The organism is Paraburkholderia sp. JPY465, from assembly GCF_050436725.1.
Classification (GTDB): domain Bacteria; phylum Pseudomonadota; class Gammaproteobacteria; order Burkholderiales; family Burkholderiaceae; genus Paraburkholderia; species Paraburkholderia youngii.
The window spans coordinates 173,015-230,266 of record NZ_JBNDMT010000006.1; the positions used below are offsets into that span (position 1 = coordinate 173,015).

Annotated in this window: 50 protein-coding genes and 2 pseudogenes (2 of these 52 only partly in view); 32 read left to right on the top strand and 20 right to left on the bottom strand. The window is 64.0% G+C overall.

Annotated elements, in window-relative coordinates; all coding sequences use genetic code 11:
- The 3 genes from QFZ94_RS34080 to QFZ94_RS34090 form a co-directional block, all read right to left on the bottom strand.
- Positions 1-432, bottom strand: partial view of a response regulator gene (locus QFZ94_RS34080; protein WP_429462423.1) — the start only. Its footprint begins 1,149 nt before the window's first position; only the first 432 of its 1,581 coding nucleotides appear in the window; it begins with the start codon at positions 430-432; its stop codon lies beyond the left edge, outside the window.
- A gap of 199 nt (positions 433-631) precedes the next feature.
- Positions 632-949 (bottom strand): hypothetical protein, encoded by a 318-nt coding sequence (locus tag QFZ94_RS34085; RefSeq protein ID WP_429462425.1) that lies wholly within the window; start codon positions 947-949, stop codon positions 632-634.
- A gap of 173 nt (positions 950-1,122) precedes the next feature.
- Positions 1,123-2,538 carry a sigma-54 interaction domain-containing protein gene (locus tag QFZ94_RS34090; protein ID WP_410851737.1) on the bottom strand — a complete coding sequence of 472 codons (1,416 nt, stop codon included), beginning with the start codon at positions 2,536-2,538 and terminating at the stop codon, positions 1,123-1,125.
- Positions 2,539-2,796: 258 nt separating this feature from the next.
- Between QFZ94_RS34090 and QFZ94_RS34095 the strand changes: the two genes are divergently transcribed.
- The 8 genes from QFZ94_RS34095 (at position 2,797) to QFZ94_RS34130 (ending at position 9,800) form a co-directional block, all read left to right on the top strand.
- Complete coding sequence (locus QFZ94_RS34095; RefSeq protein ID WP_429462426.1) at positions 2,797-3,678, top strand: MBL fold metallo-hydrolase; 882 nt, start codon at positions 2,797-2,799, stop codon at positions 3,676-3,678.
- A gap of 34 nt (positions 3,679-3,712) precedes the next feature.
- Positions 3,713-5,020 (top strand): NAD(P)/FAD-dependent oxidoreductase, encoded by a 1,308-nt coding sequence (locus QFZ94_RS34100; protein ID WP_429462428.1) that lies wholly within the window; start codon positions 3,713-3,715, stop codon positions 5,018-5,020.
- A gap of 31 nt (positions 5,021-5,051) precedes the next feature.
- Positions 5,052-5,855 carry a sulfite exporter TauE/SafE family protein gene (locus tag QFZ94_RS34105; protein ID WP_429462430.1) on the top strand — a complete coding sequence of 268 codons (804 nt, stop codon included), beginning with the start codon at positions 5,052-5,054 and terminating at the stop codon, positions 5,853-5,855.
- Between the two features lie 40 nt (positions 5,856-5,895).
- Positions 5,896-6,327, top strand: coding sequence for a YeeE/YedE family protein (locus QFZ94_RS34110; protein WP_176122852.1), 432 nt, complete (start codon positions 5,896-5,898; stop codon positions 6,325-6,327).
- Between the two features lies 1 nt (position 6,328).
- Positions 6,329-6,766: a DUF6691 family protein gene (locus QFZ94_RS34115; RefSeq protein ID WP_429462432.1), complete on the top strand. Its 438-nt coding sequence runs from the start codon at positions 6,329-6,331 to the stop codon at positions 6,764-6,766.
- Positions 6,767-6,830: 64 nt separating this feature from the next.
- The gene (locus QFZ94_RS34120; RefSeq protein ID WP_176385292.1) at positions 6,831-7,361 is read left to right on the top strand and encodes a cytochrome b; all 531 of its coding nucleotides are present in this window, start codon (positions 6,831-6,833) and stop codon (positions 7,359-7,361) included.
- A gap of 305 nt (positions 7,362-7,666) precedes the next feature.
- The gene (locus QFZ94_RS34125; RefSeq protein WP_429462434.1) at positions 7,667-9,052 is read left to right on the top strand and encodes a cytochrome C; all 1,386 of its coding nucleotides are present in this window, start codon (positions 7,667-7,669) and stop codon (positions 9,050-9,052) included.
- A 34-nt stretch (positions 9,053-9,086) separates the two neighbouring features.
- On the top strand, positions 9,087-9,800 hold the full coding sequence (locus tag QFZ94_RS34130) for a c-type cytochrome (protein ID WP_368586430.1): 714 nt from the start codon (positions 9,087-9,089) through the stop codon (positions 9,798-9,800).
- A 22-nt stretch (positions 9,801-9,822) separates the two neighbouring features.
- On the opposite strand, the gene QFZ94_RS34135 is transcribed toward QFZ94_RS34130, so the two are convergent.
- Entirely contained in the window at positions 9,823-10,392 is a 570-nt protein-coding gene (locus QFZ94_RS34135) for a cytochrome b (protein ID WP_368586431.1), read from the bottom strand.
- Between the two features lie 327 nt (positions 10,393-10,719).
- On the opposite strand from QFZ94_RS34135, the gene QFZ94_RS34140 reads away from it, so the two are divergent.
- A complete protein-coding gene (locus tag QFZ94_RS34140; protein ID WP_429462437.1) occupies positions 10,720-13,473 on the top strand; it encodes a putative bifunctional diguanylate cyclase/phosphodiesterase in 2,754 nt (917 codons plus the stop codon).
- Positions 13,474-13,551: 78 nt separating this feature from the next.
- Here QFZ94_RS34140 and QFZ94_RS34145 read toward each other — a convergent pair.
- Positions 13,552-13,803 (bottom strand): annotated as a pseudogene (locus QFZ94_RS34145) (endopolygalacturonase); the annotation flags it as partial.
- A 379-nt stretch (positions 13,804-14,182) separates the two neighbouring features.
- Between QFZ94_RS34145 and QFZ94_RS34150 the strand changes: the two are divergent.
- Positions 14,183-15,904, top strand: a complete 1,722-nt coding sequence (locus tag QFZ94_RS34150; protein WP_429463612.1) for a ShlB/FhaC/HecB family hemolysin secretion/activation protein — start codon at positions 14,183-14,185, stop codon at positions 15,902-15,904.
- 49 nt (positions 15,905-15,953) lie between these two features.
- Here QFZ94_RS34150 and QFZ94_RS34155 read toward each other — a convergent pair whose 3' ends face one another.
- The 3 genes from QFZ94_RS34155 to QFZ94_RS34165 all read right to left on the bottom strand — a co-directional run bounded on the left by QFZ94_RS34155 (position 15,954) and on the right by QFZ94_RS34165 (position 17,857).
- Positions 15,954-16,523 carry a hypothetical protein gene (locus tag QFZ94_RS34155; RefSeq protein WP_429462439.1) on the bottom strand — a complete coding sequence of 190 codons (570 nt, stop codon included), beginning with the start codon at positions 16,521-16,523 and terminating at the stop codon, positions 15,954-15,956.
- Between the two features lie 151 nt (positions 16,524-16,674).
- Complete coding sequence (locus tag QFZ94_RS34160) at positions 16,675-17,124, bottom strand: CBS domain-containing protein (RefSeq protein ID WP_429462441.1); 450 nt, start codon at positions 17,122-17,124, stop codon at positions 16,675-16,677.
- 55 nt (positions 17,125-17,179) lie between these two features.
- Positions 17,180-17,857: a phosphoribosyltransferase gene (locus tag QFZ94_RS34165; protein ID WP_429462443.1), complete on the bottom strand. Its 678-nt coding sequence runs from the start codon at positions 17,855-17,857 to the stop codon at positions 17,180-17,182.
- A gap of 182 nt (positions 17,858-18,039) precedes the next feature.
- Here QFZ94_RS34165 and QFZ94_RS34170 point away from each other — a divergent pair, with 182 nt between their 5' ends.
- Positions 18,040-18,561: a universal stress protein gene (locus QFZ94_RS34170; RefSeq protein WP_429462445.1), complete on the top strand. Its 522-nt coding sequence runs from the start codon at positions 18,040-18,042 to the stop codon at positions 18,559-18,561.
- Positions 18,562-18,593: 32 nt separating this feature from the next.
- Positions 18,594-18,980, top strand: coding sequence for a hypothetical protein (locus tag QFZ94_RS34175; protein WP_368586437.1), 387 nt, complete (start codon positions 18,594-18,596; stop codon positions 18,978-18,980).
- On the opposite strand, the gene QFZ94_RS34180 is transcribed toward QFZ94_RS34175, so the two are convergent.
- Positions 18,944-19,633, bottom strand: coding sequence for a CBS domain-containing protein (locus QFZ94_RS34180; protein ID WP_368586438.1), 690 nt, complete (start codon positions 19,631-19,633; stop codon positions 18,944-18,946). The two genes, QFZ94_RS34175 and QFZ94_RS34180, sit on opposite strands and share 37 nt — an antisense overlap.
- Before the next feature lie 312 nt (positions 19,634-19,945).
- A complete protein-coding gene (locus QFZ94_RS34185) occupies positions 19,946-20,926 on the bottom strand; it encodes an acetyltransferase (protein WP_429462447.1) in 981 nt (326 codons plus the stop codon).
- 298 nt (positions 20,927-21,224) lie between these two features.
- Here QFZ94_RS34185 and QFZ94_RS34190 point away from each other — a divergent pair, with 298 nt between their 5' ends.
- From QFZ94_RS34190 to QFZ94_RS34200, 3 genes are all read left to right on the top strand, one after another.
- Positions 21,225-22,916, top strand: coding sequence for an AAA family ATPase (locus tag QFZ94_RS34190; protein ID WP_429462449.1), 1,692 nt, complete (start codon positions 21,225-21,227; stop codon positions 22,914-22,916).
- Between the two features lie 216 nt (positions 22,917-23,132).
- Positions 23,133-23,780, top strand: a complete 648-nt coding sequence (locus tag QFZ94_RS34195; protein WP_410851751.1) for a response regulator — start codon at positions 23,133-23,135, stop codon at positions 23,778-23,780.
- Between the two features lie 82 nt (positions 23,781-23,862).
- Positions 23,863-24,894, top strand: a complete 1,032-nt coding sequence (locus tag QFZ94_RS34200; protein WP_429462452.1) for an Acg family FMN-binding oxidoreductase — start codon at positions 23,863-23,865, stop codon at positions 24,892-24,894.
- Positions 24,895-24,935: 41 nt separating this feature from the next.
- Here the strand turns inward: QFZ94_RS34200 and QFZ94_RS34205 are convergent, their stop codons facing one another.
- On the bottom strand, positions 24,936-25,925 hold the full coding sequence (locus QFZ94_RS34205; protein ID WP_429462454.1) for a zinc-dependent alcohol dehydrogenase family protein: 990 nt from the start codon (positions 25,923-25,925) through the stop codon (positions 24,936-24,938).
- Positions 25,926-26,093: 168 nt separating this feature from the next.
- On the opposite strand from QFZ94_RS34205, the gene paaA reads away from it, so the two are divergent.
- From paaA to paaK, 9 genes are all read left to right on the top strand, one after another.
- Positions 26,094-27,092, top strand: coding sequence for a 1,2-phenylacetyl-CoA epoxidase subunit PaaA (paaA, locus tag QFZ94_RS34210; protein WP_410853325.1), 999 nt, complete (start codon positions 26,094-26,096; stop codon positions 27,090-27,092).
- A gap of 91 nt (positions 27,093-27,183) precedes the next feature.
- Positions 27,184-27,468 (top strand): 1,2-phenylacetyl-CoA epoxidase subunit PaaB, encoded by a 285-nt coding sequence (paaB, locus tag QFZ94_RS34215; protein ID WP_410853326.1) that lies wholly within the window; start codon positions 27,184-27,186, stop codon positions 27,466-27,468.
- 16 nt (positions 27,469-27,484) lie between these two features.
- Positions 27,485-28,297, top strand: coding sequence for a 1,2-phenylacetyl-CoA epoxidase subunit PaaC (gene paaC / locus QFZ94_RS34220; RefSeq protein ID WP_429463614.1), 813 nt, complete (start codon positions 27,485-27,487; stop codon positions 28,295-28,297).
- Between the two features lie 7 nt (positions 28,298-28,304).
- On the top strand, positions 28,305-28,880 hold the full coding sequence (paaD, locus tag QFZ94_RS34225) for a 1,2-phenylacetyl-CoA epoxidase subunit PaaD (RefSeq protein ID WP_410849977.1): 576 nt from the start codon (positions 28,305-28,307) through the stop codon (positions 28,878-28,880).
- 1 nt (position 28,881) lies between these two features.
- The gene (gene paaE / locus QFZ94_RS34230) at positions 28,882-29,970 is read left to right on the top strand and encodes a 1,2-phenylacetyl-CoA epoxidase subunit PaaE (protein ID WP_013094343.1); all 1,089 of its coding nucleotides are present in this window, start codon (positions 28,882-28,884) and stop codon (positions 29,968-29,970) included.
- A gap of 44 nt (positions 29,971-30,014) precedes the next feature.
- Positions 30,015-31,709 (top strand): phenylacetic acid degradation protein PaaN, encoded by a 1,695-nt coding sequence (gene paaN, locus QFZ94_RS34235; protein WP_429462457.1) that lies wholly within the window; start codon positions 30,015-30,017, stop codon positions 31,707-31,709.
- Between the two features lie 66 nt (positions 31,710-31,775).
- A complete protein-coding gene (pcaF, locus tag QFZ94_RS34240; protein WP_368587744.1) occupies positions 31,776-32,978 on the top strand; it encodes a 3-oxoadipyl-CoA thiolase in 1,203 nt (400 codons plus the stop codon).
- A 14-nt stretch (positions 32,979-32,992) separates the two neighbouring features.
- Positions 32,993-34,552 (top strand): 3-hydroxyacyl-CoA dehydrogenase, encoded by a 1,560-nt coding sequence (locus tag QFZ94_RS34245; protein ID WP_429462459.1) that lies wholly within the window; start codon positions 32,993-32,995, stop codon positions 34,550-34,552.
- A 37-nt stretch (positions 34,553-34,589) separates the two neighbouring features.
- Positions 34,590-35,915 (top strand): phenylacetate--CoA ligase PaaK, encoded by a 1,326-nt coding sequence (gene paaK, locus QFZ94_RS34250; RefSeq protein WP_410849980.1) that lies wholly within the window; start codon positions 34,590-34,592, stop codon positions 35,913-35,915.
- Positions 35,916-36,001: 86 nt separating this feature from the next.
- On the opposite strand, the gene QFZ94_RS34255 is transcribed toward paaK, so the two are convergent.
- Positions 36,002-36,679 carry a TetR/AcrR family transcriptional regulator gene (locus QFZ94_RS34255; RefSeq protein WP_429462462.1) on the bottom strand — a complete coding sequence of 226 codons (678 nt, stop codon included), beginning with the start codon at positions 36,677-36,679 and terminating at the stop codon, positions 36,002-36,004.
- Positions 36,680-37,005: 326 nt separating this feature from the next.
- On the opposite strand from QFZ94_RS34255, the gene QFZ94_RS34260 reads away from it, so the two are divergent.
- The 7 genes from QFZ94_RS34260 to QFZ94_RS34290 all read left to right on the top strand — a co-directional run bounded on the left by QFZ94_RS34260 (position 37,006) and on the right by QFZ94_RS34290 (position 44,523).
- Complete coding sequence (locus tag QFZ94_RS34260; RefSeq protein ID WP_410849982.1) at positions 37,006-37,929, top strand: VOC family protein; 924 nt, start codon at positions 37,006-37,008, stop codon at positions 37,927-37,929.
- 53 nt (positions 37,930-37,982) lie between these two features.
- A complete protein-coding gene (bphD, locus tag QFZ94_RS34265) occupies positions 37,983-38,837 on the top strand; it encodes a 2-hydroxy-6-oxo-6-phenylhexa-2,4-dienoate hydrolase (protein WP_368587739.1) in 855 nt (284 codons plus the stop codon).
- A gap of 106 nt (positions 38,838-38,943) precedes the next feature.
- On the top strand, positions 38,944-40,482 hold the full coding sequence (locus tag QFZ94_RS34270; RefSeq protein ID WP_368587738.1) for a bifunctional 3-(3-hydroxy-phenyl)propionate/3-hydroxycinnamic acid hydroxylase: 1,539 nt from the start codon (positions 38,944-38,946) through the stop codon (positions 40,480-40,482).
- 96 nt (positions 40,483-40,578) lie between these two features.
- A complete protein-coding gene (gene mhpD, locus QFZ94_RS34275) occupies positions 40,579-41,367 on the top strand; it encodes a 2-keto-4-pentenoate hydratase (protein WP_429463616.1) in 789 nt (262 codons plus the stop codon).
- Between the two features lie 13 nt (positions 41,368-41,380).
- On the top strand, positions 41,381-42,331 hold the full coding sequence (locus QFZ94_RS34280) for an acetaldehyde dehydrogenase (acetylating) (RefSeq protein ID WP_429462465.1): 951 nt from the start codon (positions 41,381-41,383) through the stop codon (positions 42,329-42,331).
- A gap of 13 nt (positions 42,332-42,344) precedes the next feature.
- Positions 42,345-43,361, top strand: a complete 1,017-nt coding sequence (gene dmpG / locus QFZ94_RS34285; protein ID WP_429462467.1) for a 4-hydroxy-2-oxovalerate aldolase — start codon at positions 42,345-42,347, stop codon at positions 43,359-43,361.
- Between the two features lie 70 nt (positions 43,362-43,431).
- Positions 43,432-44,523 (top strand): porin, encoded by a 1,092-nt coding sequence (locus tag QFZ94_RS34290; RefSeq protein WP_368583820.1) that lies wholly within the window; start codon positions 43,432-43,434, stop codon positions 44,521-44,523.
- A 139-nt stretch (positions 44,524-44,662) separates the two neighbouring features.
- On the opposite strand, the gene QFZ94_RS34295 is transcribed toward QFZ94_RS34290, so the two are convergent.
- The 5 genes from QFZ94_RS34295 to QFZ94_RS34315 form a co-directional block, all read right to left on the bottom strand.
- A complete protein-coding gene (locus tag QFZ94_RS34295; RefSeq protein ID WP_429462469.1) occupies positions 44,663-45,982 on the bottom strand; it encodes an MFS transporter in 1,320 nt (439 codons plus the stop codon).
- 45 nt (positions 45,983-46,027) lie between these two features.
- The gene (gene tcuB, locus QFZ94_RS34300) at positions 46,028-47,245 is read right to left on the bottom strand and encodes a tricarballylate utilization 4Fe-4S protein TcuB (RefSeq protein WP_429462471.1); all 1,218 of its coding nucleotides are present in this window, start codon (positions 47,243-47,245) and stop codon (positions 46,028-46,030) included.
- The gene (tcuA, locus tag QFZ94_RS34305) at positions 47,232-48,641 is read right to left on the bottom strand and encodes an FAD-dependent tricarballylate dehydrogenase TcuA (RefSeq protein WP_429462473.1); all 1,410 of its coding nucleotides are present in this window, start codon (positions 48,639-48,641) and stop codon (positions 47,232-47,234) included. The genes tcuB and tcuA overlap by 14 nt, the downstream gene beginning before the upstream one ends.
- Positions 48,642-48,693: 52 nt before the next feature.
- Complete coding sequence (locus tag QFZ94_RS34310) at positions 48,694-49,659, bottom strand: LysR family transcriptional regulator (RefSeq protein ID WP_429462475.1); 966 nt, start codon at positions 49,657-49,659, stop codon at positions 48,694-48,696.
- A gap of 298 nt (positions 49,660-49,957) precedes the next feature.
- A complete protein-coding gene (locus QFZ94_RS34315) occupies positions 49,958-52,009 on the bottom strand; it encodes an ATP-binding protein (protein ID WP_429462477.1) in 2,052 nt (683 codons plus the stop codon).
- A gap of 300 nt (positions 52,010-52,309) precedes the next feature.
- Between QFZ94_RS34315 and QFZ94_RS34320 the strand changes: the two genes are divergently transcribed.
- Positions 52,310-53,428: a patatin-like phospholipase family protein gene (locus tag QFZ94_RS34320; protein ID WP_429462479.1), complete on the top strand. Its 1,119-nt coding sequence runs from the start codon at positions 52,310-52,312 to the stop codon at positions 53,426-53,428.
- A gap of 187 nt (positions 53,429-53,615) precedes the next feature.
- On the opposite strand, the gene QFZ94_RS34325 is transcribed toward QFZ94_RS34320, so the two are convergent.
- From QFZ94_RS34325 to hppD, 3 genes and pseudogenes are all read right to left on the bottom strand, one after another.
- Positions 53,616-54,821, bottom strand: a complete 1,206-nt coding sequence (locus QFZ94_RS34325) for an amino acid aminotransferase (RefSeq protein WP_429462481.1) — start codon at positions 54,819-54,821, stop codon at positions 53,616-53,618.
- Between the two features lie 44 nt (positions 54,822-54,865).
- Positions 54,866-56,247 (bottom strand): annotated as a pseudogene (locus QFZ94_RS34330) (amino acid permease).
- Positions 56,248-56,422: 175 nt separating this feature from the next.
- Positions 56,423-57,252: the 3' portion of a 4-hydroxyphenylpyruvate dioxygenase gene (gene hppD, locus QFZ94_RS34335; RefSeq protein ID WP_429462483.1), read on the bottom strand. It continues 244 nt past the right edge of the window; the window shows 830 of its 1,074 coding nt (coding positions 245-1,074); its start codon lies beyond the right edge, outside the window; the stop codon is at positions 56,423-56,425.

Consider the following 57,252-nt stretch of genomic DNA (forward strand, 5'->3'; position numbering starts at 1 on the left):
TTGCCGGTTTTGCGCGAGAACCTGCTTGTGCATCACCCGCAATTCGAGATGCACGCCGACGCGCGCGACCATCTCGTCGACGCGCAACGGCTTGGTCACATAGTCGACGCCACCGGCCAGAAAACCTTCGACGCGGTCCTCGTTGCCGGTCAGCGATGTCATGAACAGGACGGGAATATCGCGGGTGCGCTCATCGAGCTTGAGGCGTCGACAGGTCTCGAAGCCGTCGATGCCCGGCATCTTCACGTCGAGCAGGATCACATCGGGCTGAGAGAAGACCGCGCGCTCCAACGCTTCGATACCGTCGAGCGCCACCAGCACGCGAATGCCTCGCGCTTCGAGACTGTCGACGACTACGCCGAGATTGCCCGGCGTATCGTCGACTATCAGAATGGTGCCGGTCTGCGCAACCGGGGTGGCGAAATGGCTCATGATGCGGTGTTCCCTTTGAGAGACCGCTCAACGAGTTGCAGGGTGTCCTATTCTGCACTCGATGCCAGAGCCTGGTCCATCGCGCGCTCACCGGCTTTGGAACGACCGATGAAACAGCCGCGCCGCGGCCTCACTGCCGCTGCACGACGCTCGCACGATTTTCTCCGCTCTTCCGGGCTTTTAGCTGCGTTGCGGTTCGCTATTCCGCCAGCCCGCCCACCACAGCGAGCCGCCGGACTGCGCGAGGCTCGGTCAGTTCGTCGATCAGGTCGGCTACTTCGCACAGCGCGCGAAAGTCATACTCGTTGATCTGCTCCGCGTGATTGCGACGCAATTCGCGCATCGTTTCGCCCAGCCGTTTGAGCGCGGCAGGCGTGCTGTCGACCAGCGGCCAGCAGTGCATCAAATATGCGAGCGATTTCACGCTGCGCGCCTCGCACCACGTGTCGAACAGTCGTAGACATATCGAGTCGATCTGTTCGACGACGTTCTCCCGCTCCGACAGATAGCCCATCATGACCCATCAATTCGACATTGCATTCCGATACCTCATCATCTATGAGCGGAAGTTGTGTCGCATTCAGCGCAGGCTGGAAAACCACGGTTAGAGATCCTGATTCGCGTGTCAGGAAACCCTGAGTGACGATGAGGCGACAGCCGGCCGGCATTGCGAGCATCGCTCCGGTTTGGTTAGGCGCCCTCACCGCCCGCGATCGCTTTAAGCCGGCGATAAAGCGTGCGCTCGCTCAAACCCAATTGCGCGGCAAGCTCACTGCGTTTCCCGCGGAATTGCGCCGCCGCGCTCGCGAGCTCCGCATCGGTGAGCTTGCGCGGCAGGCCCGGACCCACGGCCAGCGATTCCTTCGCCGCGCCGGAAGTCTTATCGCGGACCGCCTCCGGCAAGTGTTCCGGGCGGATCACACCACCGTCGGCGAGCAGGTTGGCGCGCTCGAGCACGTTGCGCAATTCGCGGATGTTGCCGGGCCACGCATAGGCACGCAACAGCGCCAACGCCTCCGCCGAAATCGACGCCTTATGCGACGACCCGCTTCGCGTCGACGCAATGCGCGTCAGGATCGAATCCGCGAGCAGCGCGATGTCGTCGACACGCTCGCGCACCGCGGGCAAATGAATCGGAAACGCACTGATCCGGAAATACAGATCAGCGCGGAACTGGCCGTCCGCGACCATCCGCTCGAGCGGCTTGTGCGTGGCCGCGACGAGCCGGAAGTCGGCACGCAGCATATCGGTACTGCCCACGCGCCTGAAGGTGCCCGTTTCGATCAGCCGCAACAGCTTCACCTGAATGGATAGCGGCACGTCGCCGATTTCATCGAGAAACAGCGTGCCGCCCTGCGCGGTTTCGACGAGGCCCTGCTTCCGGCTCGTCGCGCCGGTGAACGCGCCCTTCTCGAAGCCGAACAACTCGCTTTCGAACAGCGTCTCGGTAATGCCCGAGCAATCCACCACGACGAACGGCCCTTGGGCGCGGCTGCTCGCCTCATGCAGCGCATGCGCGAACAGCTCCTTGCCGGTGCCGGATTCGCCGAGCAGCAGCACGGGCAGCATCGAAGGCGCGACGCGCTGCAAAGCGGAAATCGCCTCGTTGAACGCCGGCGCGCGCCCGACCAGACCTTCGGAGCTTGGCCGCGCGGACGCGCTCCTGACCGTGGCGAGACGCTCGACATAGGCGACGATGCGCGCGTGGCGGTCGAAGATCGGCCGCAACTCGACGTCGACGTGCTCCGGGCCTCTCGGTGTGTGATGGATATGCAGCACGCGATCCGCGCTGCGATTTTCCGTCGCGCGTTTCATCGGGCAGTGCTCGCCCGCCTGATCGCACGGCACGTCGTAGTGATGCGAAACCTGATAACAGCGGCGGCCGATGTGCGCCTGGCCTTCGACGCCGAACTGGCGCTGATAGGCGCTGTTCGCGGCCAGAATCTGATAGTGCGGATCGAGCACGATCGCCGGTTGCGGATCGTGCTCCAGATACGACACGAGCGTGCTCACGTCGGGTACCACCGTGGGCACGCCGTCAGACGCGCCAGGGGATTGCGACGGAAGCTCGGTCGAAGGGGGCGGCGCAATGTCGGGCGGGATCATCGTGATTACTCCTTGGCTGCCGCAATATACGCCGGAACTGCCATTTCTGCCACGACTGCCAAATGGCAGTGACTCTTTGCCACGGGTGAGGCCGAGCGTCGTGCAGACGCCTCTTCAATCCGCATGTCGCGCGCAATAAGCCTCTAAAAATCAGTGCGTTACAACCGAGGGCCGCGACGCTGAGGCTTGGTGGCACGACTCCTGCATTGGTGGGCGCCTCGGACTGGCTTAGTCCCCTATCGTGAGGAACCCACCGAAATGGCAACCGGCAAGCTCGCCGTCGAGGGCTTCTTCGATCCTGCGACATCGACCGTCAGCTATCTGCTGATGGATGCAGGCACGAGGAATTGCGCATTGATCGACACCGTGCTCGACTACGACCCGAAGTCGGGACGCACCTGCACCGCAACCGCGGATCGCCTCGCCGCGCGCGTGGAGTCGCTCGGCGCGCGCGTGCAATGGATACTCGAAACCCACGTGCGCGCCGATCACCTGTCGGCCGCGCCCTATCTGAAAGCGCGGCTCGGCGGTCAGATCGCAATCGGCGCGCAGGTGACGCGCGTGCAAGCCGTGTTCGGCAAGCTGTTCAACGCGGGTCCCGGGTTTCGCACCGATGGCTCGCAGTTCGATCGCCTGTTCGACAACGACGAGACGTTCAACGTCGGCGATCTGTCCGTGCGCGTGATGCACACGCCAGGCCACACGCCCGCCTGCGTGACCTATGTCGCGAGCGACGGCAGCGAAGAAGCCGCGTTCGTCGGCGACACGCTGTTCACGCCCGACTACGGCACCGCGCGCTGCGATTTTCCGGGCGGCAATGCGTCAGCGCTGTATCGCTCGATTCAGCGCATCCTCGGTCTCGCGCCGCAAACCCGCCTGTATCTGTGCCACGACTACCAGCCGGGCGGCCGGCCGCTGCTGTTCGAGACCACGGTGGCCGAGCAGCGCGAGCAGAACATCCACGTCCGCGACGGCATCGACGAAGCGTCGTTCATCGCGATGCGCACGGCCCGCGACGCCACGCTCGCGATGCCCACGCTGATCCTGCCGTCGGTGCAGGTCAACATGCGAGCGGGCCACCTGCCGCCGCCCGAAAGCGATGGCGTGTCCTACATCAAGGTACCGGTCGATGCGCTGTGAGCGCGGCGGCCTGGAACAAACAAGAGGACCCTACATGCGCAACACGAAACTCACGGACCCTTCGAACCCAGCGGCCGACACGCTCGCCGCCGCATCGCAACGGATGCGGCCGACGTACCGGCACGACGTGGTGATCGTCGGCGCCGGCGCGGCCGGTATCGCAACGGCGTCGAGCCTGCTTGCGCGCAGCCCCGATCTCGACATCGCGGTCATCGATCCCGCCGACACGCACTATTACCAGCCGGGCTGGACGATGGTAGGCGCCGGCGTATTCCACCCGGAAACGACGGCCCGTCCGATTTCCAGCGTGCTGCCCGCGAACGTGAAGTGGATCAAGGCTGCCGTCACGCACTTCGAGCCGGCGCAAAACCTCGTGATTCTCGACGGCTCGCGCGCCGTCGAATACCGCCAGCTGGTGGTGTGCCCCGGCCTCAAACTCGACTGGAACGCGATCGACGGCCTCGTCGACACGCTCGGGCGCAACGGCGTCACGTCCAATTACCGCTACGACCTCGCGCCGTACACGTGGAAGGTGACGCAGCAGCTCGAAACGGGTCGAGCCATTTTCACGCAGCCGCCGATGCCGATCAAATGCGCCGGCGCGCCGCAGAAAGCGATGTATCTCGCGTGCGATCACTGGCGCCGCAGCGGGCGGCTGCAACATATCGGCGTCGAATTCCGCAATGCCGGCGCGGCGCTGTTCGGCGTCGCCGACTACGTGCCCGCGTTGATGCAATACGTCGAGCGTTACGGCATCGCGCTGAACTTCGGCTCCACGCTGAGTGCGGTCGATGGCGACGCAAAGATGGCGAGATTCACGCATACGCTAGCCGACGGCAGCAAGGAAACCTTCGAGACCGGCTTCGACATGCTGCACGCCGTGCCGCCGCAAAAGGCGCCCGACTTCATCCGCGACAGCGCGCTCGCCGATGCGTCCGGCTGGCTCGACGTCGATCAGGCCACGTTGCGGCACAAGCGCCACGAAAACATCTTCGGACTCGGCGATGCGACCAACACGTCCAACGCGAAGACCGCCGCCGCCGCGCGCAAGCAGGCGCCGGTCGTCGCGCACAACGTGCTCGCCTCGCTGGGCGCGGCGAGCGGCGTCGCGATCTACGACGGCTACGGCTCCTGCCCGCTCACCGTCGAGCGCGGAAAGATCGTGCTCGCCGAGTTTCTGTATGGCGGCAAGGTCGCGCCGACGTTTCCGGCGTGGCTCATCGACGGCAAAAAGCCATCGCGGCTCGCGTGGCTGCTGAAAGAGCGAATCCTGCCGCCGCTCTACTGGCGCGGCATGCTGAAGGGACGCGAATGGCTCGCTAATCCGCAACTGGCGGACTGAGCGCCGGCACGCACTGCTCACGGGGTCTTCGATGCTGTTGTCTCTCGTTCTCGGCGCGCTGGTGGGCGCCACTCTCGGGCTGACCGGCGCCGGCGGCGGCATTCTTGCCGTGCCCGCGCTCGTGTTCGGCATGGGCTGGCCGCTGCAGCAGGCCACGCCGGTCGCGCTCGTCGCGGTGGCCGGCAGCGCAGCGGTGGGCGCGCTCGAAGCGTTCCGCAAGCGGCTCGTCCGCTATCGCGCCGCGCTGCTGATGGCCGCCGCGGGGGTGCCCGCCACCGCCGCCGGCGCGCGCCTCGCGCATGCGTTGCCGCAACGCGTGTTGCTCGCGCTGTTCGCCGCGGTGATGCTGGTCGTCGCGTTCCGGCTGCTGCGTCAGACGCGCGCGCGCCGCGCGTCGCGCGAGCCGCAATCGTCGATGTGCGTCGCGCATGTCGACCCGGCCACCGGCCGTTTTCGCTGGACCTGGCCGACCGCAGCCGCACTCGCGGCCACCGGTTCGCTGACCGGATTGATGACCGGTATGCTCGGTGTCGGCGGCGGCTTCATCATCGTGCCGATGATGCGCAAGCTGACTGACGTGTCGATGCACGGCATCGTCGCGACCTCGCTGATGGTGATCGCGCTCGTCGGCAGTGGCGGCGTTCTCGCGACGGCCACGCACGGCGCGACACTTCCACTCGAAGTCGCGTTGTGGTTCACTGGCGCCACCGCCGCCGGAATGCTCAGCGGACGGCTCGCGTCGCATCACATTGCCGCCCATCATGTGCAGTTGGGCTTTGCGAGCATCCTCGTGTGCGTGGCGCTCGGCCTGCTGGTCAGAGCGGTGCTGATGTAAGCGCTGCCGCAACCCACCCAACAATCAAACAGAGCGAACGATGATAGATTTCGACCATTTCACCCCGATCGCCTCCCTGTGCGGAGGCCTGCTGATCGGCGTCGCGGCTGCGGCGATGGTGCTTTTGCTGGGCCGCATCGCCGGAATCAGCGGGATAGTCGGCGGCCTGCTGCGCTGGACGAAGCGCGACGGCGCATGGCGCGTCGCCTTCGTTGCCGGGCTGATCGTTGCGGCGCTGATCGCGCGCGCGGTCGATGCGCCCGTCGCGATCACCGTCGACGCGTCATGGCCCGCCGTGATCGCGGCCGGCTTGCTGGTCGGCATCGGCACCCGCTACGGCAGCGGCTGCACGAGCGGACACGGCGTGTGCGGCATTTCACGCGGCGCCACGCGCTCGCTTGTCGCGACGGCGACGTTCATGGCGGCCGGCTTCGTCACCGTCTATATCATTCGACATCTTCTCGGAGCCTAAGATGGCAACAGCTGTTTCATTCCTATGCGGGCTGCTGTTCGGCATCGGCCTGCTGTTGTCGGGCATGGCCAACCCTGCGAAAGTGCAGGGCTTCCTCGATATCGCCGGACGCTGGGACCCGTCGCTCGCGTTCGTGATGATGGGCGCGGTGGCCGTCGCGGCAATCGGTTTCGCGATCGCCAAGCGCCGCGACAAGTCGCTGCTCGGATCGCCGATGCGGATTCCCACGTCGACCCACGTCACGGCAAGACTGGTGCTGGGCAGTGCCGCGTTCGGCGTCGGTTGGGGAATTGCCGGGTTCTGTCCCGGCCCCGCGCTCGTCGCGCTCGGGCTCGGGTCGGCCAAAGCGTGGGTGTTCGTGGCCGCGATGATCGCGGGAATGGCCATCTTCGAGTTATTCGAACGGCGCAGACAGACGGCCTTGGCGACGGGTTCTTAACCTGAGCTTAAGGCGCGGCAGTGTACGATCTGTTTCACCAGAAACCAACTCACAGGCGCCCCCTATGCAAGTCTCGACTGAACACCGCTATGACATCGTCGCACGTTTGCTCCATTGGCTCGTCGTCGGGCTGGTTGCCGCGCAGTTCGTGATCGGCTGGACGATGCCGGACGTGCACCGCGATACGGTGCCGGACGGCGAAATCGCCTGGCACCTTGGCGTCGGCACCGCATTGCTCGCCGCGATGGTGTTGCGGGTGCTGTGGCGCGTGACTCACCCGTCGCCGCCGGACAATCTGCCGCCGCTGTTTCGCGTCGCTTCAAAAGTCACCCACCTTGCGCTGTACGTGCTGCTCGTGCTGGTGCCGCTGCTCGGCTGGATCAACGCTTCGTCGCGCACGTGGACGGTCCGCCTCGGCGGCCTTGTTTCGTTGCCTTCACTGTCGGCACCGGGCTCCTCGTTCGGGCATGCGATGGGCGATGTGCACGGCGTTCTCGCGTGGGTGCTTTTCGGTGTCATTTGCCTGCATATCGCTGCGGCAATGTTTCATCAGTTCGTCTCCGGCGACCGCGTTCTACAGCGCATGAAGATCTAGCGATCGCGCATAGCCAAAGCCGCGGCAACTCAACAAGGTCCCTCTCGATCTCCCGCCTTGCGCGTTCAAGCGCATGCGCGGGAATAAATCGGCGTGCGCGCTCGTTCTGGAGTCTGGAGAAAGCGCTCCGCGCAGGCAAGCATCAACCGCAACGCGGCATCAGCTTGCCCCACTACGCCGATGTAAATGCGACGCCGGTCATGCCGAGCGCGAAGTGCGATGCTGTCGCCCAGTTTCCGCAGTGGGCAGGGGTTCGTGCGCGCTGCGCATGACCGAATGCGGAACTGGCCGTCGGGGAGACGGACATGTCAAAGGCATTTGCAGGCGATGATGCCGCCCATCGGCTGACGGGTCGCATCTGGATGCTGGCGCTCGCCGTGCTTTGCCTTGTGGTTGCTCCAGTCGTTCGAGCGCTGCCTATCTTCGCCCGTCAAACAGGGCAAAGCTGCGTCGCGTGTCACGCGGGCGGACAGTTTCCTGAACTGACGCCGTACGGCCGAATGTTCAAGCTCAATGGCTATACCTTCGGCGAACGTACGGTTCCAATCGCCGTGATGGCGATGCTCGACATGACCAGGACGAGGCTCAACCACGATGCCAGCGGCAATATCGTGTCGCCTAAAGACGGTCTGCCGATATTCGATTCAGCCAGCATCTTCCTCGCCGGCAAGATCACCGACAGGATCGGTGCGTTCACGCAATTCACCTACTCGAACTACGACCATCAGGGAAGCGACGGACACTGGATCGGCCACTGGGCATCGGACAACATGGATTTCCGTTATGTGGACAGGATCATCGGGAACGCCAGCGACCTGATTCTCGGCACCACCCTGCACAACAATCCGACCGTGCAGGATGTGTGGAACAGTTCTCCGGCATGGAGTTACCCGTACATTTCCTCTTCGATCAGCACGGTCGGCTCACCCCAGTTTCTGCCGATCCTCGAAGGCACGCTCGCGCAGCAGGTCGTGGGTGCGGGCGGCTACCTGTACTGGAACCGGACAGTCTATGCGGAGGTGTCGCTGTATAGCACCGCTGATGGCATCTGGTCGTTCATGAGCAAGGGCAACAAGGCCGGCGACCCCAACCACCCGCAGATCTATCTGAAGGGTCAAAATCCGTACTGGCGTCTGGCCCTGACTCATGAGTGGGGTCCGCACAACGTCATGGTGGGGACCTTCGGCATCAATGCGAACGTCTATCCGAACGACGCGAACTCGATGCCGATCTTCACCCAGGGCGTCACCCGCTATCGCGACATCGGCGTGGATGCGCAGTATCAGTACATCCTCGAGCCGAACACCGTTACCGCACAGGCGCGCTACATCCATGAAAACATCAGCGACCCGAATAACTTCGTGTTTGGCAACAGCCAGTCAGCGAATCTCAATTCCTTACGCCTGAAAGCCTCGTACGTCTATCAGGCCAAATATGGCGTGAGCCTTTCGTTCTTCAACGTGACCGGCACCACGGATAGCGTGGCGTACGCCGGCAGCGCGAACTCGTCGCCGGCCACGCAAGGGTGGATGCCCGAGATCTTCTGGATTCCTGTGCAGAACATCCGCGTCGGTCTTCAATACACGCATTTCACCAAATACCTCGGCGCACGGTCGAATTACGACGGCCATGGACGCAATGCAAGCGACAACGACACGCTGTTTCTATACCTCTGGGCCGCGTACTGGTGACGGTATCGGCTCACGTTTTTTAGAAGGCCCATCGATGAAACATCCCGCGCATTCCATTGAGGATTCAACGTGCCGCTGGCCACGTGCGCGATTGATCCTCGTCGCGCTATCGCTCGGCGCAACCGGCTGCCACAACCTGGAGCAGTCCAGACAGATCGACAATCCCGCCGTCGCCGGAAGGACGATCGCATTGCAGGTGTGTTCGAATTGCCATAGCGTAAATGGCGTTTCGGTATCTCCCACGTTTCCGAAACTCGCGGGCCAACCACGGGAATACCTCGTCAATCAGCTAACGGACTTCAAGGCTCATGTGCGAAGCGACCCGAATGCCAGAAGATTCATGTGGGGCTTCACGCATCTGAGTGAAACGCAAATCGAGCAACTCGCCGCGTACTTCTCCAGCCAGCCGCCTCCGGTACCACGAGCGACGGCCGATCATCGGCTCATCGATTCGGGCAGGACGATCTTTTTGTTGGGCATTCCGGACAAAGGCGTACCGGCATGCAGTACCTGTCACGGCCAGCATGGGGAAGGGACAGGGGGATTTCCTCGCCTCGCCGGACAGTACGCGGATTACGTTGAAAAACAGATCCTGGTGTTCCGGAGCGCCGGGCTACGCCCGCGTGGCGAAGTGATGAAGACTATCTCCGACAACTTGTCGGATCGGGACATTCGAGCCGTTGCTGCCTTCATGGAGGCGTTTCCCGCAGAGGCTGAGGCGGCGGCCGATCCCGCTGTGGACCGCTAAACGGGCAGTCTTGCCATCGGGCTTATCGGCCAGTACGCGCCCGTCCGGTCGGAAACCAGCGCGGAAGCATGCCGACCAGGACGTCGTCTTTAAGGAGGACATGATGAACAATAGCCGCGAATGCGTGGAACCCTGCAAGCCACATAATGGCGTCGCCGAGCCATGTGTGAAGCGATGAGATGGCTGAGCCTGCTGCATGCGATGTACTGAGTAAAGACGGAATCTCGTGACCACCGATGAGCGTCAGAGGATGCCCTTCGAGCCACGCGCCCGAGATGGCGGTAAGCGGTAAGGCGAGGAGAAGCAGATACAGCAACCACTGAACGGTTGTTGCCAGAACAGCCATCCAGCGAGACATCGGAGGTGTCTCAGGTTGGGTGTCGAACGCCCGCCACAGCAGGCGGATGAGGGTGAGCGCGAACACGCATAGACCCAAGGTCTCGTGCAATTGCCGGTCGAAATCGTGCGCCGCAGAATAAACGCGCTGCTCATGTCCGCCGGGCCCATACATGAACGTTACGAGCACGACTATCGCCGTGCACCAGTGAAGGAATTGGGCAATCGAACCGTAGCTGGTGGCAGAGCTTTTCACAATAGCGTCTCCCCTATCCGACCTTCGACGAACGCCAGGCACTAGCACAGGCCGTACGCTGGCATGCTGGATTCGAGAATGAATTCTACGCTCAAACTCTGCGCGTTTTTCTCTGGTGACTGTTGAACGTTCTCCGTCGAACGGCCGGTCGTCGAAACTACGGCCGAAGCAGCTTGATTCTCAAGTTCTTCGTCTCGCTGCCGATACCTTCACTGAGGAGACAATAGCCCGGTTACCGCGCGCAATAACCGGTAAAAGATGCTGACGCACAGCCATGCCGCCGTCGAGTATCAATGTTCTGCACTCACGCGCGCTGATTCTGAATCGATGCAATATATTTCAAGCTTCGGCATCGCTGGCGTCATAGGCCGGTGGAGGCGGCGACATGGCGTCGACCGGCAACTGATCATCACCGTCGCACTGGTGTTGACCGGCCTCGTCATTTTCGCTGTCGGCATTGGTTACACGCTGATATGGCACGAGCGGTCCGTTGCAGAGCGCATTCACGCGCTGCGTGCCCGCGATGACATCGAAACGCTGCAAGCAGTGCATATTCAGGCGAACGCCGACTTCCTGGTGGGGCTCGACAGTGCACGGGTGGCATCCTTCGCGTGGCCGGTGCAGCGTGTCGTGCTGGCCGCCACCTGCTTCGACCGGCTGGAACAAAGTTACGCGAGCGACCCGCGAAGCCAACTGGCGGTACGGCGTCTGCGCGGTGAGACGGCCGGCTGGGCGTGGCTTCTGGCCGACATCGCGGTACGTGCGCACGTCGCGGATGGCCACGCCTCGGTGGACAGCCCCGAGCTGCTCGCAGCGAACCGCATGCTGGCGAACATCGTCACCGAGCTGGTGACCCTCCGCGACGCGCAGACCGCTTCCCTGAGGGCTGCATCCGACAGCGCGACGCGCCACCTGGTGATAGAACGGACCGTGCTTGCGACCACGGCGCTGGCGGCCTGTTTTCTCTTTTGCTATGCATTGATTGCTCACTATCGCGCCCGTCTCGCGCGGCAAAGCGCGCGCGTCATCGCATCAGAAAGCGAGCGCCGGTTCCGTCAGTACTTCGATCATCATCCACTGCCGATGTTGATTTTCGACGTCGAGACGCTATCGATTCTCGCTGCGAACCGCGCCGCCGCATCCCAGTACGGACGCACGCGCCGTCAGCTATGCTCGCTCGACATGGCCGCCCTGTATGCGCAAGCCGACCTGCCGTCATTTCTGCGCGATCTGCACGCGCAGCTGGCTGCGGCCACCACCAGCGGCTCGGCCGGTGTATGCCGGCATCGGCACAGCGACGGCACGCCCGTCTACGTCGAACTGTCGTACCACTTCCTCACCTATGGCCGTCATCGAGCGTGCTTCATCACGGCCGTCGACGTCACGGAGCGAAAGAATGCCGAACTCGCGCTATTGCTGCGAAGCCGTGCACTCGACGCGATCGGCAACGGCGTGCTCATCACGCGACCCGATCCGAGCGGCGACGTGGTCGAATACGCGAACCCGGCATTCGAGAAAATAACTGGCTATGCGCGCCCGCAGAATGCAGGCGATCACTCAGCGCGGCCGGAAACACCCGGATTGTGGCAACAGATCGGTACGGCGATTGCCGGGAAACGCGAGGCCACCACGCTGACGAAAAGCCGTCGCGCGAACGGAACGGAGTTCTGGTATCAGCTATACGTTGCACAGGTAAGCGACGAGTCGGAAAAGGTTACGCATCACATCAGCGTGGTGAGCGACCTGACGGAGCTCATCGAATCGCGCGATCTGCTGGTCAGGCAGGCGCGCCGCGATGCGCTGACGGACTTGCCGAACCGCGTGACGCTGCGTGAACTGATCGACACGGCGATCTTCGAGGGTCACGAGTTCGCGCTGCTGTTCATCGACCTCGATCATTTCAAGGACATCAACGACAGCCTGGGCCACGGCGCCGGCGATCGCCTGTTGCAGGAAGTTGCGCGGCGGCTGTCGGCCTCGGTCGGATCGGATGGCGTGGTCACCCGCTATGGCGGCGACGAGTTCGTGACGATGCTGAAGGGTTCCACCGGCGATGCCGAACTCTGCGCGCTGTTGGCGCGCGTGACGCAAACGCTGGACGAACCGGTGCAAATCGACGACATGCAACTGCGGGTCCGGATGAGCGTTGGGGTCAGTTGCTATCCGCAGGACGGCACAGACTGCGAAACCCTGCTGAAACACGCCGACCTCGCGATGTATCGCGTCAAGGCAGGCGGGCGTAACGGCGTCGAGCGATTTGCGCCTTCCCTCGCACATGAAGCGGCTCAGCGCATCGCGCTATCCCACAAGCTGCGCAATGCCGTCGAGCAGAACGGCTTCGAGCTGGTGTACCAGCCGCAAGTGGACATACGCAGTTACCGGCTGAGCGGAGTCGAGGCGCTGATCCGATGGCACGACGCGGACTTCGGCACGGTCAGCCCGACGACGTTCATTCCCTTGGCCGAAGACATCGGTTTGATCGCGCCAATCGGAGAATGGGTGCTGCAAACTGCCTGTGTACAGGCAAAGCGCTGGGAAGAAGTGCTGCCGGGGCTGCGCATGTCGGTCAACGTGTCGCCGAGCCAGCTTACGTTGAGCGATTTCGGCGCAGTCGTGCGCCGTGCTCTTGCCGCGTCGCAATTGGCCGCGAACCGGCTGGAACTGGAGATTACCGAAGGAGGTCTGGTTGCCCCTGGCGCCCTGCCCACGCTGCGCGCGCTGCACGACATTGGCGTGTCCATAGCGATCGACGACTTTGGCGCCGGTTACTCGAGCCTGGCTTATCTGCGCAGCTTCCACGCCGACCGTCTGAAGATCGACATGTCGTTCATCCGCGGCATTGGCAGCAGTCGTGCGGATGAGACGATCATCGGTGCGATCATCGCACTTGCCCGCAACCTGCGTTTCGAAGTCGTCGCGGAAGGCGTCGAACGAGCGGAGCAACTGGCTTTTCTTGCCGAGGCCGGCTGCGAGATCGTTCAGGGATACTACTTCGCCGCGCCACTGCCAGCGGCGAATGTTCCAGCCTACGCGGCGAGTCTGCTCGGCGAGTCGCACGAGTTGCAGAACACCGCGTCGTGAGAGCCCCGCACGCGACGGCTTCACTTCGGCTTTGCGACGCCAAAGAGCGGCGCCTCGCCGCTCTTTGGCGCGTCGCCTTTAGCGCGGATCCGACAGCGTCTGATTGAGCGTCTGCCCAGCGATGATCACGTTCTGCAACGTGATGTCGTGCACGTTGTAGAGGTAGATCGGTCCCGGCGTGCTGGCGCTAGCAGGCCCCGCGGCAGCGGGCGTGCCGAAATCACAGTTGGAAATCGTCACTCCGGTGATTGCCGGGACGGTCGGCGCAGGCGCCGGACCGTTGTAGTCGAACGCGACTGGACCTTGTGCAACGATGGCCTGGAAACACGAATAGTTGCATGACAAGTCTGGAGGAGTAAAGACAAGATCAGCGGCAGTTACACATGGTGGATACCCTTACTGAATGTCTCCTGCATACCCAAGACGCGGCAGGAAGTAGCTGGCGGCATTCAGAGGATTCCCGATTCTTTTGGAATTTCGCGCCAGACGGTTCGACTAGAATGATTTCGACGCGCGGCTCCGCATTCGATGCACCACACCCGTCAACAGGTATCGCGATGAACAACGGCAGGCTCGTATTACATGCGCGATGGCATCGCTGGCAGCGCGACGCGCGCGCCTCGTCGCCGCAGTCCGCTGTCACTGGGTTCAGCGCTTTGCAGCCAGACGATCGATGAAACCGCGATCCGCCGACTGCACTGCTGTCCTGATGATCGCGTCGTGCGTTGCGGCCATCATGCAGACCTCGCCCGCAGCGGCACAGGCATGGCGCGATGTCGCGCCTCACCCCCCCCCGCAGGCGCCGCGAAGCGCGCCGCCGCCCTCCTTCCCGGAAAGCCAGGCGGACTCCGCACGGATCGCAGTCGAGCGGCTTGCCGGGCTCGTCTTCGAACCGGCCGGTGAGCACGCGACGGCATCACCGACGCAGCAACAACGCATCGTCGCGCAAGGACTGCCCGTACTCGACGACGCGTTCCTGCAGAGCTTCGCCACGGACCTGGACAAGCCGCTGACTTTCGGCCGCCTCGCCGAAATTCGCCGCGCGGTGGTCGCGCGGTATCGGGCGGCGGGAAAGCCACTCGTCGACGTCTACGTGCCGGAACAGGACGTCAGCTCGGGGGTCGTGTGTATCGCCGTTGCGGAATTCAAGCTCGGGCGGGTTCATGCCAGCGGCAACAGCTACTTTTCGAGCAGGCTTCTCGAACGTGAAATGCCGCTCGAACCCGGCGCACCGATCCCGCAAGCGACGATCTCGAAGGGACTCGCTGTGCTGAACGCGAATCCTTATCGACGGGTCGATGCAGTGTTTGCACCCGGTGAAGCAGCGGACACGACCGACGTCGTGCTGCAAACCGAAGACCGTCTGCCGTTTCGGGTCAGCGCGGGTTACGACAATGAAGGCGTGCCGGACCTCGGCCGTGACCGGTTCTTTGCGGGCATCGGCTACGGCAACCTGTTCGGGCTCGATCAGCAGATCGCCTATCAATTCACGGCCAGCAACGATTTTTTCAGCGGCAATCCGGATATCGAAGGCCGCCCGAACCGCGCCCGCTTCACCGCGCACGCGCTGAACTACGCAGCGCCGCTGCCCTGGCTCGACACGATCGAGTTGTTCGGCGTGTACGCGCAGAGCACGCCCCGCCTGCCCGACACGTATGGGCAAACGGGCATTTCCGCGCAGCTTAGCTTCCGTTATGACTTGCGATTGCCGACCATCACGGACACGACCCAGCTCGTCCAGATCGGATACGACTTCAAGCGGAGCAACAACGATCTGGAATTCGGCGGCTCCCAGGTTTTCAACTCGAACACGCACATCCATCAGTTCGTGTTGGCTTACAACATCAGCAAACCGACCGAGGCGGGCACGGCGCATGCCGCGGCGACACTCGTCGCCAGTCCGGGTGGATGGGATGGCAGCAACCAGGACGCGGCATTCAACGCCGCGCGGCAGGGCGCGACCGCCCGCTACATCTATATGCAGTTGACTGCGTCGCGCGCCACCGCGCTTGGGGCGGGCTTCACACTGGTCACGAACGGAACGTTGCAGTGGACGCCGAACACGTTATTGCCGAGCGAGGAGATGGGGCTCGGCGGGGAGTCCAGTGTGCGAGGCTACGACCCGTACGTGACGCTCGGCGATCGCGGCTGGAACATCCAGACCGAGGTGCGCACGCCTGCGATCGCTCTCGGCGCGAGCAACGCAGTCGTGCAACCCTTTGTGTTTTTCGATGCCGGCCGCGTATGGACCACCATCGATCAGCCAGCGGAGAACAATCCCGGTCTGCTCGCGGGCGTCGGCGCCGGCGTGCGCTTCCAATGGTCGAGATTCGTCGATTTTCGCTGCACCTACGGCGCGCCATTACGCTCGGCGACGCCGAATGGTTCGAAGGCACCGATCGTGCTCTTGTACGTGTCGCTCGGAACATGAGCCATCGACACGTCATCTCCCGACAGTCGACGACGGCTGAGCGCTAGTCTCACTGCGCGCCCCGTTGCTCGTCGGCGCGGCCTTCGTCTTGCCGTTTCGCCCCTTCCACGCTTTCAATCGGATGACCCGCGGCGCCGAAGCCGCGTTCGATGTCCGTCGCGATGCCTCGGCCGGCCGGCGCGTCGAGTGCCGGCGGGCCGTCGTCCGGAAGCGACGGCGCCACGTCCGCGACGCCACGCGAAGCGCGCCGCTTAGCCGGCTTCGCATCGAACCACGCGATGTCGCGGCGCAAGCCGACCACGTAGGCACGCCAGCCCCGCGGATGGTCACTGAACAGGGACGCGCGCACGGATGCAGCCAGCGCGTCCCGGTCGAGCGGGTTGTCAAGCAACTGTTGCGGCCACAGGCAGAAGGCGTGAAGCGCACGGGTTCTGAACGCGTCCACGGGCATATCAGGGCGCAGCTGCGCGAGCAGCGGCTCGTCATCGAGAATCGGGTATCGCGCGATCAGCTCGCCAATGGTTGCCGCGCCCGGCGCCATATCGTCGAGCCGAACGATCAATTGCATCACGCGCCCCAGATGAAGCAGCAGCGTGCGCCTTTCGAGTGCGTCTTCCATGATTTGCGGTGCCTTCGATCAAGACAGTCGAATCGCATCCGGTCAATCGCGTCGTCCTGTTGGCCGCTGTCCGACCGGCGTTCCACTTACAAGCCTACGGCGCCTCGCCGCGCGGATGTTGATCCGGGTCAATGCGTGCATCGGGTCGGCGTCACGCGCGGTTCTTCTCTTCGATGTGGGGCTGGCGATCCGTCACCAGCGATAGCTCGGTCAGAAGTCCAGCCAGCGCCTCGAGCAGATCGTCGAGCGACACGATGCCGGTAAGCGCGCCAGCGCTGTCCACGACCGGCAGGCGCCGCACGCCGTTCAGACGCATGCGCGAGGCGGCAAGCCAGAGATTGTCCCCCTCGGCGACGAGCGCGGGCGGTGACGACATCACGTCGTTCACGAAGATCTTCTCGGGGTTGGCCTGCTTGGCCACGATCGCCAGCACGATGTCGCGATCGGTCAGCATCCCGACAGGCACGCTGTGTCCGCCGATCGTCTCCACCACCACGAGGTCGCCGACATGCTGTTCGCGCATCAGCTGCGCGGCTTCGAGAACCGTCGCTTGCCGTCGGCAGACGGTGACGTCCCGCGTACAAATGGTTCCTGAATTCACGATACATGCCCCAGGTTCGACACGGCCTGCCGCCGTGTATCCGTTCGCTGCACCGTCACCCGACTGAGTCCGAGCTCTGCTCGGGCTCCCAACCGCGCGCCGCAGCGAGACACGCGCGGACTTCTTCATCGGTCGTCTGGTCGAAATTCACATAGAACCCGCTGATCCCCATCAGCAGGTCCGGCTGCAATACGCTGACGAACGCGTCCGCGATTCCTTCGAATGACATCGCCGCATCGGATTGCGACACCGGGACCGCCACCACGATCCGGGCAGGATGTCTGCCACGGAGCGCGTCGATCGCCGCATGCATCGAGGCCCCCGTCGCGATGCCGTCGTCGACCACGATCACCGTCTTGCCCTGCACTGCCGCCGGGGGGCTGTCCCCACGGTACGCCACTTCCCTGCGCGCGAGTTCCGCCCTTTCGCGCGCGATCACAGCGGTCAATTGGGCGTCACTGATTTGCAGTTCGCGAAGTACCGACCGTTCCAGGTGAAGGGCGCCCCCGGAGGCGATGGCGCCCATCGCCAGTTCCTCGTCTTGAGGCGCGCCAAGCTTTCTGACGACGAGAACGTCGAGCTTCGCACGCAACTCCCGCGCGACTTCGAACGCGACCGGCACGCCGCCGCGCGGCAGGGCCAGCACGACCAGATCGCCGCGCCCCTGATAGTCGCGCAGCGCGTGGGCCAGCTGTCTGCCAGCGTCGGCGCGGTCGCGAAACCGGTTGCCCATCACTTTTCCTCCCTCGCCACGCCGGGGCGCGTTGCCTCGGTCACTATGCCATCGATCGGCAGCATCAAGCGTACCTCGACGCAGGGCAATCAAAGCGCATTTCGATTGACGTAGGTCAGTAGTTGATCGGAACCCGTGGCTGATCATGAATACCGACAACACGCGAGACCCGGAGGCCGACGATGTTCTCCAACATTCTGGTCGCGGTGGACGGCAGCGAGAGCGCCGCCCAGGCGTTCGAGACAGCGCTGCAGTTCGCCTCTGATACCGGCGCGCGCTTGCATCCGTTGTTCGTCATCGATTTGCCGGTCATGCTTCCTGAAGTGCCGGGCATCAACGCGGCAGCCATGCGCGAGTCGCTCAGGCAGGACGGCGAACGGATCATGAAGCACTGCGTCGGGACCATGGCGCGGCACGGTGTGCAGGGCACGCCAGAAATCGATGATCTCGTGCGCCCCGAGGAGGACGTCGCCCACCGCATCGAAGTCGCCGCGGCGAAGCTGCAGGCCGATGTCATCGTGATAGGCACGCACGGTCGACGCGGCCCCGGCTACGCACCGCTGGGTAGCGTGGCCGAACAGATACTGCGCAGCACCACACGCCCGGTGCTGGCAATTCCCGCGCGCCGAACCGCGCCAGTCTCCGAGGAGCAGACGGACGCCGCCGCCACGACACATTCAGGTATCGGGCAATCTCGGGGCTGACCACGTGCACTGCATGATCCGCAAAACAGACAATGGATGCCGTCATGAATGGAGAAGTTACCGAACTCCGTGATCATGCATTCGCCTGCGCCGCGGACACGACTGCGCGTAGCGACGCGCAATCGCCGGAGCTGTCCGCGGCGCTGCGCTACGAAGCCGCCACACGGGCCCGGGTCGCCATATCACATCGACGTCTGCTGCGGCAACGCGCGCTTGTGCATGGACTTGCCGTTGGCAGAGTCGATCAACCCATTGCGCGACACTGCCTGCAAGGACTGGAAGACTCTTTTTATGTATTGAGCCTGATCTGGGAGATGCGCCTTCACAAGCTCGACGCGCTGCTCGACAGCGAGGCCCAGTGGCGTGACCGAAGCGACCCTGTTCACATCGGCGTGAATGGGACCGGATACTCCAGATGATCCTTTACTTCTTTTACGCCTGGCGCGCGCGCGGCGGCGGCGAGGATCGCCTGGCGCTCTTCCTCGGAGCGTATCGGCCCCCAGCAATGAGCGACGCCATCCGTGACGATCAGGTCGTCGGCGTCCAGCGCCCAACGCTGTCCTTCGAGTTCCTTCAGGATCGCGGCGCGAATCTGCTCGTCCGACGGTTGCGAATCGAGCTGCGCGGGCGCGCAACTCGCGAGCGCGCGCACCAGATTGGCCCTGCTGACGATGCCGACGAGCTTGCCGTCGCGCAAGACGGGTAGACGCTTGATGTGCTTGCGCCCGAGCAGTTCGGCGACCGCCGTCAGCGGCGCGGATTCATCGACGGTGACGGCCGGGGCGCTCATCACGTCACGCACCCGAATCGAACGCTCCTTCAGATACTCGACCGCGAGTTGACGCGTAGGCGCGATGAACTGGGCGAGCCACGAGCGCCGCGGCGTTTCGGTGCCGGTTTCGACACGCCGGAGCAGATCGCCCTCGCTGACGATGCCAATCACGCTGCCTTTGTCGTCGAGAACGGGCATGCCGCTGATCTTGCTGTCGGCCAGCAGCTTTGCCGCGTCGTAGACCGAGCTGTCCGGTGCGATCGACACGACCTGGGTCGTCATGATGTCCGAGGCTTGCATAGTGATCTCCATATCGAGTGCCTTGCGCTGCCGCACATCGATGCAGGCTGGCACGAGGCGACGCAATGGACAGGCGCTGAAGGACGCGTCGCCGTGTTCCCTTCGGCACCCACTTCGAATCCGCTCGCCCGGCGTGTCGACCCGTCGTTGCAACGCGTCGATTCCGCCGCGCGATCCGCGTATCGCAAAGAACCGGCCACTGATGATCAGCCCCCGGTTCCAGTACAGCCCAATGATCGATGCGCAGCGGCCGGCAATCGTTGACCTGCATCAAGCCCGCCCCCGCTGACCAACCGATGATGCAGCAATCGGTTACCGGCCGCCCGCCCCCCGAGATTCGCCGCAAAACGCGATGCTGAACGCTGCCGCGAATTCGTCGAGCCGCCCGCGATCGAGCCCATCGATACCCGCGGCAGCGACCCTGCCGTTTCCGCCGAACTTTCTGCAAAGGACGTCGGCGCCTCGCGGGCAATCGAGCGGAGCCCGTACGCTGCCCGTGTATCGGCCATCGGCGCCGGCTGTCAGTACAGCGTGCGCTCGCGCCGGGTCGCGTCGCGCGACGAGATTCGCGAAATCGCCTCGCACGCGCCGCGCCCACGCCGCGTCGGGAAGAATGTGCAGCGTTGCATTGGCGAGCCGCCGGACTTCCACTTGTCCCAACGCCAGTTCGAGGTCTTCCGTGCGCCGCGCCTGCAGTTCGGGCAACACGCTGGTCGACGCAATGAATTCGAGCGGGTCCGCATAGGGTTGGATTGCGCGGTACATGTCGACGGGATCGATGGCAAGATCGGCGACGCTATCCCCGTACGCGTTGTAGTTGATCGCTTCGCCAAGTTCGCGCAGTTTGCGCTCGTCGGACGGGTTCATCGCGCACGCAGCGGCGGCCCGGTGCGCTGCCGGATGCAGATTGTCGCCATAGGCCGCGACCACCGCCCAGCGCGTGTACCGGCCTTGCAGATGGCGGTCCACGAGCAGCGCCGTGCAGATATCCGGTGAGGTATCGATATGCGTCGTCAGCAATGCGTTTGCGGGTATCGGGCCCGAGTAATGATGATCGAAATAGTCGATCTTTACGCCAAGAGCCAGCAATGCGACGAGTGGAGCGCGGTTCGCATCGAGCGAAATATCCAGCACCGTCACGCTGTCGCCCGGCCGCGCGTTCGCGCGGTGCAGCAGCGTGACCTCGCGCTTGGCTCCGGTGATGAGGATGGTGTCGGCAGGCTCGGCGAGCCGCAACTGATGCAGCGCGCAAATGCCGTCGGCATCGCCATTGAAAATATCGAATCGCTTCATCCGCTACTCCACCCGCGCGTCGCTGCCACGATCGCACGCGGTTCGACCGGGGTCAAACGGTGCTCCCGCGCCACTTCATATGGAAGCGTACGCCGGTCTCGTGCGCTTGACCGCCTCGTCGATACAGATCAAGCCGGTTACCATACGCGATGACTTAAATGAGTAGACGATTTTGGCTCGCACGCAAGGCGCGCGCCGTCCGTCCCACTACGTGGAGGTCAACCGTGTCGAATCAGACGCTCGTGTTTCTCCTTGACACGCGGCCCGGCGCGCCGCTCGTCGCGACATGGAGCCTGGCATGAATTCGCCGCCGAGCCGCAAGCCTTCCGCACGCCGGGTTGATGCCACACTTCGCGGCATCCAGCATGCCGCCAACCGATTGCGCGCCGCGCGGCGCAGCCTGCGCGGACTCGACGCGATGCTGCGCAGGCCGGGCACCTACCGTCATCCGGCGGGCAGGATCGTCAGAATCGAAACGCATATATCCGTCGTGTATCTCGCCGGGCGCTTCGCGTACAAGATCATCAAACCCGTCGCACCGGGCTTCGCGGACTTTACCTCCGCCTCGACACGCCAGCGCTGCTGCGAAGCCCAGCTCCGCCTGAACCGGCCGCTCGCGCGAGGCATCTACGCCGGCGTGATACCGATTGCGCGGCGTGCCGGCGTGCTGGCGCTCTGCGCCGGCGGCGTCGCTGTCGAGCACGTGGTCAAGATGCGCCGCTTCGACGAGGCGATGCTCTTTTCGAGCCTCGCGGCAAACGGAGCACTGACGCCGCGCGACATCGACGGCGCGGCGCAGCGGCTCGCCGACTATCACCTGAGCGCACCGCGCAACGCGCCCTCGTCGCGCTACGGCAGCGCGACGCTGGTGCGAACCCAGGTCGAAACCATCAACGCACCGCTGCTGGCCAATTGCAGCCATCCCGCGCTGCCCGGCATTGCCGCGTGGTGCGCGCGACAGCTCGACGAACTCGCGCCGCTGATCGAGCGGCGCCGCGCCGAGGGTTTCGTGCGCGGCTGCCATGGGGATCTGCATCTCGACAACGTGGTTCGCTGGCGCGGCGCCATCGCGATGTTCGACTGTATCGACTTCGACGAAGCGCTACGCTGGATCGACGTCGCGGCGGACGTCGCGTTTCTCGTGATGGACCTGTGCGCGCGAGCCGAACCGCGTCTCGCCAATCGCCTGTTGAACCGTTGGCTGGAAACCTCGGGCGACTATGCGGCGCTGTCTCTGATGCCTTTGTATATCGCCTATCGGGCGCTGGTGCGGGCGTGGGTCGCGTGCCTGAAAGCGGGACACGTGGCCGGCCGCAACGTCGCGGTCCCGCAACCGGCCCTGCGCTACCTCGAAGTGGCGCGGGCGCAAACAGAGAAGCCGCGACCCGTTCTGCTGCTGTGTCATGGCTTTTCCGGTTCGGGGAAATCGGTCGCGAGCCGGGCTCTCGCGGACCTGTGCGGCGCGGTACGCGTGTCGAGCGATGCCGAACGCAAGCGCATGCGGCCAGTGGCCAACGCGCAAATGACGCTCGGCGCCGAGCACTACACGCAAGCTGCGCGTCACGCGATCTACGATCACCTGCTTGGACTCGCGCACGGCGTGCTGCAAAGCGGTCACAGCATGATCGTCGACGCGACCTTTCTCGAATCGAGTCAGCGCGGCACGTTTTTCGCACTCGCCGAACGGCTTAGCGTACCGGCCCGCATTCTCGACTTTCGCGCCGATCCAGCGGTGCTCGCGCAACGCATCGAAGCGCGCCGGCGTGGTCCGCGCGATCTGTCCGACGCGGACACCGCCACGCTCACCCGTCAACTCGCGAGCGCCGACCCACTGACGCCGGCGGAACAGGCGCTGACCTTATCGTTCGACACCGCTGTACCGATGGCAGCGTTCGACTCGCCCGCGTTCTGGCGACCGGTGATCGAGTTGATGCAGCCGGGTATACGAACCGTCGCGGCTGCATCGCGTATTACGGATGCCGCGTGTTAGCCGGGCAATCGGTCAGTGGATAGCGGATCGTGAACGAGCCGCCGATCGCGAAAGCATCGGAGCCAACGGCCCGAAAAGCCGACTAAAATCGACTTGCGTGCGCGAACACGCGTCGATGCCCGGCGATTCCATGCGCATCGATACAGCGCAAAGGCGCGTACTTCGCGATTGCTTCAGGTTTTCCTGCCAATGGACACAACCGGAAGAGATCACCCGATGATCAAGGTGTTGCTGGCCGACGACCACACGCTCGTGCGCGACGGACTGCGCCATATCCTGCAGCAAGCGAACGGTTTCGAGGTAGCCGGAGAAGCGTGCGACAGCGCGACGACGATCGCGCTGATTCGCGCGACCCAGGCACACGTGCTCGTGCTCGACCTGTCGATGCCGGGGCGCAACGGCATTGAACTGATCAAGCAGATCAAGGAGGAAAACCCCGATTTGCGGATTCTGGTGCTGACGATGCACGCCGAGCAGCAATACGCGGTGCGCGCGTTCAAGGCGGGTGCATCGGGCTATCTGACCAAGGAAAGCGCAAGCGCGGAACTGGTCGGCGCGGTGACGAAAGTCGCGTCGGGGGGCGTCTATGTGAGCCTCGCGATGGCCGAACGCTTCGCGCAGAATCTGAACGAGCCGGCCGACACGCTGCCGCATCAGCGGTTGTCCGACCGCGAGTTCGACGTGTTCCGGCGCCTCGTCGAAGGCCAGAGCATCACCGAAATCGCCCATGAACTCTGCGTCAGCGTGAAAACGATCAGCACGCACAAGACGCGCATCCTCGAAAAAATGCAGATGCCGAACGAGAACGGGCTGGTTCGCTATGCGATCCGCCATAAGCTGTTCGACGACGAGAACGATTTGTAGTGCTTCCCTGCCACGGCGCCCGGTGACACGATAACGACACGAACCGCGCGCTTGCGGCCCTGATCCGACAGGAGACTTCGAGATGAGCGATGCCGCGCAACATGATGCCTGGGAAATCGGTGAACCGCACTTCCCCGCCTCCACGCCAGTGGAACAGCAATTGCGCTTTGCGCTGCACTATGCGGTACTCGCGCCGTCGAATCACAACACGCAACCGTGGCGGTTCATCGTCGACGGCGAGACCGTACAGATCTGCGCCGACCGCATGCGCGCGCTTGCCGTGGTCGATCCTTTCGATCGCGAACTTCTGATGAGTTGCGGTGCCGCCTTGTTCAATCTTCGCGTGGCGCTGTGCCGTCTCGGTCTCGCTTATGCGATCACACTGTTTCCAGCGGAAGCGGATCCGGACATCTTGGCGCTCGTGCGCGTCTCGCGCGACGGGCCTCGCGACCCGCACCTCCATGAACTTTTCGACGCGCTGACCGAGCGCGTGACGACACGTGCGCCGTTCGTCGATAACCCCGTTCCCGCCGCACTGCAACGCAAGCTAAGCGACGCCTGCGACGACGAGGGCGCGCTCGCCTGCTGCGTGGAGCAGAAAACCGCGCGCGAGGCGCTCGCGCAACTGATCGCCGATGCGGATCGAGCGCAGTTCGCCGACCCGCGTTTCAGGCGCGAGCTCGCCAGCTGGATTCACCCGCGGCGGCGCGACGATGGCATGCCCGCTTACGGTACCGCTGTGGGCGCGCTGCTCGATTTCGCGGCGCCGCTCGTCAGCATGGCCGTCCGGGTGTTCGATGCGGGTGCGGGACAGCCGGCCACTCATCAGCACCTCGTGGATGGCTCGCCGCTGATGGTCGGTATCGCGACGATGCGCGACGACCGCGAGGCATGGCTCGCGGCGGGACAGGCGCTCGAACGGATGTTGCTGGTCGCGGCATCGGTGGGATTGACCGCTTCCTACCTGAACCAGCCGATCGAAGTGGACGCGCTGCGCGAGCGGCTGCGCACGCTGTTGCGCACGGACGCGTTTCCGCAGCTGCTGCTTCGCGTCGGGCGCGGCCCGCGCGTACGTCATGCGCCGAGGCGGCCGCTCGCCGATGTGGTCTCCTGAAACGCAAGGGAAGCCTGCTCAGCGCAATGCCAGGCCTTCGGCTATACCGTTACCACGATCTTGCCGAACTGCCCGTTGGTTTCGAGGTAGCGGTGCGCGTCGACGATCTCGTCGAACGCAAAGGTGCGATCGATGACCGGCTTCAGCGCGCCGCTTTCGAGGCCTTTGAGCACGAACTCCACCGCGGCCTTGCGGCGCGTCGGGTCGCCACTCGTCAACCAGATGTTGTGCGCCTTCACGGAATTCATCCTGGCGATCATCTGCAGCACCGGCAGCGTCGTGGCACGTTCGTCGAGCGCGCCGTACAGATACGCGATCCCCTGGAAGGACAACGCCTCGATCAGTTTCGCGAAGTTCGGGCCGCCGACCGGATCGAAAGCGACGCGAGCCCCCTTCCCGTCCGTGATCCGCATGATCTCTTCGACAAGGTCCGACTCGTCCGTCACGATCACGTGGGCGGCGCCCGCGTCGAGCAACTGCTGCCTCTTGGCGGCATGGCGCGTGACCGCGATCGACGTCGCGCCCGCGTAATTCGCTAGCTGGATCGCCGCCAGGCCAACGCTGCTCGAAGCGGCCGGCACGACGACATGGTCGCCCGCGCCCACCTTCGCATCTTCGATCAGCGCGCCATATGCGGTCACGAACATCATCCACACCGATGCGGCCTCGGCGAAGGAAAGCGACTTCGGATGCCTGACAACCGCATGCTCCGGCACGATGATGACTTCGCCGTAGGTGAAGTACTGATTCATCGAGAACGACGGGATCACGCTGACCGCGTCTCCGGGTGCGAAATCGACGACGCCCTCGCCCACCGCGTCGACGATGCCGGCCGCCTCGTACCCGAGCCCGGCCGGAAAGCGCACAGGCTCGATGTACCGGTCGGTACGCCACATCGCTTCCGCGCGATTCAGACCGATCGCCTTCACGTTGATGCGAACTTCACCGCGGCCTGGGCCGCGGACCGATTCTTCGACGAATCGAAGCACTTCGGGCGCACCGGCCTCGGAAAACCTGACAGTCCGTGACATCACTACCTCCTGGATGGATTGAGGGTAGAGCAATCTCGCCCGCGTGCACAAAGATGCCGAGGGTATCCCCGATCCTATGCCACTTGGCGACCGAAAGTAAAATTCAATTGACCGACCGGTCGGTTAATTTATACTGCGTCACATTGCCACTTTTTCTGGATGGTGCAGATGTACACCCAATCCCTCGATATCCCCGGCAACGTCGCCCCGCTGGACGCGGATGCGAATTCGCCCGAACAGGCGCGCTTCGACGCGGTCATGGCAGCCGACGGCAAGATCGAGCCGCAGGACTGGATGCCCGACGCGTACCGCAAAACGCTGGTGCGGCAGATCTCGCAGCACGCGCACTCGGAAATCGTCGGCATGCTGCCCGAGGGCAACTGGATCACCCGCGCGCCGAGCCTCAAGCGCAAGGCGATCCTGATCGCCAAGGTGCAGGACGAGGCCGGCCACGGGCTCTATCTGTATAGCGCCGCCGAAACCCTCGGCGTGTCGCGCGAGCAGCTGATCGACGCGCTGCACGCGGGCAAGGCCAAGTATTCAAGCATCTTCAACTACCCGACGCCCACCTGGGCCGACGTCGGCGTGATCGGCTGGCTGGTCGACGGCGCGGCGATCATGAACCAGATCCCGCTGTGCCGCTGCACGTACGGGCCCTATGCCCGCGCGATGATCCGCATCTGCAAGGAAGAGTCGTTCCACCAGCGCCAGGGGTTCGATGCGCTGCTCGCGATGATGGCCGGCACCGACGCGCAGCGCGAGCTCGTGCAGCAGGCGGTGAACCGCTGGTGGTGGCCGGTGCTGATGATGTTCGGCCCGAGCGACAAGGACTCGGTGCACAGCAACCAGTCGGCGCAATGGGGCATCAAGCGCATCACCAACGACGATCTGCGCCAGAAATTCGTCGACGCGACCGTCGGGCAGGCGAAGGTGCTCGGCGTCACGCTGCCCGATGCGGAGCTCAAATGGAACGAGGCGCGCGGCCACTACGACTACGGCGACATCGACTGGGAGGAGTTCTGGCGCGTCGTCAATGGCGACGGCCCGTGCAACCGCGAGCGCCTCGCGACCCGCGTGAAGGCCCATGAAGACGGCGCCTGGGTGCGCGAAGCCGCACTCGCCCATGCGGACAAGCAGCGCCAGCGCGCGCAACAGCACGCCGCCTGAGCGGCACGGCGAAACACCCGCGAAAGACCCGCGAAAGACCCGCGAAACACCCGCGAAAGATCAGCGACAGTCAGGAATCAGGAGATCAGCAATGAACAAGGAATGGCCGATTTGGGAAGTGTTCGTGCGCAGCAGGCAGGGCCTCGACCACAAGCACTGCGGCAGTCTGCACGCGGCCGACGCGCCGATGGCGCTGCGCATGGCGCGCGACGTCTACACGCGCCGCCAGGAAGGCGTGAGCATCTGGGTGGTGCCGTCCTCGGCGATCACCGCCTCGGCGCCCGACGAGAAGGCCGAGCTGTTCGAACCGGCGGGCGACAAGATCTATCGCCACCCGACGTTCTACACGCTGCCCGACGAAGTCAACCACATGTAAGCGCGCCATGACCACTATGTCCCCGACCTCTATCACGCCCGAACATCTGCAGTACGTGCTGCGCCTCGCCGATACCGCGCTGATTCTCGGTCAGCGCAACGCCGAGTGGTGCGGCCACGGCCCGATCCTCGAAGAGGACATCGCGCTGTCGAACATGAGCCTCGACCTGATCGGCCAGGCGCGCCTGCTGTACACGCACGCGGCCGCGCTCGAGCAGCAGCTCACCGGCCGTCAGCGCAGCGAAGACGACTACGCGTACTTCCGCGCCGAGCGCGAATTCGCGAACTACACGCTCGCCGAGCTGCCGCACTACGGCCCGCTCGCCGGCACCGCGCAGGCGCAGAAGGACTACGCGGTCACGATCGTGCGCAACTTCCTGTATTCGACGCTGATGAGGCATCTGTGGGGCGCGCTGACGGGCTCCACCGACGAACAGCTCGCCGCGATCGCCGCGAAGTCGATCAAGGAAACGCAGTACCACGTGCATCACGCGGGCGAGTGGCTGATCCGCTTCGGCGACGGCACCGACGAATCGCACCGTCGCGCGCAGGCCGCGCTCGACTACCTGATGCCGTACACGTACGAGTTCTTCAGCGCGGACGCGGTGGAAGACGCGATCGCCGCGGCGGGCATCGGCCCGCGCACCTCGGCGCTGGAAGCCGCATGGCTCGACGACGTGCGCGCCACGCTCGACGCCGCCACGCTGACGCTGCCCGCGGCGCTGCGGCACGTGAGCACCGGCAAGCACGGCGAGCATTCGGAGCATATGGGCTTCGTGCTCGCCGAGATGCAGAGCCTTGCGCGCCAGCATCCGGGCGCGAACTGGTGAGCCCGCGATGACGACCTCGACCGCCCCGCAGCCCGTGAACACCCCCGCCACGACCGCCGCCACCGATCCCGCGCTCACCCGCGCGTGGAGCGTGCTCGAAGCGGTACCGGACCCGGAGATCCCGGTGGTCTCGATCCGCGAGCTCGGCATCCTGCGCGACGTGCGACGCGCGGCGGACGGCGCGCTCGAAGTCGTGATCACGCCGACCTACTCGGGCTGCCCGGCGATGTCGCAGATTGCCGGGGACATCGGCCGTGCGCTCGAGGCCGCGCAACTGACGCCGTACCGCGTGGCCACCGTGCTCGCACCGGCGTGGACCACCGACTGGATCACCGCCGAAGCGCGCGAAAAACTGCGCGTCTACGGCATCGCGCCGCCCACCGGCAACTGCGGTTCAGCCGCGACGTCTGCGCCACAGGAAAAAGTGCTGCGCTTCGTGCCACGCGCGCTGCCCGCACCGGCCTGCCCGCGCTGCGGCTCCGCACACACCGAGCGACTCGCGCAGTTCGGCTCGACCGCCTGCAAGGCGCTGTATCGCTGCCTCGACTGCCGCGAACCCTTCGACTACTTCAAACCGTACTGATATGGCCACCCCGCAATTCCATCCGCTGCGTATCCGCGAAGTACGTCCCGAAACCGCCGATGCGGTGTCGGTCGCCTTCGAAGTCCCGCCCGAACTGCGCGACCAGTATCGCTTCACGCAGGGCCAGTTCGTCACGCTGAAGACGCATATCGACGGTGAGGAAACGCGCCGCTCGTATTCGATCTGCGTGGGTGTCACCGACTACGACCGCGACGGCGAGTTGCGCATCGGCATCAAGCGCGTGCGCGGCGGGCGTTTCTCGAACTTCGCGTTCGACACGCTGCAGCCCGGCCACACGATCGACGTGATGACCCCGGACGGCCGCTTCTTCACGCACCTGAACGCGGAACAGGGCCAGCAGTACCTCGCGTTCTCGGGCGGCTCGGGCATCACGCCGGTGCTCGCGATCATCAAGACGACGCTCGAAGTCGAGCCGCGCAGCACGTTCACGCTGGTGTACGGCAACCGCAGCGTCGACCAGATCATGTTCGCCGAGGAGCTCGAGGATCTGAAGAACCGCTTCATGAACCGCTTCGTGCTGTATCACGTGCTGTCGGACGACCTGCAGGACGTCGAGCTGTTCAACGGCGTGCTCGACCAGCAGAAGTGCGCAGCGTTCCTCGAACAGCTGCTGCCGGCCGACGCGATCGACGAGGCCTTCATCTGCGGCCCCGCGCCGATGATGGATGCGGCCGAGGCGGCGCTCAAGGCTGCCGGCGTGCCGCCCGCGAAGGTGCACGTCGAGCGCTTCGGCACGCCGCTGCCGCAGGCGGGTGTGCCGCCCGTCGAGATCACCGCGGACACGCCCGCGGCCGACCTCGAAATCGTGCTCGACGGCAAGCGGCGCAAGCTGCGCCTGCCGTATCAGGGCGTCAGCGTGCTCGACGTCGGGCTGCGCGCCGGTCTCGCGCTGCCGTATGCGTGCAAGGGCGGTGTGTGCTGCACGTGTCGCGCGAAGGTGCTCGAGGGCGAAGTGAAGATGGAAAAGAACTACACGCTCGAAGAACACGAGGTCCGCGACGGGTTCGTGCTGACGTGTCAGTGTCATCCCGTGAGCGACAAGGTCGTCGTCAGTTACGACGAACGATAAGCGCAAGCGCGTGACACCCCTGTTTTCGATCAGAGTTCCATCTCATGTCTCATTCACTGTTCAGTAAGCACCAGAAGATTCTCAACGAAGCGGTGGCCGCGATCCACACTCGCGGCTACTGGAGTCCGTTCAGCGAAATGCCGAGTCCCAGGGCATACGGCGAAACCGCGGCGGCCGACGGCGAAGCCGCCTTCAGACGTCATCTCGGTCAGCACTTCGAACTCGACCAGCCGAGCAACAACGGCACGGCCGGCAAGGAAAAATCGCCGTTTGGCTTGCAGTTGAACGTGCGGTATCCGAAGCCCGACGCCGACACCCTGTTCGCCGCTGTCGAAACGGCACAAGCCGAATGGCGAAAGGCAGAACCGAAGGCGTGGATCGGGGTCAGCCTCGAGATCCTCGCGCGACTCAACAAGGCAAGCTTCGAGATCGCGCACAGTGTGATGCATACCACCGGGCAGGCGTTCATGATGGCCTTCCAGGCGGGTGGGCCGCATGCGCAGGACCGCGCGCTGGAAGCGATCGCCTACGCGTGGAACGAACTGCGCCGTATTCCCGATGAAGCGTACTGGGAGAAGCCGCAAGGCAAGAACCCGCCGCTGATGATGGCAAAGCACGATACGGTCGTGCCGCGCGGCATCGGCCTCGTGATCGGCTGCTGCACCTTTCCGACGTGGAATAGCTACCCGGGGATGTTCGCCAGTCTCGCCACCGGCAACGCCGTGGTCGTCAAGCCTCATCCCGCTGCGATCCTGCCGCTTGCGATCACGGTCCGGATAGCACGCGAAGTGCTTGCCGAAGCCGGCTTCGATCCGAACGTCGTCACGCTCTTCGCCACCGACCCCGACGATGGACTGACCGTTCAGGCGCTGGCCACCCGTCCGGAAGTTCGTCTGATCGACTTTACCGGCAGTTCGGCCAACGGCTATTGGCTCGAACATCATGCGCGGCAAGCCTCCGTCTACACGGAAAAGGCCGGGGTCAACCAGATCATCATCGATTCGGTGGACGACATCGGGCCCGCCGTTCGCAACATCGCATTCTCGCTCGCGCTGTACTCGGGGCAGATGTGCACCGCGCCCCAGAACATCTACGTGCCGCGCGACGGCATCAAGACGGCGCACGGCGTCATGTCGTTCGACGCCGTTGCGGCAGCGCTCGTCGAGTCGGTCAACAAGCTGACAACGGATGCCGCCAAGGCAGTCGAAGTGACCGGAGCGATCCAGAACGCCGGTGTGCTGACGCGCATCGAGCGCGCCCGCAAAGTCGGCACCTTGCTGCTCGACAGCCGCACCCTCGCCCACCCCGAGTGGCCGGATGCCGAAGTGCGCACGCCGCTGCTTGCGCGACTGGACGCCCGCAAAGACGAAGCCACGTTCGCGGCGGAATGGTTCGGCCCGATAGCGTTCGTCGTCGCGACGGACTCGACCGCCCAGTCGGTCGAACTCGCGGGCCGGATTGCCAGGACCCGCGGCGCACTGACGTTGTCGGTCTACAGCACCAGTGAAGAAGTGGTCGACGCCACCTACGAGGCGGCACTGCGCGGTGGCGTTGCGCTTTCCGTGAATCTGACGGGCGGCGTGTTCGTGAACCAGTCCGCGGCCTTCTCCGATTTTCATGGCACCGGCGGCAATCCGGCTGCCAACGCATCACTCACCGACGCGGCTTTCGTCGCCAACCGGTTCCGCGTGGTCCAGGTCCGGCGCCACGTGCCGCCGAGCGAACCCGCCCATGTCTGATCGCACCGCGCAACCCTGTTGCGGATGCAAAGCCTGAATCGTTCAATATCTCTACCGGAAAACACCATGACCGAAGCCTTTATCTGTGATGCCATTCGCACTCCGTTCGGACGTTATGCAGGCGTACTGAAGGACGTTCGCGCGGACGACCTCGGCGCCGTGCCGATTCACGCGCTGATGCAGCGCAATCCGTCGGTGGACTGGCAGCAGGTCGCGGACGTCCTCTACGGATGCGCGAACCAGGCCGGCGAGGACAATCGCAACGTCGCACGCATGTCCGCCTTGCTCGCGGGCTTGCCGATCGACGTCCCCGGCTCCACGATCAACCGCCTGTGCGGCTCGGGGATGGACGCGGTGGGCAGCGCCGCGCGCGCGATCCGCGCGGGCGATGGCGATCTTTACATTGCGGGCGGCGTCGAAAGCATGACGCGCGCACCTTTCGTGGTCGGCAAGTCGGCGACGGCGTTCTCGCGCTCGGCCGAAATCCATGACACGACGATCGGCTGGCGCTTCGTCAATTCGCTGATGCGCAGCCAGTACGGCGTCGACTCGATGCCCGAAACCGCGGAGAACGTGGCCGACGACTTCGGCGTGGACCGCGACTCGCAAGACCGCTTTGCGCTGCTCAGCCAGCAACGCGCTGCACGCGCTCAGGCCGACGGCACGCTGGCTCAGGAAATCACCGCAGTGCGCATTCCCCAAAAGAAGGGCGAGCCCCTCGTGGTCGATCGCGACGAACATCCGCGTGAGACGTCGCTCGAGGCGCTGGCAAAACTCAAAGGCGTCGTGCGCCCCAACGGAACGGTGACGGCGGGGAACGCTTCGGGTGTCAACGACGGCGCTTGCGCGCTGCTCATCGCAGGTGAAGAGGCAGCGAAGCGCAATCATCTGACGCCGCGCGCCCGCATCCTCGGTATGGCTACGGCGGGCGTCGAGCCGCGCATCATGGGCATCGGACCCGCACCGGCAACCGAGAAGCTGCTTGCGCGCCTCGGCATGACGCTCGACCAGTTCGACGTGATCGAACTGAACGAAGCGTTCGCGTCGCAGGGTATCGCGGTGCTGCGCCGGCTCGGCGTCGCGCAAGACGATCCCCGCGTCAATCCGAACGGCGGTGCGATCGCGTTGGGCCATCCGCTCGGCGCTTCGGGTGCCCGGCTGGTCACCACGGCGACCTACGAACTCGAACGCCGCAATGCACGCTTCGCGCTTTGCACGATGTGCATCGGCGTTGGCCAGGGCATCGCGATTGCAATCGAGCGCGTTTGAGCGGAGCCACTAGCATGTCGAACGCATTGAAGACTTCCACGATCGTCGGCATCGTCGGCGCGGGCGCGATGGGTGCGGGCATCGCCCAGGTGGCCGCGCTCGCCGGACACCGGGTCGCGCTGTTCGATCTCGATGCCGCTACGGTCGCCAAGGCCATTAAGGGCATCGCCTCGAATCTCGCGAGGCTCGTCGACAAGGGCCGCCTCGACGCGACGGCTGCCGCTCAAGCGAACGGAAGGCTGTTTGCGGTCGACCAGCTCGCCGCGATGCGCGATGCGGGGCTCGTCATTGAAGCCGTCGCCGAACGGCTGGAAGTGAAGCGCAAGATTTTTGCCGAGCTCGAAGAGCACGTGGACGACGCCTGCATTCTCGCGACCAACACTTCGTCGATTTCGGTCACGGCGATCGGTGCGACGCTGAAGATTGCTTCGCGCCTCGTGGGCATGCACTTCTTCAATCCCGCGCCCGTGATGGCGCTGGTCGAAGTGGTCAGTGGCCTCGCCACATCGGCGGACGTCGCGAGCTGCGTGTACGAGACGGCCGCCGCGTGGGGCAAGACACCTGTCTACGCGCGCTCGACGCCCGGCTTCATCGTGAACCGCGTGGCGCGTCCGTTTTACGCCGAAGGTCTGCGGCTTCTGAACGAGCAGGCAGCGAGTGCGGAGTCGATCGATGAGGTGATCCGCGAGGCAGGCGGCTTCCGGATGGGACCGTTCGAACTGATGGACCTGATCGGACACGACGTCAATTTCGCGGTCACCGAATCGGTGTTTCGCGCGTATTTCAACGATCCGCGCTTCACGCCGTCGTTGATCCAGCAGGAACTGGTCAACGCGGGTTTTCTGGGCTGCAAATCGGGACGTGGCTTCTACGAATATGGTCCGAACGCCACGCGCCCGTGCCCGCGGCTCGCGCCGCCCACGGATTCTCCGCGGATCGTCAAACTGTTCCCGCAGTCCGGCGTGATCGCGCGGCTTCAACAACGGCTGCTGGATGCCGGACTCGTTACAGCGACGATGCCCGAAACGGAACGCGTCGACGGTGTGGTCGCCCAGATTGACGACGCGCTGCTGCGACTGACCGACGGGCGCACCGCGACTCAATGCGCCCACGACATGAATCACGACAACGTGGTGCTCGTCGATCTCGCGCTCGACTACGCCGGCTGCAGCACGGTCGCGCTCACCCGTGCGCGGCAATGCAGCGATTCGGCCTATGCGGCTGTCGTCGGCGCGATGCAGGCGGCGGGCTACGCGGTCGTGCCGATGGCCGATGTGGCCGGCATGATCGTGATGCGGACCGTCGCGATGCTCGTGAATGAAGCGGCCGATGCAGTCAACCAGGGCGTGTGCACGGCCGCGGATCTCGACCTGGCGATGGAAAGAGGCGTCAACTATCCGTTGGGCCCGCTGCAGTGGGCGGATAAGGCGGGCGTCGCTGTGTTCTCTACGGTGCTGAGCAATCTCTGCACCCATTACGGTGAAGACCGGTACCGCGTTTCACCGCTACTAGCCGCACTGTCGTGGTCGCGTGCGTCATGGCACGCCCGCCCTGCCATCGACAGCGCAGCCTGACTCGAATCAACCCAATTCCAGTATTCCGGAGACTCCCATGGTCCGACGCATCCCCCAATCCGACGAACTCGAATCGATCGAACGCGCCAGCCGCGACGAGCTGCAGGCTCTGCAACTGACGCGCCTCAAATGGTCCGTCCGCCATGCCTACGACAACGTGGCGCATTACCGCAAGGCGTTCGATGCCGCTGGCGTGCATCCGGACGATCTGAAGGAACTCTCCGATCTGGCAAAGTTTCCGACCATGACGAAGAAGGACCTGCGCGATAACTATCCGTTCGGTCTCTTCGCGGTGCCGCGCGACCAGGTGGTGCGCGTGCATGCATCGAGCGGGACCACGGGCAAGCCGACGGTCGTGGGCTACACGGCACGCGACATCGATACGTGGGCCGACATCGTCGCGCGTTCGATCCGCGCTGCCGGCGGCCGTCGCGGCGACACGCTGCACAACGCGTTCGGCTATGGCCTGTTCACGGGCGGGTTGGGCATTCACTACGGCGCGGAGCGGCTCGGCTGCATGGTGGTGCCGATGTCCGGCGGCCAGACGGAAAAGCAGGTTCAGCTGATCCGTGACTTCGAACCGTCGATCATTCTCGTCACGCCGTCCTACATGCTCAATCTCATCGACGAAATGACGCGGCAAGGGATGAATCCGGCCGAATCGTCGCTGAAGGTCGGTGTCTTCGGCGGCGAGCCCTGGACCCAGGCCATGCGCAGTGAAATCGAAACGCGGGCGGGCATCGACGCGGTCGACATCTACGGCCTTTCCGAAGTGATGGGCCCCGGCGTCGCGGCGGAGTGCATCGAAAGCAAAGACGGCCCGGTGATCTGGGAAGACCACTTCTACCCGGAGATCATCGATCCCGTGACCGGCGAGGTGCTGCCGGATGGAAGCGAAGGCGAACTCGTGTTTACTTCGCTGACGAAGGAAGCCATGCCGGTCATCCGCTATCGCACGCGCGATCTGACCTCGCTGTTGCCGCCGACTTCCCGCGCGATGCGCCGGCTCGCAAAGATCACCGGACGCTCGGACGACATGCTGATCATTCGAGGCGTCAACGTGTTCCCGAGCCAGATCGAGGAGCTGATTCTCGCGATGCCCAAGCTGAGCGCGCAATATCAATTGACGGTCAAACGCGATGGGCATCTGGATTCTCTGGCGGTATGCGTCGAAGCGCGGCCGGAAGTCGGCGAGTCGTTGAGCGACCACGATCGCACAGCGCTCGCGCGCGAACTGCAGCATCGCATCAAGACGATGGTCGGCGTGTCGACGACGGTCTCGGTCGCGCTTGCCGGACATATTCCAATGACCGGTACCGGCAAAGCGAAACGCGTCGTCGATCTGCGGGGCGCGAACCTGTAAGCATAGAAGATGGGCGTTGCGCGCGCGGTCCGCGCAACGCCGCTCCACGCGTTCAACGTCCCGTACACCAACGCCCCGAGGCCGAGTCAGCCAGCGATGCCGCCTTTTTGCACCGCTTTGCTTTTCGGCCGTTTCTCCGCCAGCCTGCCAGAGTCCTTCGCCGGTTTAGCCTCGCGCTTGCGCCCCGCTGCCCGTGTCGCTTCCCGGAACGACGCGGCACGCGCTTCGCCTAGCGCAATCAGCGCATCGGTGAGTTGCGCCATGTGTGTTTCCATCGATCTGTTGTCGCCAGATTGAAAGGAGACGAAAGCGCCGTCGAAACCGAGCATGCCGAAATACGCCAGTTCGTCGGCGACCGCTGACGCGGCGGCATCGCCTTCAGCGCTGAACGCGCTGCGGATCATTTCCCGCATATAGTCGCGGCCTTCGTTGCGTACCTCGACCACCGTCTGAATCGCCTCCGGCTCCGCGGCCTCGTTGCTCATCACCATGACGACCAACAGGCGCAGGAAGTTCTCGCGGTGCTGAAACACCTCCCCCGTCTTCTTCAGATACCAGCCCAGACGCTCGCGCGACGTGCCGCCTTCGGGCGGATTCTGGTGAGCTTCGCGCATCGCGGCGAAGAAGCCCCGCGCGCCTTGGGCCATCACCTCCGCCAACAGCCCGGCCTTGGAGCCGAAATGATGATAAATCGCGCTCTTCGGGATTCCGGTTGCTTCGACCAGCGCCGACATCGACGTGCCGGTGTAGCCATAGGCCGACATCACGCGGGCAGCCGCGTCGAGAATTTCCTGGCGCGATCGCTGGCCGCGTCGATTGCCAATTTGCTGTGTGTTTTCCATCCCAAAAGTATATCGCTTCGCCCCCTTTTCTCCCGTATTGTACCGATCGGTTCATTACTGGTTTGCCCTGGCTGTCTGCGATTGGACCGATCGGTACACTAATTCGAACTGTGGGAATGAGCCAGACCATCGTCCGGATTGGGCGTTGCTCCTCATCGCCCGATCGAGACACGGGCACGCACCGCAGAGTGCTTCGCAACATTTCCGGGCCAATGGCCCGTCATCAGAACTTGAACATAGGGAGAGCTATGCACAGCGTGTCGACACTGGGGTATATGGTCCTTGGCGTAAGCGACCTGGCAGCATGGGAGGGGTTCGCCGTCAACGTACTGGGTTTGCAGGTGGGCAGGCGCGTCGCCGGCGAATCGCTCGGCCTGCGTATGGATGATTACGAGCAGCGCTTCCTGTTGGTCAAGAGCGAGCTCGACGACTTCCTCGCCGCCGGCTGGGAATTCGAAACGGATGCGCAGCTCGACGCGTTCGTCGATCAGGCGCGTGCCCGCGGAGCCGGAATCGTCGAGGCGGATCGCGAAATCGCCGAACAGCGCCGCGTAGCCCGCCTGTTCGTATGCCACGATCCCGACGGCATCAGCCACGAGTTCTATAGCTGCGCGTACCGCGCTCACACACGCGACGCGTTCCGCTCCTCGGTACTGCGCGGAGCATTCAGCACCGGACGCCTGGGTGCTGGCCACTTCGTGACCGTACCGAAGCAGAGTGCGCGCGCCAAGGCGTTTTGCCAGGACGTGCTCGGCCTGAAGCTCAGCGACTCGATCACTGGCGAAGCCGCACCGGGCGTGAACCTCGACGTGACGTTCTTTCACGCTCGCAGCGGACGTCATCACTCGATGGCGGTCGCGGACGTTCCGTTCCCGGTCCCCAAACGTATCCACCACATCATGGTCGAGTGCACCGACGCGAACGACGTCGGCCTCGCCTACGACCGCTGCAAGCAGGCCGGCGTGCCGATCCTGATGGAACTGGGCCATCACCCCAACGACCAGATGTTCTCGTTCTACATGATCTCGCCGTCCGGTTTCGCGATCGAATTCGGCGCGGGCGGCATCGTGGTTGACGACGACACATGGGAAATCAAGCGCTACTCCGAACTCAGCGACTGGGGACACAAACTGAATCCGCCGCCCGGCGCGCCCGCCCCCAACGCGCATTGAATCCCGACTCATCACCTAGCTTGACTGCAAGACCAAATTCCTGGAGCCACAGTATGACCTTGACCGAAGCCAACACCAGCAAGTTCGTGACGATCAACGAACCTGGTCTCGAGAACTTCACCATCCATTTCAACGACGCCGGCCACGGCCCGGCCGTCGCCATGCTGCACGGCGGCGGGCCCGGCGCGAGCGGCTGGAGCAACTACTACCGCAATGTCGACGCGCTGGTGAACGCGGGGTTTCGAGTGCTGCTCATCGACAGCCCCGGCTTCAACAAATCAGGCGAGATCGTCAGCGACGTGCCGCGCAACCTGCTGAACGCGCGCGCGACCAAAGGGGTGCTCGACGCGCTCGGCATCGCCAACGTGCATCTCGTCGGCAACTCGATGGGCGGTGCCTCGGCATTGAGCTTCGCACTGGAGTATCCGGAACGCCTCGATCGCATGGTGTTGATGGGACCGGGCGCTCAGGGTCCGAGCATCCTCCAGCCTCAGCCGGGCGAAGGCATCAAACGCATGTTCAAGCTCTATGCGGAACCCACCTATGAGAACTTCGAGGCCATGCTCGAAGTGTTCGTGTACTGGCCTGGCGCAATCACCGAGGAGTTGCGCCGCGGACGCTGGAACAACATCGAGTCGAACCTGAATCACCTGAAGAACTTCATCGCGAGTTCGAAGCTTTGCCCCGTGACGACATGGGACCTGTCCGCACGCTTTCCGCAAATCGCTCACAAGACGCTGATCACGTGGGGCCGCGACGACCGCTTCGTGCCTCTCGATCACGGCCTGCGCATGATCAATACCTTGCAGGATGCGCGACTCCATATCCTGCCGCAGTGCGGCCACTGGGCTCAGTGGGAACACGCCGACGAATTCAACCGCCTCGTCATCGACTTCCTGAATAACTAAAAAGCGGGCGACGGGCGGCGGTCGCCGTCATCGCGGGTCCTTGTGCTGCGAACACGCGCATCCCGCTGCCACCGTGAACATCCAGAATATCTAGTGGAGACAAGATATGACCAATGAGTACGACGCCGAGGTTGCCATCGTCGGCTATGGACCGACCGGCGTGATCGCCGCGCTGACCCTCGCGAAACACGGCATTTCCACCATCGCGTTCGAGCAACACAAAGACATTTACCAGCGTGCGCGCGCCGTCACCGTCAACGACTGGACGATGCGCATCTTCCAGAACCTCGGCGTCGACGAACCAGTGCTGAAGCAGATCGATCCACAACGCGCGCTACGCTGGATGCGCTATGACGGCACCGAGATCTTGCGTATCGAGCACCCGCCTTCGACGCTCGGCATCAAGCCGCGCTTCTTCAACATCTATCAGCCGACGATGGAGTCGACGCTGCGCGAATGCGCGGCGAAGCACGCCGAGTACATCGACGTGCATTACGGCTTCGAGGTCGTATCGCTGGAGCAGGATGAAACCGGCGTCACGGTAACCGCAAAGGACCTCTCGACGGGCGAAACGAAACAGACCCGCGTGCGCTACGTGATCGGCTGCGACGGCGGCAGCAGTGCCACGCGCGGCAAGCTCGGCGTCAAGCTGCTCGGCGATACGCTCGACGTGCAGTGGATCGTGATCGACTGCCGCGTCAAGCGCTGGTGGCCGGACCGCAACCTGCTGACGTTCTGGTCCGACAAGGAACGGCCGGTGGTGGATATCGCGCTGTCTGGCGGCAACCATCGCTGGGAACTGCCGCTGAAGCCTACCGAGTCGGAAGCGGACTTCGCGACGAACGAGGAAGTCTGGCCGCTGCTGAAAGCACTCGGCGTCACCGAGGACGACGTCGAAATCCACCAGTATGCGTTCTATCGCCACCATACGCGGATGGCCGACAAGTGGCGTGTCGGGCGCGTGTTCCTCGCGGGCGACGCGGCGCATCTGATGCCGCCCTGGGCTGGCGCGGGCATGCAAACCGGCATGCGCGACGCGTTCGATCTGGGCTGGAAGCTCGCTGGTGTGCTCAAGGGCACGCTGCCCGAGCAATTCCTCGACACCTACGAAACGGAACGCCGGCCCAATGCGGCGTTCTACACCGGCCTTGCCGTACAACTCGGCCGCATCATCAAGCAGGAACTCTCCGAAGAAGAGCAGGCCGCGCTCAACGCACCGCCTCCGCCCGACGCGCCGGAGCAGCCGCTCATCGCGCCGCCGGTGCTGGAAGCCGGCTGGCTGCGCGGTCCGCTCGCCAACGACAGCATCGTGGGCCGCATGGTGCCGCAACCCGTCGTCGGCGATAACCGCGGGGTGATGGCACGGCTGGACGACCTGCTCGGCGACGGCTTCGTGCTGCTCGGCGACGACGTCGATCCCGCCACGCTGCTCTCGCCCGCTGAAAAAGCGGCGTGGGACCAGCTCGGCGCCCGCTACATCGCTTTGCGCCAGCAGGATCAGCACACCAAGGGCTGCGACGAATTCGTCGACCTCGACGGCGTACTGCGCCCATGGTTGCGCAAGTACGGTGCGCGCGCAGTCGCGCTGCGCCCCGATCGCTTCGTCGCCTGCGCCGACGTCAGCGGTCTTGCGGTTCCTGCCTGACACGCCGCACTAAGTGACATCGGTCGACGAACGGGTAGGCGACGAATGCCGCCTACCCGTATCCCGACACGCCTCAACCCAGGGAGAAACATGAACATGCATGATGCCAACGTCGTCAATGCGCTGGCCTCGCGTCTGCGCAACGCTGAAGCGTCGCGCCAGACCATCTCGCCCGTACGCGGAGATATCCCCGTCGACGACATCGCTACCGCTTACGCAGTGCAGCAGGCGAACGTCGATCTGCGCGTCGCGAACGGCGAGCGCATCGTCGGCCGCAAGATCGGTCTGACGTCGCTCGCCGTGCAGAAGCAGCTTGGCGTCGATCAGCCGGACTTCGGCGCGCTGTTCGCCGGCATGGCCTACGGCGACAGTGAACCGATGCCGCTGTCGAAGCTGATCCAGCCGAAGGTCGAAGCCGAAATCGCGCTGGTGCTCGAACACGACCTCACGCACGACAAGCACACGTTCGTGGACATCCTGCGCGCCAGTGCGTACGCATTGGCCGCGATCGAGGTCGTGGACAGCCGCATCGAGAACTGGGACATCCGCTTCGTCGATACGGTGGCGGACAACGCGTCGAGCGCGCTGTTCGTGCTCGGCAGCCGGCCGGTGCCGCTGTCGCGGATCGACCTCACCGCGTGCGCGATGACGCTGTCGCGCGACGGCGAAGTGCTCTCGCGCGGCAGCGGCGCGGCGTGTCTCGGCAATCCGCTGAACGCCGCCGTGTGGCTCGCGGATCGCATGGTCCAGTTGGGCACGCCGCTGCGCGCCGGCGACGTCGTGCTGACCGGCGCGCTCGGCCCGATGGCCGCCGTCAAGGAGCCGGGCACTTACTGCGCGCAGATCGAAGGCCTCGGCAGCGTGCGTGCGACGTTTACCGCTTGAATCAGGACGCAATATGACTTCCGAAAAACTGAAAGTCGCGATCATCGGCTCCGGCAACATCGGCACGGATCTGATGATCAAGATCATGCGCAACAGCCGGCATCTGGAGATGGCGGCGATGGTCGGCATCGATCCGAACTCCGACGGTCTCGCGCGCGCCGCGCGGCTTGGCGTCGCGACCACGCATGAAGGCGTCGAAGGTCTGACGCGTCTGCCGGTGTTCGAAGACATCGATTTCGTGTTCGACGCGACTTCGGCCGGCGCGCACGTGAAGAACGATGCGTTCCTGCGTGCTCGCAAGCCTGGCATTCGCCTGATCGACCTGACGCCGGCCGCGATCGGGCCGTATTGCGTACCAGTCGTCAATCTCGACGCGCATATCGACGCACCCAACGTGAACATGGTGACCTGCGGTGGTCAGGCGACGATTCCGATGGTCGCGGCCGTGTCGCGCGTCGCCAAGGTCCACTACGCGGAGATCGTCGCGTCGATCAGCAGCAAGTCGGCCGGGCCCGGCACGCGCGCGAATATCGACGAGTTCACCGAGACGACGTCGAAGGCGATCGAAGTGGTCGGCGGCGCGGCGAAAGGCAAGGCGATCATCGTGCTCAATCCGGCCGAGCCGCCGGTGATGATGCGCGACACCGTCTATACGCTGTCGGAGATGGCCGACCTCGACCAGGTCGAGCAGTCGATCGAGGAGATGGTCGCGAAGGTTCACGCCTACGTGCCCGGCTATCGCCTGAAGCAGAAGGTGCAGTTCGATGTAATCCCGGCGAACGCGCCGCTCAATATTCCGGGCCTCGGCATGTTCAGCGGTTTGAAGACCTCGGTGTTTCTCGAAGTGGAAGGCGCCGCGCACTACCTCCCTGCCTATGCCGGCAATCTCGACATCATGACTTCGGCCGCGCTCGCGACCGCCGAGCGCATGGCGCAGGCGCTCGTACAGGCATCAGAGGCTTAAGGAGACTTCCCGCATGGACAAAAAACTCTATATCTCCGACGTGACGCTGCGCGACGGCAGCCACGCGATTCGTCACCAGTACTCGATCCAGAACGTGCAGGACATCGCGCGCGCATTGGACAAGGCGAAAGTCGATTCGATTGAAGTGGCGCACGGCGATGGCCTGCAAGGGTCGAGCTTCAACTACGGCTTCGGCGCGCATAGCGACCTTGAATGGATCGAGGCGGTCGCCGACGTCGTCGAGCACGCGAAGATCGCGACGCTGCTGCTGCCCGGGATCGGCACGATTCACGACCTGAAGGCCGCGTACAACGCGGGCGCACGCGTGGTGCGTATCGCGACGCATTGCACGGAAGCGGACATTTCGAAGCAGCACATCGAATACGCACGCGAACTCGGCATGGACACCGTCGGCTTCCTGATGATGAGCCACATGAGCACGCCGGAGAACCTGGCAGTCGAAGCGAAGAAGATGGAAAGCTACGGCGCGACCTGCATTTACGTGGTCGACTCAGGCGGCGCACTGACGATGAACGACGTGCGCGATCGTTTCCGCGCGGTGAAGGCGGTGCTGAAACCCGAAACGCAAACGGGCATGCACGCGCACCACAACCTGTCGCTGGGCGTGGCGAACTCGATCGTCGCGGTGGAAGAAGGTTGCGACCGGATCGACGCCTCGCTCGCGGGCATGGGCGCGGGCGCGGGCAATGCGCCGCTCGAAGTGTTCATCGCGGCAGCGGAGCGCATGGGCTGGAATCACGGCACCGATCTCTACACGCTGATGGACGCCGCCGACGACATCGTGCGTCCGCTGCAGGACCGCCCGGTGCGCGTCGATCGCGAAACGCTCGCGCTCGGTTATGCCGGCGTGTATTCGAGCTTCCTGCGTCATTCGGAAGTGGCCGCGAACAAGTACGGCCTGAAGACCGTCGACATTCTGGTCGAACTGGGCAAGCGCCGCATGGTCGGCGGTCAGGAAGACATGATCGTCGACGTCGCACTCGACTTGAAACACGCACGCCAGGCTTGATGGGCGCGAATGAGCCGCCTCATTGAAGCTGCCAAAAAAGATCGATCAAATACACTATCTGGAGACTGGAATGAAAAAACATTCCATTGCAATTCTTTTGGGATTTCTGCCTGCCGGATACGCGTTCGCGCAGAGCAACGTCACGCTGTACGGTCTGATTGACGGCGGCGTGTCCTATGTGACGAACCAGGGCGGGCATTCGGTCACGAAGTTTGACGACGGCATCTATACGCCGAACCTGTTCGGCTTGCAGGGCGCCGAAGATATCGGCGCTGGAAACAAGGTCATTTTCAAGCTGGAGAACCAGTTTCAGCTCGGTACGGGCGCGACGGTGCAGCCGGGCATCTTCGGGCGAAACGCTTACGTGGGTCTGGATAGTTCTACCTTCGGCAAGCTGACTTTCGGCAATGTCTTAGATTTCATGACGACGTCGCTGTCCGAGGCAGGCAATGCTCCCGCCGTGTTCACTGGCGGCTTGTACAACTTCGCGGCAGGCCCGTTCCAGAAACTGAATATTCCGCAAAACCCGACCGGCTGGTTCGACTGGAGCCGCACGAGCGGCATCCCGGCGGCCAATTCGATCAAGTATCAATCACCGGTGTTTGCGGGCTTGTCCGCTGGGGCGTTGTATTCGCTCGGCGGAGTGGCTGGTTCGTTCGGGTCGAATTCGACCATGAGCTTCGGGCTGAATTACGGTGCCGGTCCGTTCGGAGTCGGGGCCGCCTACACCAAAGCGAAATATCCCGGCTCCAGCACCGGCTCGCCGCAAATTCCGATCACGAACTGGGGTGTCGGCGCGCACTATGTAATCGGACCCGTCTACACGGTCGCGGACTTCACGACCGTGCGCAACTCGTTCAACGGCGCCGCGGCCTATGCCGCGCAAGTCGGCGCCAGTTGGCAGATTACTCCCGCATGGTCCTTCGGCGGGAACTATATGTACCTGAAGGGTAACGAGGAACTCGACAACAACCACGCGCATCAGCTCGGCGCAACGCTGAACTATTCGCTCTCCAAGCGGAGCATGGTCTATGCGGAGGGCGTTTATCAGAAGGCGAGCGCAGGTTCGCACGCTGCCATCAACGGCATCATGGGTCCCAACGGATCGTCCAGCACGGCGTCGCAGGCCATTGCACGAGTTGGCCTTCGCACCGCGTTCTGATTCTCGACTGACCTTGTAGTTTCATGCGCATCGGGGCCCGCCGAGGAAACTCGGCGGGCCTCATATCATCTGCACGAGAGCGCGCCGCCAGGCATGGCGGCACCCTCTCCATCCAGCTCGGCGCGTCAACGGCAACACGCTAAAAGCGTTGCGCCGTCGAAGCCGCCCGCCCCGCGCGCCGCCGATAGAGTCCAAGCGTCGCGCCAAGCCCGCACAGCGCGGCGAAACTGAGCCAGTAGCCGGGCGCGGCCTTGTCGTGCGTGGTTTCGATCAGGAAGGTCGACACGGCCGGCGTGAAGCCGCCGAACAGCGCCGTCGCGAGACTGAACGCCAGCGAAAAACCCGCGACGCGCACCTCCGCCGGCATCACCTCGGTAAGCGCGGCGACCATCGCGCCGTTATACATGCCGAAGAAGAACGAGAACCACAGCAGCACGCTCAGCATGCGGCCGAAACTCGGCGCCGCGGCGAGCCACGACAATGCCGGATACGCGGTGAAAATCGCCAGCACGGAAATGGCGAGCAGAATCGGCTTGCGGCCGATCCGATCGGACAGCGCGCCGCCGATCGGAAGCCAGATGAAGTTCGACACGCCCACCAGCAACGTCACCATCAGGCTATCCGACGTCGACAGTTTGAGAACGGACTTACCGAAGGTCGGCGTGTAGACGGTGATCAGATAGAACGTGGTCGTCGTCATCGCGGTGAGCAGCATGCCGGCGATCACCGTGCGCCAGTTGCTGAGCAGCATCGCGAAGATCTCGCGCGTCTGCGGATGATGGCGGCGCGCCTCGAACGCGGCGGTTTCCTGCAGCGAACGGCGCAGGAGGAACAGGAACGGTACGATCGCGCAGCCGATGAAAAACGGAATGCGCCAGCCCCACGCGCCGATCTGCTGCGCGCTCATCCAGTGATTCAATCCGTAGCCGAGCGCCGCCGCCATCACGATCGCGACCTGCTGGCTGGCCGACTGCCAACTCGTGTAGAAGCCACGTGCGCCGGGCGTGGCCATTTCCGCGAGATACACCGACACGCCGCCCAGTTCCGCGCCCGCCGAGAAGCCCTGCAACAGCCGCCCGAGCAGAACGAGCGCGGGCGCGAGCAGGCCGATGGTCGCGTAACCGGGCACGCACGCGATCAGGATCGTGCCGCTCGCCATGATCGACAGCGTGACGATCAGGCCGGTGCGCCGCCCTACCTTGTCGATATAGGCGCCGAGAAAGATCGCGCCCAACGGACGCATCAGAAAGCCCGCGCCGAACACGGCGAAGGTCAGCATCAGCGACGCGAACTCGCTCGACGCCGGGAAGAATATCTTCGAGATCGACGTCGCGTAGAAGCCGAACAGAAAGAAGTCGAACTGTTCGAGAAAGTTGCCGCTCGTCACGCGCAGTACGGCCGCGGCTTTGGACGAGCGCGCCCCGACCGGCGTGCCGGCTAGTGGTTCGGTAGCGTTCATGAATATGTCCCCTGTTGTTATGACAATATGCGGCGCGTGTCGCGCCTAGTCCGAGCCGAGACCCAACGTATTGGGCTGGCGCTTTTCGATAGACGATTTGAGCAGCGCCGCCGAACGGAAAATGCCGTGCGCGAACTTGCCGTACGGAAGCGTTGCGAACAACGCGATCACGATGCCCAGATGCACCGCCAGCAGCCACGGCATCGCCGCCGTTTCGCGCAGCGCCAGCAGCCCGAGGCCCGACGCGCTCGTGAGCAACAGCAGCGCGATGAAGGCACGGTCCATCGGACGCTGGCGCGCATCGCCCTGCTCCGGATGGCGCTTCAGGTTGAGCCACAGCAGCCCCAAGGGCCCGACGATCAGGCCGATCCCGCCCGCCGTACCCAGCAATACCGGCAAGCTGAAGAACGGATACGGGGCTTCCTCGCCGAGCAGGTAGTGATAGAGCGTCGCCACCACCGTTGCCGCGAAACACAGCATGAAGCCGTAGAACGTGAAGTGGTGAAAGCGCCGCCGCGCGAGCGTGAAGGCATCGTTCGATTCGTTGCAGCCGTCGCCATGTCCGCCGTCGAGATACCTGAGCGTCAACGCGTGTTTCGCCGCCTCCGTCACGGCCGGCGCGCTCGCGTTCGCGGTTCCTGGCGACACGTCGCGCCAGAAGCGCGTCACGCCGATGCCGAGCGCCACGATGGCAAACAGGAAGACCGCGCCGAACATCGCCGCCAGCAGGTTGTGCGGGAAGATCGCGTAGAAGTTCGCGGGCGCGACGTTGCCGCTCAAACCGCCATGCATGGCCGTGCCGAGCAGCAGAAAGAGAGCTAGCCCCGCCGCCAGCGCGACCGACAGCGTCACGCCATTGCGCTTGTACAACCCGCCTAGCGCCTTGGGCCACGCGTATTCGGTGTAGGTTTCGAGGCGCACTTGCGCCATCGCCTTCGGCACGTTGACCGCGAATTCGTGCGGCGGCGCGTACTGGCACGCGTGGTAACAGGCGCCGCAGTTATGGCACAGATTGGCCAGATAGTTGACGTCGGCCTTGCCGAATTCGAGGCGCCGCGTCATCGCCGGGAACACCGCGCAGAAGCCTTCGCAATAGCGGCACGCGTTGCAGATCTGCATCTGGCGCGCCACTTCGCCTTCGCTTGCGGTCAGCGGCACGATTGGAATCACGCGCGAGCCGCCGCGCGTGCGTTGCATGTCTTGCTTCGATTCGAACGCCGCGGCGCGCGTGCGTTCGGGCGCGAGCGTGTCAGTGTGCTGCACAGGAAACCTCCGTTGTCTGCAGTGCGGCGCGCGCGGCCTGAGTGCCGGCAATGCGCCCGAACGCCGTGCCGATCGACATGCCGACGCCCGCTGTATAGCCCTTGCCGAGCACGTTGCCCGCCATCATCTCGCCCGCGACGAACAGGTTCTCGCTCGCCTCGCCGCCGAAGTGCACCTGGGCGCGGTCGTTGGTCTTCAGGCCGAGATACGTGAACGTGATGCCGGGACGCAATGCGTAGCCGTAGAACGGCGGCGTGTCGATAGGGCGCGCCCAGTGCGTCTTGGGCGGCGTGACGCCTTCGGTATGGCAGTCGTCGAGCGACGTGTGATCGAAGCTGCCGACGCGGCAGGACTCGTTGTAACGCGACAGCGTCTCCATGAAGCGCGCTTCCGGCAGCTTCAACTGCCGTGCGAGTTCGGGCAGCGTGTCGGCCTTTACGCCGGGAAACACCGGCGGCATGAAGCGGCCGATCGCCTTCGAATCGATGATCGAGTAGCCGATCTGCCCCGGCTGATGCGCAACGAGGCGCCCCCAGATCGCATAGCGTTTCGGCCAGAAGTCCTCGCCTTCGTCGTAGAAGCGCTCGGCCTCGCGATTGACGACCACGCCGAGCGACACGCAGTCGATGCGCGTGCAGATGCCGCCGTCATAGAGCGGCGCGCGCGCATCGATGGCCACGCAGTGCGACTGCGACGGATCGCCGATCATGTCCGCGCCGGCATCCATCATGTGGCGGATCAGCACGCCCTTGTTGAAGCGCGTGCCGCGGATCAGGAAGTTGTCGGCGGGCCATTCGCCGCGCTCGTTTTGTCCCCAGGCCTCGCGCAGCCATTCGCGGTTCGATTCGAAGCCGCCTGCCGCCAGCACGCAGGCGCGCGCCTCGAAGCGCTGGTTACCGCTTCGGGCCGCGACGAAACGGCCGCCGTCGAGTTCCACCGAATCGACGGGCGTGTCGTAGCGAATCTCGACACCCAGCGCTTCGGCGCTGCGGTAATAGGCGTTCACGAGCGCCTTGCCGCCACCCATGAAAAACGCGTTGGTGCGCGCCACATGCAGCGCGCCCGACAGCGGCGGCTGAAAGCGTACGCCGTGCTTTTGCATCCAGGGCCGGCACGACGACGACGCGCGAATCGTCAGCCGCGCGAGATGCTCATTCGTGATACCGCCGGTGACTTTCAGCAGGTCTTGCCAGAATTCTTCTTCCGGATAGGCATCGACGAGCACGTCCTGCGGCGCGTCGTGCATGCAGCGCAAATTGCGGGTGTGTTGGGAATTGCCGCCGCGCCATTCGCGCGGCGCGGATTCGAGCAGCAGAACCGACGCGCCGGCTTCGCGCGCCATCAATGCCGCGCAAAGCGCCGCATTGCCTCCTCCGATTACGAGTACGTCGACCATCTTGTGGGCCTCCTTTCGGACGCACTCTAATGGTCGCGCTCGTCCTCCGCCATCAGCGGGCCGTCAACGGGCCTTCAGTTTTTGTGAAGGCCTCCGACTGACGCAGGCGCGCGCCGGGCCAGCGGCCTTCGCGCACCAGTTCGCGCGCGACGTCGGCGAGCACCACGCGCGCGGCGAGCCCCGCGGGTGAAAGCTCGTCGTCGGAGATGCTCGCGATCATATTGGGCCGTGTGGCGAAGCTTTCGGTCACCGGCACGCTAGCCAAAACCGCGTTCTCCGGCCGCGCGAGCGCGGCGCCGGGCTGGATGGTCGCGGCGATGCCCGTGCGCACGACGTCCATCAGCAGCGCGAGGCCGTCCACTTCGGCCGCGATGTTCGGTTCATATTTGGCCCGCTTGAACGCGGCGGACAGCAGCGAGCGCAGGCCGTGCGCGCCGCTCGGAAGGACGAGCGGAAGCTTGCCGAGTTGCCCGAGACGCACGCTCGCGCCCGCCGGCATGTCTTTGAGCTCGTGCCGGCCGATCACGAACAGCCGCTCGTCGAGCAGCGACACGACGCTCCAGCGCTGCGCGGGCTCCGGGCGAAACAGCACGGCAAGATCGATCTGGCGCGCGCTCAGCATCGACGCCAGATACCCGGACAGGCTTTCGACGATGCGCAGCCGCACCTCGGGATAGCGCGCGCGCATGGCCTGCATGAAGGGGACGCCGAGCACGCTGGCGGTGCTCGGCGCCATGCCGACGCTGACGTGGCCCGAGAGCCGGGCAGCGCGCGCGGCGAGCGCCGCGTCGTCGATATGACGCAGCGCGAGTTGCGCCTGACGCCAGAACGCGAGACCGGCATCGGTCGGCACGACGCCGCTGGAAGTGCGCTGCAGCAGGCGCGTCGACAGTTCGCCTTCGAGGCGGCTGATCTGCTGACTCAGCGCGGAAGTGACGACGCCGAGTTCGAGCGCGGCCTTTCCCATGCTGCCGTGTTCGACGACGCTGAGGAAATAGCGTAATTGTCTGAGTTCCATTTCACGATCGGCGTGGACGAGAATCGCGGCTATTGTCGCAGATTGAAAATGGGTACAGACGGCGCGTCACGGCTCGCATTCACGTGCATACCGCGTCATTGGCCGCTCATGATTCGTCGCCCTTCGGGCTTGACTCATCAAACAGCGTACCCGGCCAGCCAGCGTTCCCATCACATCGGGTCATCCCGTAGAACGATCCCAGCGTCATGCGGGCGCAACGCGCCAGTCCGATCGTGATCGAGCGAATCGTCTGGATCACGGCCGGGCAACGATCATCGCCGGGGTGACGGCCGGTGAGTTATCCGCTCGATTGGCGACTGAGGTCCGGATTTTCTCCGGTGATCCGCCTGATGATCGCGAGCAACTCCTCGATATCGACGGGTTTGACGAGATGCGCATCACACCCCGCCTCCGCCGAGTGAGCCACGTCCTCGGGCTGACCATATCCCGACACGGCGACGATCTCGAGGTGCTTGCCCGCCGCCTGATGATCCCTCAGCCGACGCGCGACCTCATAGCCGCTGATTCCCGGCAGCCCAAGATCGAGGAACACGATCTGCGGCTCGAACGCAGCCGCGATGTGAAGCGCGTCTTCGCCGCTGTGTGCGGTGCGCACATCGTGCGTGTCGAGAATCATCGCGAGCGAAAGCGCGGCGTCGCTGTTGTCGTCGACGATCAGAACCCGCAATCGGTCGGACGCCGGCAGACCGGCTTCGGTACCGTCCTTAGCGTCCTGGTTACGGGCCTGGCAAACGGGTAGACGTATTTCGAATTCACTGCCTCTGTTCTTGCCTTCGCTCCTCGCGGCAATGGTCCCGCCGTGCATCTCGGTCAGCGTCTTGCACACCGACAGCCCGATCCCTAGACCGCCCCGCGACGGCTCGCCGTGGCACGAACCCTGGACGAACAGATCGAACACGTGAGGCAGTGCATCGTCCGAAATACCCGTGCCCGTGTCCGACACAGTCACGGACACTTCCTGACCGACGAGCGTCGCGCATACGACGATCCGGCCACCATCGTCGGTGTATTTGATCGCGTTATCGAGCAGATTCGAAAATGTCTGAGTGATGCGCGCCGGGTCGCCGTGCACGTACACCGGATGTTCCAGCGGCAGACGCACGATGTCGTGATGCCGCTGCAACGCAGCCGGCATCGTGATTTCCAGAGCGTGGTCGAGTGCCAGCCTGATATCGAAGACCTCGCGCTTCAAAACGATCTTGCCGGTGGTGATTCTCGAAACATCGAGCAGGTCGTCGATCAGATGCGACAGGTGACCGGTCTGGCGTTCGATCACATTGCGCAGCCACTCGCGTTTGGCGGGATCGGCTCCCGCGCTGTGACCCAGCAGATGCGCGGCGTTGCGCACGGGCGCCAGCGGATTGCGCAGCTCGTGCGCGAGCGTGGCCAGAAAGATGTCCTTGCGGCGATCGGCGTCGCGCAGTTTCGCCTCCGCGTCGGCGCGCTCCGTCACGTCGCACAAGCTGCCAATGAACGTGTAATCGTCCTGATGAACGGGCGGTCGCAGATACCCGAACATTTCGACGGTCCTGAGCGCACGGTCGATTACACGGTGCAGCCGGAACGCGACATGCACCGGCTCGCCGGAGATTCGCCGGGACTGGAAATGACTTCGCAGCAGTTCGACATCGTCCGGATGAACGACCGACGTCATGAACTCGGTTTCCGTCAACGGCCCCCTGTCCTCGGGTTGCCCGGTGATTTCATACATCCGGCGGTTTTCCCACACGCCTTGTCGCGACGCGCCACACCACTCGAAGATGCCGATGCCCGCCGCGCTCGTCGCGACTCGCAGCCGCTCCTCCGTGAGCTTCAGCGCGGTCAGCGCGGTGTGCAGGCTGTCCTGTGCCGCCGCCACCTCGGCCGTCTGACGTTGCATGTGCGCCTCGATCGCGTTTTCGATCATCGCGCGAAAGGTGCGCTCGACAACGTCGTGCGCGCGCATGTGAACGTCGACGGAAGCGGCAACGGGACCGAAATACGCGCGGATCTCGTGCTTCAGAGAGCGCTGCATCAGATCCATGTTGCGAAACAGATCCGTGACCCGCCAGTCGTCCGGCCAGAACCTGCCAGGCTGCGCGATGCCTACATGATCGGATAGGGACGGGTCGCTGTCGGCGACCAGCAAGGACGCGCATACCTCGGCCAGCATGTAGGCGAAACAGTCGGTCAGTCCGTGTCCACTGTCCGCATCGGCGGGGTGCGCGCCCTGCTCCGAGGTCTCGGCGATCCAGCGCTGCATCAGCTGCTCACGGGTACGTCCCAGCTGGCGCGCCAGCCCGTTTAGCGTGATCGCGCCGCGGGAATCCGGATCGAGATCCCGTTTCATCGAGACGCCCCCGGACGAGCGCGGTGAGCCCGCGATGCCGCCCTGGCACGCTGGCTTATGTCAATCAACTTCTCTCTCATGGCCCGTTTTATATCGGATATGTCGCTTGCGACTATTAATAGTATCGATCGGCCGAGGTTGGACTCCGGCCCGCCGCAAATCGTCTCACACTGTACCTGCTGCGGGGCGGCGGTTTAACCGAGACAAACCCGCAGCCGCGTCTGGCGAGGCTAGACCAAACGCGTGACACTTCCGGGTAAGATTGCCGGAACGCGATCAAGACGCGAAGGAGCCATGGCGATGGAGGAACCTCAGAACTCGACGCGACACAAAGGCCCCAAGGTCGCGTTTGCCCTGCAAGGCGGCGGTTCGCACGGCGCGTTCACGTGGGGTGTGCTCGACCGTCTGTTGGAGGCTTCGTCGCAGGCAATGCCACTCGATATCGCGGCAATCAGCGGCGCGAGCGCGGGCGGCATCAATGCGACGCTGTGCGCGGCGGGTCTCGCAACCAGCGGGGCACCGAAAGCACGCGACATGCTGCGCGCCTTTTGGGAAGCGGTATCGCGCGCCGGCGCGCTGGCGGGCAACGCGCTCCTCGGCTTTTCCGAACCCGGCCCATTCGGCGGCTGGAATATCGACTGGAATCCCGCTGCCATCATGCTGGAGGCCGTCGGACTCGTCGCTTCGCCTTATGGCAATCCGTTCTACCGCGATCCGCTCGGGCCGGTGATCCGTTCCGCGCTCCCCGAACACGATCTCGCCGCGCTCAATACGACGCGCGACGGCCCGCAACTATTCATTTGCGCAACCGACGTACGAACCAACCAACGCGCAATGTTCACCCGCCCCGCTATTTCCATTGACGTATTGCGCGCTTCCGCATGCCTGCCGAACGAGTTTCGCACCGTCAGCGTGGGCGGCATACCGTACTGGGACGGCGGCTATCTGGGCAACCCGCCATTGGCGCCGTTGCTCGAGCATGCCCAGGACCTGATTCTCGTGCTCGCGAATCCGTTCGTGCGCCACGATATGCCGCCCAAAGATGCGCGCGGCATTCTCGACCGGCTCAATGAAATTGGGTTCAACGCGTCCGTGGTGCTGGAGATCAACGCAATCGAAGCGGTCAACCGTGTGCTCGATTCGGTCGGCGAGGAAGCGGCGCGCAAGAGCCGCTACAAGCCCGTCAGGTTCCACCTGATCCGCGACGACGATTTTCTGGCGAAGTTCGGTTTCGTGTCGAAGAGCAGCACGTCGTGGTCGTTGCTCAACACGCTGTTCGAGCGCGGCCGTGAAGTCGCCGATGTATGGCTCAAGAGCGACTATGCGAATCTCGGGCAAGCGTCTTCGGTCGACGTCAAGGCTTCGTTGATCGATCCGACGCTCAAGCACAGCGGCAACGCGAGCGCGCGACAAAACTGAAATGGACGGACGGCGCCTCTGACGACATCGCTCGGACTCGTCGAAGCCGGACGCGGCATCTCGATCATGCCGCGTCGCGCGGCGCCCCGCGACGCTCAATCGAGACTCGCGATCCGTCCGCTCGATCCGGCGTGGATGCAGTCGGACTGGTCGCGTATCAGGCTGGCGCGCTCAGCCTGCGGCGGTGTCAATCGCCTGTCCGCGAGATGACTCTCGCGATGGCCTGCGCCGCCGTCGCAACGTTGTTGTCATTGAGCGCGGCGACGCAGATGCGCCCGGACCGGATCAGGTAGACGCCGTGGCGTTCGCGCAGCGTGTCGACCTGCTCCGCCGACAGCCCCGTGTACGTGAACATGCCGCGCTGCTCGAGGTAGCGCGCGAGCAGCGTGTCCGGCACCTTGCCGCGCAGGCGTTCATGGATCTCCGCGCGCATGCGCATGATGCGCCGGCACATCGAGGCAAGCTCCTGTTGCCACGATTGCCGCAGCGCCGGTGTGGTCAGCACCCGCGCTACGATCTTCGCGCCATGCGTCGGCGGATTGCTGTAGTTCGCGCGCACGGCGCTCGTCAATTGACCCAATACGCGCGCGGCAATCTCCGCCGACTCGCAAATCACCGACAGTCCACCGCACCGCTCGCCATACAGCGAGAAGTTCTTCGAGAACGAATTGGCCACCAACGCCGGCACGTTCTGGCGCACCAGTTCACGAATCGCGAATGCGTCGGCGTCGATACCTGCGCCGAAGCCTTGGTACGCCATGTCGATAAAGGGCAGCAGGTTGCGCTTTCTGATGACCTCGATCAGCTGCACCCATTGCGCGTCGTTCAGATCGACACCCGTCGGGTTATGACAGCACGCGTGCAACAGGACGACGCTGCGCGCGGGTAGCGCGTCGATGGCCGATAACATCTCTTCGAACTTCAGCCCGCCGCTCGATTCGTCATAGTACGGGTACGCGTTGACTTCGAATCCCGCGCGCTCGAAGATGAAACGGTGGTTTTCCCACGTCGGATCGCTGACCCATACGCGCGAGCCCGCAAAGTAGCGCTTGATGAAATCCGCACCGACCTTCAGCGCGCCCGAACCGCCCAAAGTCTGCACGGTCGCGATGCGCCCCTCGGTACGCGCCGCCGAGTCGTCGCCGAATGCCAGCGATTGCACGGCATCGCGGTAGTGGGCGAAGCCCGCCATCGGCAGGTACGGCTTGGGACCGAGCTCGGCGAGCAGTTGTCCTTCGGCCTCGCGTACCGCTTGCATTACGGGCAAGCGGCCTTGATCGTCGTAGTAAATGCCGATGCTCAGATTGACCTTATGCTCGCGCGAATCCTTCGCGAAGTTCTCGTTCAACGTGAGGATCGGGTCGCCCGCATAGGCATCGATGTGTTCAAACATGCTAGTTCCCTGGATCAGGCCAAAAGATTGCAAAAGCGCGATGCCTAGCGCGTCGCCACGCCGACGGCGACCGAGGCGGCGGCGCGCCTATTGCGCACGCGATAGCCGACGCCCAGCGCAACGAGCCAAACGGGGATCAGGTAGACCGACATGCGCAGATCCGGTATCAGCCACATCACGACCAGAATGCCGGCAAGGAAGATCAGGCAAAGATAGTTGGTAAGCGGATAACCGAGGCTGCGGAACAGGGTCCTCTCACCGGCGCGAGCTTTCGCAGCGCGGAAACGCAAATGAATGATGCTGATCATTGCCCAGTTGATGATCAGCGCCGAGACGACGAGCCCCATCAACACCTCGAATGCCTTGCCCGGCATCAGGTAGTTGATCACCACGCAGGCGGCAGTCGCCACGGCGGAAATCCCCAGCGCGACGAGGGGAATCCCGCGCGAGTTGACCTTCAGCAGAGCGCGCGGCGCATTGCCCTGGCCTGCGAGGCCGTAAAGCATGCGGCTGTTGCAATAGACACCGCTGTTGTACACCGACAGCGCGGCGGTGAGCACCACCGCATTGAGCACGTTGGCGACGAAGTTGCTGTTCATCGCGTGAAAGATCAGTACGAACGGGCTACCACCGGCGACGACTTTTTCCCACGGATACAGCGACAGCAGCACCCCGAGTGCGCCGACGAGAAAATCAGGATCCGATAGATCACCTGGTTGGTCGCGCGCGGGATCGTGTGCGAAGGATCTTCGGCCTCGGCCGCCGTAATGCCCACGAGTTCCAGTCCACCGAACGAGAACATGATGACGGCCATCGCCATCACGAGACCCGCCACGCCGTTCGGGAAGAAGCCGCCGTGGCGCCACAGATTCGCCACGCCCGCGTCAGGACCCGCATGGCCCGAAATCAGCAGATAGCCGCCAAAGCCGATCATGCCAACGATTGCCGCGACCTTGACGATCGAGAACCAGAATTCGAGTTCGCCGTACGACTTCACGCTGGTGAGGTTGATCGCGTTGATTACGCCAAAGCACACCAGCGCGGACACCCACGTTGGCAGACCCGGCCACCAGTACTGCATGTAGATGCCAACGGCCGACAGTTCCGCCATGGACACCAGCACGTACAGCACCCAGTAATTCCACCCGGAAACAAAACCGGAGAATTGCCCGCAGTATTTGCCTGCGAAGTAACTGAACGAACCTGCAACGGGCTCGTCGACGACCATTTCGCCGAGTTGCCGCATGATAAAGAAGGCGACGATGCCGGCAATTGCGTACCCGAGCAATACGGACGGCCCTGCCGTCTTGATGGTCTGCGCGATGCCGAGAAAAAGACCCGTGCCGATTGCGCCTCCAAGCGCGATCAACTGAATGTGACGATTCTTCAGGCCGCGCTTTAGCGTGCCCTGCTCCTGATGTGCCACGATGTTGTCTCCTGTGTCCTGCGGTTGGTTCTGGACGCCACGCCTCGTTTTTCGCCTGCTCTGGTCAGAGCAGGCGAAATATGCCGAGGCCTCACAGCCGACGCTTGTGACGCCGGTGTCGTGTCTTGCTGGGATTAGGTATTGTTGAAGTGGCGATGAACGGGTTGTATGCGCGTCAAACTATCAGCGTGCCCCGCTCGATCTGATCGCGTTCGAGCGACTCGAACAGCGCCTTGAAATTGCCTTCCCCGAAACCTTCATCGCCCTTGCGCTGGATGAATTCGAAAAACACGGGGCCAAGCAGCGGTTTGGAAAAGATCTGCAGCAGCAGGCGCGGCGAGCCGTCCGCCGTCGTTCCATCGAGAAGAATGCCGCGCGACTGCAATTGGCCAACGGGTTGATCATGGCCCGGCAAACGCGTTTCGAGCGCATCGTAGTAGTAGCTGTTCGGCCCGGTCATCAGCGGCACGCCTGCCATCTGCAGGTTGTCGATCACCGTGATCAGATCGTCGGTCAGGAACGCGATGTGTTGAATACCCTCGCCGTTGAAGGCCATCAGGAATTCTTCGATCTGGCCGCTGCCCTTGCCGGATTCCTCGTTCAATGGAATGCGGATCTTGCCGTCCGGCGCCGTCATCGCCTTCGACGTGAGCCCCGTGTATTCGCCTTCGATGTCGAAGTAGCGTAGCTCCCGGAAGTTGAACAGCGTCTCGTAGAAGTTGGCCCAATACGTCATGCGCCCGCGATAGACGTTGTGCGTCAGGTGATCGACGAGGCGCAAGCCATGACCGGCCGGCCGGCGCTCGACACCTTCGATGAACTCGAAATCGATGTCGTAGATCGACTTGCCGTCTTCGAAGCGGTCGATCAGATAAAGCGGTGCGCCGCCAATGCCTTTGATTGCCGGCAATCGCAACTCCATCGGACCGGTAGCGATTTCGATCGGCTGAGCGCCCAGCGACAGCGCACGGGCGTAGGCCTTGTGCGAATCCTTCACGCGAAACG

What these genes read in the sequence shown, in the direction of transcription:
- QFZ94_RS34085 (WP_429462425.1), bottom strand. Translation starts at nt 949, where the DNA reads ATGATGGGCTATCTGTCGGAGCGGGAGAACGTCGTCGAACAGATCGAC.
- QFZ94_RS34165 (WP_429462443.1), bottom strand. Translation starts at nt 17,857, where the DNA reads ATGGGCAACCGGTTTCGCGACCGCGCCGACGCTGGCAGACAGCTGGCC.
- QFZ94_RS34185 (WP_429462447.1), bottom strand. Translation starts at nt 20,926, where the DNA reads ATGAAGCGATTCGATATTTTCAATGGCGATGCCGACGGCATTTGCGCG.
- paaD (WP_410849977.1), top strand. Translation starts at nt 28,305, where the DNA reads ATGACGACCTCGACCGCCCCGCAGCCCGTGAACACCCCCGCCACGACC.
- QFZ94_RS34310 (WP_429462475.1), bottom strand. Translation starts at nt 49,659, where the DNA reads ATGGAACTCAGACAATTACGCTATTTCCTCAGCGTCGTCGAACACGGC.
- QFZ94_RS34100 (WP_429462428.1), top strand. Translation starts at nt 3,713, where the DNA reads ATGCGCAACACGAAACTCACGGACCCTTCGAACCCAGCGGCCGACACG.
- QFZ94_RS34270 (WP_368587738.1), top strand. Translation starts at nt 38,944, where the DNA reads ATGACCAATGAGTACGACGCCGAGGTTGCCATCGTCGGCTATGGACCG.
- dmpG (WP_429462467.1), top strand. Translation starts at nt 42,345, where the DNA reads ATGGACAAAAAACTCTATATCTCCGACGTGACGCTGCGCGACGGCAGC.
- QFZ94_RS34290 (WP_368583820.1), top strand. Translation starts at nt 43,432, where the DNA reads ATGAAAAAACATTCCATTGCAATTCTTTTGGGATTTCTGCCTGCCGGA.
- paaK (WP_410849980.1), top strand. Translation starts at nt 34,590, where the DNA reads ATGGTCCGACGCATCCCCCAATCCGACGAACTCGAATCGATCGAACGC.
- QFZ94_RS34195 (WP_410851751.1), top strand. Translation starts at nt 23,133, where the DNA reads ATGATCAAGGTGTTGCTGGCCGACGACCACACGCTCGTGCGCGACGGA.
- QFZ94_RS34095 (WP_429462426.1), top strand. Translation starts at nt 2,797, where the DNA reads ATGGCAACCGGCAAGCTCGCCGTCGAGGGCTTCTTCGATCCTGCGACA.
- QFZ94_RS34175 (WP_368586437.1), top strand. Translation starts at nt 18,594, where the DNA reads ATGGATGCCGTCATGAATGGAGAAGTTACCGAACTCCGTGATCATGCA.
- QFZ94_RS34280 (WP_429462465.1), top strand. Translation starts at nt 41,381, where the DNA reads ATGACTTCCGAAAAACTGAAAGTCGCGATCATCGGCTCCGGCAACATC.
- QFZ94_RS34205 (WP_429462454.1), bottom strand. Translation starts at nt 25,925, where the DNA reads ATGTCACGGACTGTCAGGTTTTCCGAGGCCGGTGCGCCCGAAGTGCTT.
- QFZ94_RS34170 (WP_429462445.1), top strand. Translation starts at nt 18,040, where the DNA reads ATGTTCTCCAACATTCTGGTCGCGGTGGACGGCAGCGAGAGCGCCGCC.
- paaE (WP_013094343.1), top strand. Translation starts at nt 28,882, where the DNA reads ATGGCCACCCCGCAATTCCATCCGCTGCGTATCCGCGAAGTACGTCCC.
- QFZ94_RS34130 (WP_368586430.1), top strand. Translation starts at nt 9,087, where the DNA reads ATGAAACATCCCGCGCATTCCATTGAGGATTCAACGTGCCGCTGGCCA.
- tcuA (WP_429462473.1), bottom strand. Translation starts at nt 48,641, where the DNA reads ATGGTCGACGTACTCGTAATCGGAGGAGGCAATGCGGCGCTTTGCGCG.
- QFZ94_RS34125 (WP_429462434.1), top strand. Translation starts at nt 7,667, where the DNA reads ATGTCAAAGGCATTTGCAGGCGATGATGCCGCCCATCGGCTGACGGGT.
- bphD (WP_368587739.1), top strand. Translation starts at nt 37,983, where the DNA reads ATGACCTTGACCGAAGCCAACACCAGCAAGTTCGTGACGATCAACGAA.
- QFZ94_RS34190 (WP_429462449.1), top strand. Translation starts at nt 21,225, where the DNA reads ATGAATTCGCCGCCGAGCCGCAAGCCTTCCGCACGCCGGGTTGATGCC.
- QFZ94_RS34315 (WP_429462477.1), bottom strand. Translation starts at nt 52,009, where the DNA reads ATGAAACGGGATCTCGATCCGGATTCCCGCGGCGCGATCACGCTAAAC.
- QFZ94_RS34110 (WP_176122852.1), top strand. Translation starts at nt 5,896, where the DNA reads ATGATAGATTTCGACCATTTCACCCCGATCGCCTCCCTGTGCGGAGGC.
- QFZ94_RS34155 (WP_429462439.1), bottom strand. Translation starts at nt 16,523, where the DNA reads ATGGAAGACGCACTCGAAAGGCGCACGCTGCTGCTTCATCTGGGGCGC.
- QFZ94_RS34105 (WP_429462430.1), top strand. Translation starts at nt 5,052, where the DNA reads ATGCTGTTGTCTCTCGTTCTCGGCGCGCTGGTGGGCGCCACTCTCGGG.
- paaA (WP_410853325.1), top strand. Translation starts at nt 26,094, where the DNA reads ATGTACACCCAATCCCTCGATATCCCCGGCAACGTCGCCCCGCTGGAC.
- QFZ94_RS34295 (WP_429462469.1), bottom strand. Translation starts at nt 45,982, where the DNA reads ATGAACGCTACCGAACCACTAGCCGGCACGCCGGTCGGGGCGCGCTCG.
- mhpD (WP_429463616.1), top strand. Translation starts at nt 40,579, where the DNA reads ATGCATGATGCCAACGTCGTCAATGCGCTGGCCTCGCGTCTGCGCAAC.
- QFZ94_RS34255 (WP_429462462.1), bottom strand. Translation starts at nt 36,679, where the DNA reads ATGTCGGCCTATGGCTACACCGGCACGTCGATGTCGGCGCTGGTCGAA.
- QFZ94_RS34200 (WP_429462452.1), top strand. Translation starts at nt 23,863, where the DNA reads ATGAGCGATGCCGCGCAACATGATGCCTGGGAAATCGGTGAACCGCAC.
- QFZ94_RS34260 (WP_410849982.1), top strand. Translation starts at nt 37,006, where the DNA reads ATGCACAGCGTGTCGACACTGGGGTATATGGTCCTTGGCGTAAGCGAC.
- paaN (WP_429462457.1), top strand. Translation starts at nt 30,015, where the DNA reads ATGTCTCATTCACTGTTCAGTAAGCACCAGAAGATTCTCAACGAAGCG.
- QFZ94_RS34245 (WP_429462459.1), top strand. Translation starts at nt 32,993, where the DNA reads ATGTCGAACGCATTGAAGACTTCCACGATCGTCGGCATCGTCGGCGCG.
- QFZ94_RS34115 (WP_429462432.1), top strand. Translation starts at nt 6,329, where the DNA reads ATGGCAACAGCTGTTTCATTCCTATGCGGGCTGCTGTTCGGCATCGGC.
- QFZ94_RS34090 (WP_410851737.1), bottom strand. Translation starts at nt 2,538, where the DNA reads ATGATCCCGCCCGACATTGCGCCGCCCCCTTCGACCGAGCTTCCGTCG.
- QFZ94_RS34325 (WP_429462481.1), bottom strand. Translation starts at nt 54,821, where the DNA reads ATGTTTGAACACATCGATGCCTATGCGGGCGACCCGATCCTCACGTTG.
- QFZ94_RS34120 (WP_176385292.1), top strand. Translation starts at nt 6,831, where the DNA reads ATGCAAGTCTCGACTGAACACCGCTATGACATCGTCGCACGTTTGCTC.
- QFZ94_RS34320 (WP_429462479.1), top strand. Translation starts at nt 52,310, where the DNA reads ATGGAGGAACCTCAGAACTCGACGCGACACAAAGGCCCCAAGGTCGCG.
- paaC (WP_429463614.1), top strand. Translation starts at nt 27,485, where the DNA reads ATGTCCCCGACCTCTATCACGCCCGAACATCTGCAGTACGTGCTGCGC.
- QFZ94_RS34180 (WP_368586438.1), bottom strand. Translation starts at nt 19,633, where the DNA reads ATGCAAGCCTCGGACATCATGACGACCCAGGTCGTGTCGATCGCACCG.
- QFZ94_RS34150 (WP_429463612.1), top strand. Translation starts at nt 14,183, where the DNA reads ATGATCGCGTCGTGCGTTGCGGCCATCATGCAGACCTCGCCCGCAGCG.
- pcaF (WP_368587744.1), top strand. Translation starts at nt 31,776, where the DNA reads ATGACCGAAGCCTTTATCTGTGATGCCATTCGCACTCCGTTCGGACGT.
- paaB (WP_410853326.1), top strand. Translation starts at nt 27,184, where the DNA reads ATGAACAAGGAATGGCCGATTTGGGAAGTGTTCGTGCGCAGCAGGCAG.
- QFZ94_RS34140 (WP_429462437.1), top strand. Translation starts at nt 10,720, where the DNA reads ATGCAATATATTTCAAGCTTCGGCATCGCTGGCGTCATAGGCCGGTGG.